46 protein-coding genes, 10 tRNA genes, 1 rRNA gene, 1 riboswitch and 1 other annotated feature (1 of these 59 cut by a window edge) are annotated in these 42,382 nt (G+C 52.8%); of the genes, 17 read left to right on the top strand and 40 right to left on the bottom strand.

What is annotated here, in order from left to right; all coding sequences use genetic code 11:
- From EVJ26_RS09065 to acpS, 19 genes are all read right to left on the bottom strand, one after another.
- Positions 1–111, bottom strand: a 16S ribosomal RNA gene (locus tag EVJ26_RS09065); the annotation flags it as partial.
- A 100-nt stretch (positions 112–211) separates the two neighbouring features.
- Positions 212–288: transfer RNA gene (locus EVJ26_RS09060), tRNA-Ile, on the bottom strand.
- Between the two features lie 10 nt (positions 289–298).
- Positions 299–375: transfer RNA gene (locus EVJ26_RS09055), tRNA-Arg, on the bottom strand.
- Between the two features lies 1 nt (position 376).
- Positions 377–464, bottom strand: a tRNA-Leu gene (locus EVJ26_RS09050).
- 30 nt (positions 465–494) lie between these two features.
- A tRNA-Lys gene (locus tag EVJ26_RS09045) sits at positions 495–570 on the bottom strand.
- Between the two features lie 9 nt (positions 571–579).
- Positions 580–651, bottom strand: a tRNA-Gln gene (locus EVJ26_RS09040).
- Between the two features lie 7 nt (positions 652–658).
- Positions 659–734 (bottom strand) — tRNA-Asp (locus EVJ26_RS09035).
- Between the two features lie 23 nt (positions 735–757).
- Positions 758–833, bottom strand: a tRNA-Val gene (locus EVJ26_RS09030).
- A gap of 5 nt (positions 834–838) precedes the next feature.
- Positions 839–913: transfer RNA gene (locus EVJ26_RS09025), tRNA-Glu, on the bottom strand.
- A 32-nt stretch (positions 914–945) separates the two neighbouring features.
- Positions 946–1,037, bottom strand: a tRNA-Ser gene (locus tag EVJ26_RS09020).
- A gap of 9 nt (positions 1,038–1,046) precedes the next feature.
- A tRNA-Asn gene (locus tag EVJ26_RS09015) sits at positions 1,047–1,121 on the bottom strand.
- Positions 1,122–1,341: 220 nt separating this feature from the next.
- On the bottom strand, positions 1,342–3,480 hold the full coding sequence (locus EVJ26_RS09010) for a Tex family protein (protein WP_236635540.1): 2,139 nt from the start codon (positions 3,478–3,480) through the stop codon (positions 1,342–1,344).
- Between the two features lie 66 nt (positions 3,481–3,546).
- Positions 3,547–4,347 (bottom strand): RNA polymerase sigma factor SigB, encoded by an 801-nt coding sequence (gene sigB, locus EVJ26_RS09005; RefSeq protein WP_131469085.1) that lies wholly within the window; start codon positions 4,345–4,347, stop codon positions 3,547–3,549.
- Positions 4,313–4,789, bottom strand: a complete 477-nt coding sequence (rsbW, locus tag EVJ26_RS09000) for an anti-sigma B factor RsbW (RefSeq protein WP_131469083.1) — start codon at positions 4,787–4,789, stop codon at positions 4,313–4,315. The genes sigB and rsbW overlap by 35 nt, the downstream gene beginning before the upstream one ends.
- Positions 4,786–5,112 carry an STAS domain-containing protein gene (locus tag EVJ26_RS08995; protein WP_016510528.1) on the bottom strand — a complete coding sequence of 109 codons (327 nt, stop codon included), beginning with the start codon at positions 5,110–5,112 and terminating at the stop codon, positions 4,786–4,788. Before EVJ26_RS08995 ends, rsbW begins: the two co-directional genes overlap by 4 nt.
- A 140-nt stretch (positions 5,113–5,252) precedes the next feature.
- Entirely contained in the window at positions 5,253–5,603 is a 351-nt protein-coding gene (locus EVJ26_RS08990; RefSeq protein WP_016510516.1) for a type II toxin-antitoxin system PemK/MazF family toxin, read from the bottom strand.
- Positions 5,604–5,608: 5 nt separating this feature from the next.
- On the bottom strand, positions 5,609–5,887 hold the full coding sequence (locus EVJ26_RS08985) for a hypothetical protein (RefSeq protein WP_070329223.1): 279 nt from the start codon (positions 5,885–5,887) through the stop codon (positions 5,609–5,611).
- Positions 5,888–6,015: 128 nt separating this feature from the next.
- On the bottom strand, positions 6,016–7,092 hold the full coding sequence (gene alr, locus EVJ26_RS08980) for an alanine racemase (protein ID WP_131470280.1): 1,077 nt from the start codon (positions 7,090–7,092) through the stop codon (positions 6,016–6,018).
- The gene (acpS, locus tag EVJ26_RS08975) at positions 7,070–7,447 is read right to left on the bottom strand and encodes a holo-ACP synthase (protein WP_070329221.1); all 378 of its coding nucleotides are present in this window, start codon (positions 7,445–7,447) and stop codon (positions 7,070–7,072) included. The genes alr and acpS overlap by 23 nt, the downstream gene beginning before the upstream one ends.
- Positions 7,448–7,510: 63 nt before the next feature.
- Between acpS and EVJ26_RS08970 the strand changes: the two genes are divergently transcribed.
- A complete protein-coding gene (locus EVJ26_RS08970; protein WP_131469079.1) occupies positions 7,511–8,236 on the top strand; it encodes a rhomboid family intramembrane serine protease in 726 nt (241 codons plus the stop codon).
- Positions 8,237–8,272: 36 nt separating this feature from the next.
- Here the strand turns inward: EVJ26_RS08970 and EVJ26_RS08965 are convergent, their stop codons facing one another.
- The 3 genes from EVJ26_RS08965 to EVJ26_RS08955 are packed head-to-tail and all read right to left on the bottom strand — an operon-like array spanning position 8,273 to position 9,375.
- Positions 8,273–8,590 carry a hypothetical protein gene (locus tag EVJ26_RS08965; RefSeq protein WP_070329219.1) on the bottom strand — a complete coding sequence of 106 codons (318 nt, stop codon included), beginning with the start codon at positions 8,588–8,590 and terminating at the stop codon, positions 8,273–8,275.
- A 34-nt stretch (positions 8,591–8,624) separates the two neighbouring features.
- Positions 8,625–9,107, bottom strand: coding sequence for a hypothetical protein (locus EVJ26_RS08960; RefSeq protein ID WP_236634026.1), 483 nt, complete (start codon positions 9,105–9,107; stop codon positions 8,625–8,627).
- On the bottom strand, positions 9,100–9,375 hold the full coding sequence (locus EVJ26_RS08955; protein WP_131469075.1) for a 4a-hydroxytetrahydrobiopterin dehydratase: 276 nt from the start codon (positions 9,373–9,375) through the stop codon (positions 9,100–9,102). The genes EVJ26_RS08960 and EVJ26_RS08955 overlap by 8 nt, the downstream gene beginning before the upstream one ends.
- 142 nt (positions 9,376–9,517) lie before the next feature.
- On the opposite strand from EVJ26_RS08955, the gene EVJ26_RS08950 reads away from it, so the two are divergent.
- Positions 9,518–10,051 carry a cysteine hydrolase family protein gene (locus EVJ26_RS08950; protein WP_131470279.1) on the top strand — a complete coding sequence of 178 codons (534 nt, stop codon included), beginning with the start codon at positions 9,518–9,520 and terminating at the stop codon, positions 10,049–10,051.
- A gap of 23 nt (positions 10,052–10,074) precedes the next feature.
- Positions 10,075–11,520 carry a nicotinate phosphoribosyltransferase gene (locus EVJ26_RS08945; protein WP_131470278.1) on the top strand — a complete coding sequence of 482 codons (1,446 nt, stop codon included), beginning with the start codon at positions 10,075–10,077 and terminating at the stop codon, positions 11,518–11,520.
- A 34-nt stretch (positions 11,521–11,554) separates the two neighbouring features.
- On the opposite strand, the gene EVJ26_RS08940 is transcribed toward EVJ26_RS08945, so the two are convergent.
- On the bottom strand, positions 11,555–11,857 hold the full coding sequence (locus EVJ26_RS08940) for a hypothetical protein (protein ID WP_016510524.1): 303 nt from the start codon (positions 11,855–11,857) through the stop codon (positions 11,555–11,557).
- Positions 11,858–11,952: 95 nt separating this feature from the next.
- Between EVJ26_RS08940 and EVJ26_RS08935 the strand changes: the two genes are divergently transcribed.
- Positions 11,953–12,444 carry a YwpF-like family protein gene (locus EVJ26_RS08935; RefSeq protein ID WP_236633760.1) on the top strand — a complete coding sequence of 164 codons (492 nt, stop codon included), beginning with the start codon at positions 11,953–11,955 and terminating at the stop codon, positions 12,442–12,444.
- A gap of 74 nt (positions 12,445–12,518) precedes the next feature.
- On the opposite strand, the gene EVJ26_RS08930 is transcribed toward EVJ26_RS08935, so the two are convergent.
- From EVJ26_RS08930 to EVJ26_RS08920, 3 genes are all read right to left on the bottom strand, one after another.
- Positions 12,519–12,995, bottom strand: coding sequence for a DUF456 domain-containing protein (locus EVJ26_RS08930; RefSeq protein WP_070329213.1), 477 nt, complete (start codon positions 12,993–12,995; stop codon positions 12,519–12,521).
- A gap of 10 nt (positions 12,996–13,005) precedes the next feature.
- Positions 13,006–13,605 (bottom strand): histidine phosphatase family protein, encoded by a 600-nt coding sequence (locus EVJ26_RS08925; protein ID WP_131469073.1) that lies wholly within the window; start codon positions 13,603–13,605, stop codon positions 13,006–13,008.
- 66 nt (positions 13,606–13,671) lie between these two features.
- Positions 13,672–14,607: an alpha/beta hydrolase gene (locus EVJ26_RS08920; RefSeq protein ID WP_131469071.1), complete on the bottom strand. Its 936-nt coding sequence runs from the start codon at positions 14,605–14,607 to the stop codon at positions 13,672–13,674.
- A 173-nt stretch (positions 14,608–14,780) separates the two neighbouring features.
- On the opposite strand from EVJ26_RS08920, the gene EVJ26_RS08915 reads away from it, so the two are divergent.
- Positions 14,781–15,824, top strand: coding sequence for a metal ABC transporter solute-binding protein, Zn/Mn family (locus EVJ26_RS08915; protein ID WP_131469069.1), 1,044 nt, complete (start codon positions 14,781–14,783; stop codon positions 15,822–15,824).
- 71 nt (positions 15,825–15,895) lie between these two features.
- Here EVJ26_RS08915 and EVJ26_RS08910 read toward each other — a convergent pair whose 3' ends face one another.
- The 6 genes from EVJ26_RS08910 to EVJ26_RS08885 all read right to left on the bottom strand — a co-directional run bounded on the left by EVJ26_RS08910 (position 15,896) and on the right by EVJ26_RS08885 (position 21,696).
- Complete coding sequence (locus tag EVJ26_RS08910; protein ID WP_131469067.1) at positions 15,896–16,177, bottom strand: hypothetical protein; 282 nt, start codon at positions 16,175–16,177, stop codon at positions 15,896–15,898.
- Between the two features lie 89 nt (positions 16,178–16,266).
- Positions 16,267–16,716, bottom strand: a complete 450-nt coding sequence (locus tag EVJ26_RS08905) for a hypothetical protein (protein WP_131469065.1) — start codon at positions 16,714–16,716, stop codon at positions 16,267–16,269.
- 44 nt (positions 16,717–16,760) lie between these two features.
- The gene (locus EVJ26_RS08900; protein WP_131469063.1) at positions 16,761–17,216 is read right to left on the bottom strand and encodes a hypothetical protein; all 456 of its coding nucleotides are present in this window, start codon (positions 17,214–17,216) and stop codon (positions 16,761–16,763) included.
- An 84-nt stretch (positions 17,217–17,300) separates the two neighbouring features.
- Entirely contained in the window at positions 17,301–18,746 is a 1,446-nt protein-coding gene (locus tag EVJ26_RS08895; RefSeq protein WP_131469061.1) for an alanine/glycine:cation symporter family protein, read from the bottom strand.
- 182 nt (positions 18,747–18,928) lie between these two features.
- Positions 18,929–21,394, bottom strand: a complete 2,466-nt coding sequence (locus EVJ26_RS08890) for a CoA-disulfide reductase (RefSeq protein WP_131470277.1) — start codon at positions 21,392–21,394, stop codon at positions 18,929–18,931.
- Entirely contained in the window at positions 21,391–21,696 is a 306-nt protein-coding gene (locus EVJ26_RS08885) for a rhodanese-like domain-containing protein (RefSeq protein WP_016509667.1), read from the bottom strand. The genes EVJ26_RS08890 and EVJ26_RS08885 overlap by 4 nt, the downstream gene beginning before the upstream one ends.
- Positions 21,697–21,979: 283 nt before the next feature.
- On the opposite strand from EVJ26_RS08885, the gene EVJ26_RS08880 reads away from it, so the two are divergent.
- The 3 genes from EVJ26_RS08880 (at position 21,980) to EVJ26_RS08870 (ending at position 23,782) form a co-directional block, all read left to right on the top strand.
- Entirely contained in the window at positions 21,980–22,246 is a 267-nt protein-coding gene (locus EVJ26_RS08880; protein ID WP_016509666.1) for a metal-sensitive transcriptional regulator, read from the top strand.
- A 66-nt stretch (positions 22,247–22,312) separates the two neighbouring features.
- On the top strand, positions 22,313–22,744 hold the full coding sequence (locus tag EVJ26_RS08875; RefSeq protein WP_016509669.1) for a type III secretion system chaperone family protein: 432 nt from the start codon (positions 22,313–22,315) through the stop codon (positions 22,742–22,744).
- A gap of 90 nt (positions 22,745–22,834) precedes the next feature.
- Positions 22,835–23,782: a DUF4003 family protein gene (locus EVJ26_RS08870; RefSeq protein WP_236634027.1), complete on the top strand. Its 948-nt coding sequence runs from the start codon at positions 22,835–22,837 to the stop codon at positions 23,780–23,782.
- A 22-nt stretch (positions 23,783–23,804) separates the two neighbouring features.
- Here EVJ26_RS08870 and EVJ26_RS08865 read toward each other — a convergent pair whose 3' ends face one another.
- The 4 genes from EVJ26_RS08865 to EVJ26_RS08850 all read right to left on the bottom strand — a co-directional run bounded on the left by EVJ26_RS08865 (position 23,805) and on the right by EVJ26_RS08850 (position 28,516).
- The gene (locus tag EVJ26_RS08865) at positions 23,805–24,527 is read right to left on the bottom strand and encodes a YwiC-like family protein (RefSeq protein ID WP_131470275.1); all 723 of its coding nucleotides are present in this window, start codon (positions 24,525–24,527) and stop codon (positions 23,805–23,807) included.
- 80 nt (positions 24,528–24,607) lie between these two features.
- Entirely contained in the window at positions 24,608–25,243 is a 636-nt protein-coding gene (locus EVJ26_RS08860) for a YitT family protein (protein ID WP_131470274.1), read from the bottom strand.
- A gap of 255 nt (positions 25,244–25,498) precedes the next feature.
- On the bottom strand, positions 25,499–27,622 hold the full coding sequence (locus tag EVJ26_RS08855) for an MMPL family transporter (RefSeq protein ID WP_131470273.1): 2,124 nt from the start codon (positions 27,620–27,622) through the stop codon (positions 25,499–25,501).
- 102 nt (positions 27,623–27,724) lie between these two features.
- Positions 27,725–28,516 (bottom strand): hypothetical protein, encoded by a 792-nt coding sequence (locus tag EVJ26_RS08850; protein ID WP_131470272.1) that lies wholly within the window; start codon positions 28,514–28,516, stop codon positions 27,725–27,727.
- A 139-nt stretch (positions 28,517–28,655) separates the two neighbouring features.
- On the opposite strand from EVJ26_RS08850, the gene EVJ26_RS08845 reads away from it, so the two are divergent.
- Positions 28,656–28,820: a YycC family protein gene (locus tag EVJ26_RS08845; protein WP_016509685.1), complete on the top strand. Its 165-nt coding sequence runs from the start codon at positions 28,656–28,658 to the stop codon at positions 28,818–28,820.
- Positions 28,821–28,835: 15 nt separating this feature from the next.
- On the opposite strand, the gene pulA is transcribed toward EVJ26_RS08845, so the two are convergent.
- Positions 28,836–30,830: a type I pullulanase gene (gene pulA, locus EVJ26_RS08840; RefSeq protein ID WP_131470271.1), complete on the bottom strand. Its 1,995-nt coding sequence runs from the start codon at positions 30,828–30,830 to the stop codon at positions 28,836–28,838.
- Between the two features lie 69 nt (positions 30,831–30,899).
- Between pulA and EVJ26_RS08835 the strand changes: the two genes are divergently transcribed.
- A complete protein-coding gene (locus EVJ26_RS08835) occupies positions 30,900–31,391 on the top strand; it encodes a YajQ family cyclic di-GMP-binding protein (protein ID WP_131470270.1) in 492 nt (163 codons plus the stop codon).
- Positions 31,388–31,966, top strand: a complete 579-nt coding sequence (locus EVJ26_RS08830) for a metallophosphoesterase family protein (protein WP_131470269.1) — start codon at positions 31,388–31,390, stop codon at positions 31,964–31,966. Before EVJ26_RS08835 ends, EVJ26_RS08830 begins: the two co-directional genes overlap by 4 nt.
- Before the next feature lie 40 nt (positions 31,967–32,006).
- On the opposite strand, the gene argS is transcribed toward EVJ26_RS08830, so the two are convergent.
- Positions 32,007–33,689, bottom strand: a complete 1,683-nt coding sequence (gene argS / locus EVJ26_RS08825; protein WP_131458567.1) for an arginine--tRNA ligase — start codon at positions 33,687–33,689, stop codon at positions 32,007–32,009.
- A gap of 53 nt (positions 33,690–33,742) precedes the next feature.
- Positions 33,743–33,954 (bottom strand) — a binding site (T-box leader).
- Positions 33,955–34,110: 156 nt separating this feature from the next.
- On the opposite strand from argS, the gene EVJ26_RS08820 reads away from it, so the two are divergent.
- Positions 34,111–35,790: a GGDEF domain-containing protein gene (locus EVJ26_RS08820; RefSeq protein WP_236634028.1), complete on the top strand. Its 1,680-nt coding sequence runs from the start codon at positions 34,111–34,113 to the stop codon at positions 35,788–35,790.
- A gap of 98 nt (positions 35,791–35,888) precedes the next feature.
- Positions 35,889–35,984, top strand: a riboswitch (SAM riboswitch).
- Positions 35,985–36,053: 69 nt separating this feature from the next.
- On the top strand, positions 36,054–37,337 hold the full coding sequence (locus EVJ26_RS08815; protein WP_131458566.1) for a Na+/H+ antiporter NhaC family protein: 1,284 nt from the start codon (positions 36,054–36,056) through the stop codon (positions 37,335–37,337).
- A gap of 36 nt (positions 37,338–37,373) precedes the next feature.
- On the opposite strand, the gene EVJ26_RS08810 is transcribed toward EVJ26_RS08815, so the two are convergent.
- Positions 37,374–38,006 carry a TVP38/TMEM64 family protein gene (locus EVJ26_RS08810; RefSeq protein ID WP_070329195.1) on the bottom strand — a complete coding sequence of 211 codons (633 nt, stop codon included), beginning with the start codon at positions 38,004–38,006 and terminating at the stop codon, positions 37,374–37,376.
- Between the two features lie 223 nt (positions 38,007–38,229).
- On the opposite strand from EVJ26_RS08810, the gene trhO reads away from it, so the two are divergent.
- The 4 genes from trhO (at position 38,230) to ald (ending at position 42,303) form a co-directional block, all read left to right on the top strand.
- Complete coding sequence (gene trhO, locus EVJ26_RS08805) at positions 38,230–39,171, top strand: oxygen-dependent tRNA uridine(34) hydroxylase TrhO (protein ID WP_131458565.1); 942 nt, start codon at positions 38,230–38,232, stop codon at positions 39,169–39,171.
- A 117-nt stretch (positions 39,172–39,288) separates the two neighbouring features.
- Complete coding sequence (locus tag EVJ26_RS08800; protein ID WP_070329193.1) at positions 39,289–39,714, top strand: divergent PAP2 family protein; 426 nt, start codon at positions 39,289–39,291, stop codon at positions 39,712–39,714.
- 103 nt (positions 39,715–39,817) lie between these two features.
- A complete protein-coding gene (locus tag EVJ26_RS08795) occupies positions 39,818–41,041 on the top strand; it encodes a PucR family transcriptional regulator (protein WP_131469042.1) in 1,224 nt (407 codons plus the stop codon).
- Between the two features lie 131 nt (positions 41,042–41,172).
- Positions 41,173–42,303, top strand: a complete 1,131-nt coding sequence (ald, locus tag EVJ26_RS08790) for an alanine dehydrogenase (RefSeq protein WP_131470268.1) — start codon at positions 41,173–41,175, stop codon at positions 42,301–42,303.
- A 72-nt stretch (positions 42,304–42,375) separates the two neighbouring features.
- Here the strand turns inward: ald and murB are convergent, their stop codons facing one another.
- Positions 42,376–42,382, bottom strand: the 3' end of a protein-coding gene (gene murB, locus EVJ26_RS08785) for a UDP-N-acetylmuramate dehydrogenase (protein ID WP_131458562.1). The gene runs 914 nt beyond the window's last position; the window shows 7 of its 921 coding nt (coding positions 915–921); the start codon falls outside the window, past its right edge — the gene reads right to left on this strand; the stop codon is at positions 42,376–42,378.

Below are 42,382 nucleotides of genomic sequence, written 5' to 3'. Positions count from 1 at the left end.
TCATTCCGTCGACTTCCCCCCGAAGGGTTCCGTCGATTTCCTGCGCTCGACTTGCATGTATTAGGCACGCCGCCAGCGTTCGTCCTGAGCCAGGATCAAACTCTCCAAAGAATTTGATATAGCTCTTGAAAATGACGAAGCTTGCGCTTCAATCAAAACTTGTAAAACTTTTTTGCCTCATCGTTCAGTTTTCAAAGTTCGTCAGTTAAGATGGTGGGCCTAAGTGGACTCGAACCACCGACCTCACGCTTATCAGGCGTGCGCTCTAACCGGCTGAGCTATAGGCCCATAATAAAAATGGTGCACCCTGAGAGATTCGAACTCCCGGCCTTTAGATTCGTAGTCTAACGCTCTATCCAGCTGAGCTAAGGGTGCATGGTGCGGTCGAGAGGACTTGAACCTCCACGGTGTTAACCACCACTAGGCCCTCAACCTAGCGCGTCTACCGATTCCGCCACGACCGCAGCGTAATTAAATGTTACGAGGAATAAAAATGGTGAGCCATGCAGGGCTCGAACCTGCGACCCTCTGATTAAAAGTCAGATGCTCTACCAACTGAGCTAATGGCTCAAATATAAGCTGGGCTGGAAGGGATCGAACCTTCGCATGTTGGAATCAAAATCCAATGCCTTACCACTTGGCTACAGCCCAACGTAAATGGCGGTCTTGACGGGATTTGAACCCGCGATCTCCTGCGTGACAGGCAGGCATGTTAACCCCTACACCACAAGACCAGTATACGCGCTTAAATTTGAAATGGTGGAGGATGACGGGATCGAACCGCCGACCCCCTGCTTGTAAGGCAGGTGCTCTCCCAGCTGAGCTAATCCTCCATATATGGTGACCCGTACGGGATTCGAACCCGTGTTACCGCCGTGAAAGGGCGGTGTCTTAACCGCTTGACCAACGGGCCATTTGTTTAACTGGTGTTTTCTAAAAAGTAAGTGGCGGAGACGGAGGGATTCGAACCCTCGCACCGGTTTCCCAGCCTACTCCCTTAGCAGGGGAGCCCCTTATAGCCGCTTGGGTACGTCTCCAAAATAAAATGGCTCCGCAAGTAGGATTTGAACCTACGACCTACCGGTTAACAGCCGGTTGCTCTACCACTGAGCTATTGCGGAACGTTGCTTGAATCTTTCAAAGTAACGATTTAAATTGTAACCGCAAACCCGAAACGTGTCAATCACTTTTTTAGAAAAGCTTTAAATTTTCATGCCGCGCTCTTAGCGACCTCTATAAGATATCACGGTCAAAAACGACCGTCAACACTTTTCAACAAAAAAAGTTGAGCAAAATGAAACCACTTTGCTCAACTCCGACTTTCTTCTTACTAATATAGATTTATTGTTTTTTAGGCTCTAGCATCGTCAGGCTGATCCGACCCCGGTTGGCATCGACTTGCTCGATCCAGACGGTGACGATGTCCCCGACCGCGACGACGTCGAGCGGATGTTTGACGTAGCGGTTCGACAACTTCGAGATGTGGACGAGCCCGTCTTGCTTGACCCCGATATCGACGAACGCCCCAAAGTCGATGACGTTGCGGACAGTCCCTTGGAACTCCATCCCGACCTGCAAGTCTTCTAAGTTCATGACGTCCGTCCGTAAGAGCGGTTTTTGAATATCCTCACGTGGATCACGGCCCGGCTTGGCGAGTGACTTCAAGATGTCTTCGACCGTCGGCAGTCCCGCCTCAAGCGTTTCGCTGAGCACTCGGGCATCGACCGATTTCAACCGATCTCGCAACCCGGCCGTGCCGACCGCTGCTTTCGAGACACCGAGTTCCTTCAATAGAGATAACGTCAACTTGTAACTCTCTGGGTGGATCTCGGTTTGGTCGAGCACGTCGCTCCCGTTCGTGATACGAAGAAAGCCAGCTGCTTGCTCATACGCCTTCGCCCCAAGCCGCGGCACTTTCTTGATTTCTTTGCGGGTATTGAAGCGCCCGAACTCATCACGATACGCGACGATATTTTTTGCCGTCGTCTTATTGAGGCCCGATACGTACGTGAGCAACGACTCGGAAGCCCGGTTCACATCGACACCGACCATGTTGACGACGCTCTCGACGACGAACTCGAGTGAGCCTTTCAATTTGTTTTGACTGACATCGTGCTGGTACTGTCCGACCCCGACCGATTGCGGGTCGACTTTCACCAGCTCGGCCATCGCATCTTGGATCCGGCGGGCGATCGATACAGCCGAACGTTCTTCGACTTTCAACTCCGGGAACTCAGATCGCGCAATCTCGGAAGCCGAGTATATGCTGGCCCCGGCTTCATTGACGATTGCGTACGCGATCTCACGCTCGGCCGTCTTCAGCCAGTTCGAGACAAATTGCTCGGTCTCACGCGAAGCGGTCCCGTTGCCGATGACGATGACGGAGATCGGATAGCGTTTTACGAGAGATGAGAGCACTTTTTCTGAACCGGCCACGTCATGCTTCGGCGCCGTAGGATAGAACACGCCGACTTCTTCGACTTTCCCGGTCTCGTTGACGACGGCCCACTTACAGCCGGTCCGATAGGCCGGGTCGATGCCGAGCACGACGACTTCACGGAGCGGCGGCTGCATATAGAGCTGCTTCAAGTTCTTCGCAAAGACGTCAATCGCTTGTTCTTCAGCCGTCTCGGTCAACGAACTGCGGATTTCGCGTTCGATGGCCGGGAAGACCGATTTCTTGAACGCGTCCTTTATAGCGAGCGTCACAACATCCCGTTTCTCGGTCGGAAGACGATCGAACTTACTGAGTGCTCGTTTCAAGAACAACGTCTCATCAAAGACGAGCTTCACTTGGAGCACGTCGGTCCGCTCGCCCCGGTTCAACGCGAGAATGCGGTGCGGCACGATGCCGACTACTTTCTCCTCGTAGTCGTAATACTGGGCGAACACTTCTTTCTCATCTTCTGCCGCCTTTTTCTTTTGGGACCGGAGGAGCGCCTCGTTCCGCACTTTCGTCCGCAGCGTCTGGCGGAGCGTTGCCTCTTCCCCCCACTCTTCCCCGATGATTGCTTGCACGAACGGAAGCGCCTCTTCTAGCGCCAGTTCACCCGTGAGTCCCTCTGCTTGTTGTACCGAATAAGCAGATGCTTCCCGGAACCAGTCAGCGAGCGGCTGTAGCCCTTTCTCTCGTCCTTGCTCGGCTTTCGTTCGGCGCTTCGGACGATACGGCAAGTAAATGTCCTCGACTTGTTGGAGACTCGTCGCGACCTCGATGGCCCGTGTCAGTTCCGGCGTCGCCTTCTCGAGTTCTTCGAGTTTTGCGAGGACGTCCGTTTTCCGTTTTTGGAGACTCTCTTCATATTGGAGCGAGTCGAGGATCGCTTTGATCTCGACTTCGTCCAAATTCCCCGTCATCTCTTTTCGATAGCGGGCCATGAACGGGATCGTCGCTCCGTCCGACGCAAGTTGTTGTACCGTCTCGATTTGACTCGTCTTCAGCTTCAATTCGTTCGCAATCTTCGTAATCAATCGAATCACTTCCTTTTCTCTTCTCTATTGAAGTGTAGCAAACTCTGTAGAAGACGACAAAAAAACGATGACCGTTTAGTCATCGTTTGAGAATACTTCGTTGAGCGGGACTTTGATGGCCTCACGCAATTTCTCGAGCGCGCGTCGTTGTAGACGTGACACGTGCATCTGGGAAATACCGAGGAGTTCGCCCGTCTCTTTTTGACTCATGTTTTTATAGTAAGCACATTCTAAAATCGCTTGTTCCCGCTCGTTCAAGACGCTGAACGCCTTTTCGAGAATGAGGCGCTGGTCGACTGACTCATACCCACGCTCTTGGCTGCCGACGAGGTCGAGCAGTGTGACCGTGCTGCCTTCATTGTCCGCTTCGATTGAACTGTCGACCGAGAGCGCTTGATAGCTCTTGCCCATCTCGAGCGTTTCGAGAATTTCTTCATCGGAAACGCCAAGGTATTCGGCGATCTCATCGATGCGCGGTGACCGTTGCAGTTCTGTCGTCAGCTCTTCGACCGTCTTCTTGATTTTCGGTCCAAGCTCCTTGATCCGACGCGGCACGTGAACGCTCCACGTCTTGTCACGGATGAAACGCTTGATTTCACCGATGATCGTTGGAACGGCGAATGATTCGAAGCTGCGTCCGAACTCCGGGTCGAAACGGCGAAGTGCGGCGAGCAACCCGATCATCCCGACTTGCACGAGGTCATCATGGATGGCCCGGCCACGCGAGAATTTTCGAGCGAGCGCTTCAACAAGGTCTGAGTATCGGTTGATGAGGAGCATCTGGACTTCTTCGTTTTGATCGTCCTGTTGATAGCGCTCAATCCACTCTAATACTTCATCATCACTGTGATGGCGTTGTTGAGATTTTGCTGGCACTCTGATCCACCTCGTCCCTGTTAAGGAGTTTCGTCATCGTCACTTTGACACCGTTGTCCTTGTTGATCGAGACGTTATCCATTAACGCTTCAATGAGGAAAAGACCGAGTCCCCCTTCGTGAAGCGATTCGATTTCCGCCGTCTCCTCGACCGGAGCCGCTTGGCGTTTCACGTCGTCTGCGAACGTCTTGCCCGAGTCTTCGATCGTCATCTCGAGGCGGTCGTCGTGGACACCGCACGTGAGCTTCACTTCACCCTTTTGGTCTTCATAAGCGTGCTGAACAGCATTGCCACACGCTTCCGAGACCGCAATTTTAATATCCTCGATCTCGTCGTACGTATATCCCATACGGTTAGCGATTCCTGAGACGACTAAACGGACCACGCCGACATATTCCGGTTTGGCCGGGAACGTCATCACCGTCTGTTCGATGTTACTCATTTCGTGCCACCTCTTACGTTTGTATTGATCGACAATAACTTGTCTAGGCCTGTCAATTCAAAGAGACGGTTGACGCGATCGGTAACGCCGACGAGCGATAACTCTTTCTCGTTACGTTTGGCAATTTTAAGTGCGCCGACGAAGACGCCGAGACCTGTTGAGTCCATATAGTCGACTTCGTCCAAATGAACGATGACATCTTGTTCCGTAATCGCCGGGTGCAAGACCTCTTTCAATTTTGGTGCCGTATATGTGTCTACCTCTCCAGAAACGTAAAGGTGTAATTGTTCTCCAATGACTTGCTCGCGAATCGCTAAATCCATTGTATATTCCCTCCTAATGTTACGCATAGAAAAATTGAGTACGATTAATCATATTTCCCTTATTTCAGGATTTGAAACCACTTTTATCGATCTGTTTGAAAAAAAACCGATACCCATGTACCGGTTTAGTTATATGTAAGCTAGAGCGGGATTAATCCCATACTGATCTCTAGCGCTCGGTCAACTTTGTGCATCGTCTCATCATCGAGATGAGTGACTTTATCCGTCAGACGACGCTTATCAATCGTTCGAATCTGTTCAAGCAAAATCACGGAGTCTCGTTCGAGGCCGTGTTTGACTTGATATACTTCCACATGAGTCGGCAGTTTTGCTTTCTGGATCTGAGCCGTAATCGCAGCGACAATGACGGTCGGGCTAAAGCGATTGCCGATATCGTTTTGAATGACGAGAACCGGACGAACTCCACCTTGCTCTGAACCGACTACGGGCGACAGATTCGCATAAAACACGTCACCACGCTTTACGATCACTCCGCTCACACCCCGCTTACTTGACGTAAGAGAGCATGTTCGGCTTCCGTCTCAATCATCAGCATCTCTTCTGCCATATTCAAATTAAACGCAGCCATCTCTTGATAGCCTTTCGCCAATTCTTCACGCAGTGCTTGTTGTCGATCAGCAATTTCCTTAGACAAGTACGTCACTACATCGTTCAATGACAGTGATTCACGATCTTTCATCGAAATCGGACTCACATGCTGCGAGAACCGATCTGGAACGGACACTAGAGCACCCGCAGTTCGCTGTTTCAACATCTTGCACCTCCAGAATCGTTTCGGTGATTGGCGGAATTTTTCCCGCGTTCTTTATCAATATAACACGCAAGAATGGGAAAATATAGAGAATTCACGAAAGAATTCAGATAATTTCACACGTTTATGATTTACACGTAGCGCCGTGGCAATCGACTCGTCAATTGACAAACGACCTCGTAATTGATGGTCCCGAGGTGTGCCGCGAGTTCATCGATGGCGACCGGCCCGCCGATCAACGTGACGACGGTGCCGACCGGGAACTCGTGCGGGAGGCGGATCATGAAGCGGTCCATGCACACCCGTCCAACGATCGGACAGCGAACGCCTGCGACGTCGACATCGAAGCCGCTCGCCTTGCGGATCCAGCCATCGGCATAACCGACCGGTACCGTCCCGATCCATTCATCGGCCGTCGTCGTGTACGTCGCACCATAGCTGACCGTCTGCCCGGCTTCAAGCGTCTTCACTTGCATGAGTCTGCTCTTCAATGTGAACGCCGGTTTCAAGAACGCATACGCCGATGCCATCTCGCTCGATGGGTATAACCCGTACAGCGCGATGCCGACCCGGACAAGGTTATAGGGAACATCTTCTCCGGCCATCCGGATCGCCCCGGCCGAGTTCGATGTATGAATGTAGCGGAAGCGCGGGATGAGTCCGTCGATCAACTGACTGAACCGCTTTTGTTGCTCGTAATAGAGCGGACTGTCCGGTTCGTCGGCCGTCGCGAAGTGTGTATAAATCCCTTCGACGTCGAAGCGGTCGTCGGCTGCGTCGAGAAGTGCATCAAGTTCGGCCCGCGTCCGCAAGCCGAGACGCCCCATGCCCGTGTCGACTTTGACGTGGACGGTGAGCGGGCGCTCGGTCACATACGCTTTCGCCTCACGTAACCAGTCGGCCGAGAACACGGAGAGCGTCACATCATGCTCGGCCGCGACTCCGGCGTATTCTGGGAACTGTGCTTCCATGACGAGGATCGGGGCGGTGATACCGGCGTCTCGAAGCTCGATCGCTTCTTCAAGCAAGGCGACTCCGAGCATCGTTGCCCCGTTTGCGAGCGCGATGTGCGCGACCTCGACGGCCCCGTGCCCGTAGGCGTTCGCTTTCACGACCGCCATGAGCGCTTGCGGGATACGTTTTTTGATTTCGATGATGTTGTGGGCGATCGCCGCCCGGTCGATTTCAATCCAACTTGGACGAAACATGGTGATCCCCCTCTTCAATGATGACTTGTGCGACGGCGTACCGTTCGCTATGGCTGATGCTGACATGGATCCGGCCCGGGTGAGGCGCCGTCATATGCGGGCGTCCCGTCTCGTCCGGCAATATTTCGATCTGTTGCCACGACAAGCCGCGGGCGATGCCTGTCCCGACCGCTTTGGCGTAGGCTTCTTTCGCCGCGAACCGACCGGCGACGAACTCGATTCGGCGTTCGTCTGAATACGTGAGGGCGAGCCCGCGCTCTGCCTCCGTCAGCACTCGGTTCATAAAGCGAGGTTGTTCGATCGAGCGAGCGATTCGTTCTAGCTCGACGATATCGATTCCGATTCCCGCAATCATAGGACACTCGCTCCTTTCCTTTTCCACTCGTTTCCTTATACAATTAAGGAAAGAGGTGATGCTATGTTTAGTCGTACTGAGAATGTTCAAACGTTCGTACGGGCGTATCCGCTCGTAACGCTGTTCATTGTAATCCAACTGCTCGTGTTTGTCATCGATTCTTTGATGCCCTCACTGCGTATCGTCGCGCTCGGAGGGTCGTTCCACCTCGCGCTCGCCCAAGGCGAGTGGTACCGTCTCGTGACAGCCAACTTCATTCATTTAGGGCTCGGTCACTTGCTGTTCAACTCGTTCGCGCTCATCATTTTTGGCCCCGCCATGGAACGCATGGTCGGTCATGTGAAGTTCGCCGTGTTTTACATTGTAGCTGGGGCACTCGCCAACTTGTTGACCTTCTTCACGGTGAGCGAACTGTTCTATTTGCAAGCTGGTGCTTCGGGTGCGATTTTAGCGATTCTCGGCTTCTACGTGTTCATCGGCCGTTTCCGCCGTACGCTCATCAACAGTCAAGATGCGCGACTCGTCTTCATCTTCGTTGCCATCAGCGCCGTGTTCACGCTCATCGGGGCGAACGTGTCGCTTTGGGGACACGTGTACGGCTTCTTGGCCGGGTTCTTGCTCGCGATCCCGCTGTCTCGTTTCACGGTGCCTTACTCGCGTCCGCTCCGTTACGGGAAGTACAAGCCGCGGAAGTATGCTCCGCCCGTCGTCCACTCGAGCGATAGCAAATGGATTTTCTACGTCATTATCGGGCTCGCCGTTTTCGGCTTGTTCGCACGGTTCTTATGAAAAAATGGCCAAGCGCTCAGCGCTTGGCCATTTGAATTAGATCTGATTTTTATGACGTGCGTCTTGGAGCGCGTCGACCAAGTCTTTGACGTCTTCGACGAGGTTTTGGATCGTGTCTTGGTTTTCTTCGTACAACGCCTTCAAGTCCATGACGCGATCTTTCAAGCTGCTTTTCGATGAGGCTTGGAGCCCGACCGAATGTGATTGCGTCGATGTGTCCGTCGACTTGAGTCGTGACTTCATCCCTTTGAGCTGTCTGATCTGCTGATCGCGTGTCTCTTTGTGGAGCAGCGATGCGCTGGCACCGATAATAGCACCTGCCGCCAGACCCATCCAGAAGTAGTTCTTGTTCATAAAAAAATCCTCCCCTAACGTGACGTTATGTTTATTATAGGTTATCCGGTTCACTGACGACATAGTGTTTTATGATCGGACCGGCCCCTTTTTGTTCGACGGCTTCTTTCAATCGTTCTTGAAACAGTAAGTAGTCGGTCGAATCACGGAACCGATTTCCTTCTTCAGTGAATTGAATGATGACAATCCCATGGTTGTCGTCCGGGTCAACGCCGAGCCGATACGCGGCAAATCCGTTGTGCCCAGACCCGAGACGGGACTTTTCTGTCAGCAATCGGTGGAACAAGAGCGACCGGGCGTTCGAGTCGACCGGGATGTTCGCATAGATGATATTCCCTGTCGCCGCGAATTGTCCTGCCGCTTCTTCGATTTGGAACGTCTTCCCACTCTGGAACGGGGACTTGTCCCCTTCGGCAAGCAAGATTGTCTCGTTGCCGCTCGCGACGATGACGCCCGGTTCCTTGCGCAACCGGTCGGCGACACTGCCTGAGGCGAACGTCATAAACAGTTTAGACAAATTCCTCACAGCCTTTCGCGAGCATGATGTCCTTCTCTGTGATGCCTCCTTCGTCGTGTGTCGACACGGTGAGCGTGACGTTGCGATACTCGATCAATATGTTCGGATGATGGTTGAGCGTCTCGGCCATATCGGCGACGAGATGAACGAATTGGATCGCCTCCGGAAACGTCTCAAGGCGATACGTTTTCTGTAGCTCCCCTTCGACAACTTCCCAGCCCGGTAATCGTGACAACTGTTCAGACAGTTCGGTCGATGACAAAATCATCAGCTGATTCCCCTTTCGATTGCAGTTCCTCTTACACTTACTACCCGACCAAGCGCGAAAATAATCTTTTTCGCATGCCGTAAAATGATTTAGAATAAGAAAGATAGCCAAATCATTCTTCACAAGAGAGAGGAGACTTCCCATGCGGGCATTGATCGTCATTGATTATACGTTTGATTTTATCGCAGACACGGGTCGTTTGACTTGCGGGAAACCCGGGCAAGACATAGAAGAACGAATCGTCCAGTTGATCGAGGAATTTTCAACAGAGGACTACGTCGTCGTCGCGAACGACGTCCATGACGCCGGCGACACGTATCACCCTGAAACGACGTTGTTTCCACCCCACAACATTCGGGGCACGGAAGGTCGCGAGTTGTACGGCGCCGTCAAATCCGCCGCCGAACGCGCCGATCATTGGATCGACAAGACGCGTTACAGCGCCTTCGCAGGCACAGACCTTGACCTTCGCCTACGTGAGCGCGGCATCCATGAAGTCCATCTCGTCGGTGTATGCACCGACATCTGTGTGCTCCATACGGCCGTCGATGCGTACAACCTCGGATACAAGATCGTCGTCCATGCGGACGCGGTTCAAAGCTTTAACCCGGTCGGACACGACTGGGCGCTCGAACATTTTGTCACGACCCTCGGAGCTACTGTGACCGGGAAGTGACGCCAAATAGAAAGGAAACTACAATGTTACATCGCAACTTAGCGCTTCATACCGACCTTTATCTCCCACGCTGGATGTATATTTATTGGAAACAAGGCCGTCATAACGAAAAAGTCGTCTTCGATCTTTACTACCGCTCGAACCCGTTCAGCGGCGGTTACGTCGTCTTCGCCGGTTTGCAAAATATCGTGCACTATTTAGAGAACGTCTCGTTCACGGAAGCCGATATCGCTTATTTGAAAGAACAGCTCGGGTTCGAGGACGAGTTCGGTGACGTCCTCCGCAACTTCAAGTTCACCGGTTCTCTCTATAGTGTGCGCGAAGGTGAAATCATCTTCCCGCACGAACAAGTCGTCCGGATCGAGTCGACGATCTTCGAGGCGAAGCTGTTCCAAACGGCGCTCCTCAACATCGCTAACCATGAGTCACTCATTGCCTCAAAGTACGCCCGAATCCGTCAAGCCGCGCCGAATGAGACGTTGCTTGAAGGCGGGGCCCGCCGTGCCCAAGGCGTCGACGCCGCCTACTATGGGACGCGCGCCGCTTACATCGCCGGCTTTGACGTGACGAGCCTCGTTTCGGCAGGACGTGATTTCAACGTCCCGACCGGAGGGACGATGGAGCACGCCGACATCCAGTTCCATGATGAGGAACTCGAGGCATTCCGTTCGTTTGCCGAGATGTATCCGGACAACACGAGCCTGTTGATCGACACATACGACACGCTCAAATCGGGGCTCCCGAACGCCATCACGGTCGCAAAAGAGCTCGAGGCGAAAGGACATCGCTTGAAATCGGTCCGTCTCGATTCGGGCGACCTTGCCTACTTATCAAAACGGGCTCGGAAAGCATTGAACGCGGCCGGTCTCGACTACGTTAAAATTGTCGTCTCAGGTGACCTCGACGAGTACGTCATCCAAGACTTGCGGATGCAAGGCGCTGAAGCCGACACGTTCCTCGTCGGGACGCGCGGGATCACGGCTTATGAACAGCCGGCCCTCGGGATGGTGTACAAGCTCGTCGCCCGTGAAGGGGCCGACGGCGAGTTGAAACCGGTCATCAAAGTGTCGTCCTCGAAAGTGAAGACGACGACCCCGCACAAGAAAGAACTTTACCGGATCATCGATAACGAGACGGGCAAGTTCAAAGGGGATTACATCGCGCTCGCCGACGAACCGGTCGAGACGTATACGGAGATCGACTTGATCGACGTGCGTGACCCGGCGTTCCGGATCAAGACGCGCAACTTCACCGTCAAGCGTTTGCTCGAACCGATCTTCCTAGATGGGAAGCGCGTGTACGACTTGCCGAGTGCGACAGACATCCGCCAGTATCACCATGAGCAGATGAACGGCCTATGGGAAGAGTACAAGCGACTTCGGTTGCCGGAAGTATATGCGGTCACGTTCAGCAAGCCGCTTTGGGATTTAAAGCTCGAAATGATCCGTCAAACAAGGATTCCAAAATAAAGAAAAGGTTACGGGGCGTCCCGTAACCTTTTGTTTATGCCGTCGTCATTTCGTGCGCGTGGAGTTTATCTTCTTTTCTCCGAAAGTAAAGTGCGATCGAAAGGGAAATCAAAATCAAGATGAAATAGATGGTCCGCTGCCAAAACGTCGCCTCCGTGTCCCCCCGGAACAAGGCGATGATATAGTCACTCCCACTCACGAAGAACAGTCCCGCGAGCAAAAGAAAGATGCGATACCCGGCTCGACTCCGTTCTTGCTTTACTTTGAAGAAAAGGACACCGTAATAACCGATTGCTAGGATCGTGATATATCCGATTATGCCAACAATCCAACTCATTGTGATGCCTCCTTATCCTCTGATATTCACGTCGCTTCCCCGTTATCGTAACACAATCTTCGAATCAGACTATGTTAAGATGAGTTAAAGAAAACGTGGAAGGGATCGATACGATGAAAACGTTCCGTCTGGTCCAAGTCCGCCTCGTCCAAGACGAGTACGGCAACGAGTTAAACCTCCCGATCGAGCTGCTCGACGGGTTGATCATCTCGAAAGAACACGATAATGAATGGCTCCTCGAAATGCTCGTCCCGACCGAATTTGCTGTCATGCTCCACCACTATTTGAACAAACGGATCCTTCTTTTAGCAGAGGCGGTCATCACCTCGGCCAACAACCGTCCCGCGGCCATCGCGATGACGTTCACGAGCGAGCGTTCGCTATCGAACCATCACACGTTCGTCGCTGAAGGGTTGATGCTCCTGCCAAAACAAGATCCGACGAAACAAGTTCTCGACTCCTTGATCTCAGAAGGGGTGGCGGACGCCAATCTCAAACCGTCGTTCTTCGAAAAACAAGTCGAGCAGCAACAGTCGTTCAGCCGCTCTGCCTTCACCCAGCTCGTCAAGACAGGATCGTTCGAATAAGCGAACGGTCTTGTTTTTCTTTCCCCGTTTTTGTAAACGGCTCAACCAAAAAAGACGAAGAATTTTCTCCGCCTTTAGATATACATGAAAAACAAGATGACCATCATTGTCATCCCGATGACTTTGAGCACGGTGCTACCAAGGAATGCGAGCACCGTCCCGACGCCGATGCTCCACGCCTCGCGCGTCGTTTTGCCGAGCGTGAGCTCCGCTAAAAACGCAAAGATGAACGGGAAGATGAGTACACCGACGAGCGGGAAGATGAACGGTCCGGCAATCAAACCGATGGTCGCGCCCCACTTCGCCCGTTCCGAGCCGCCGCGCTTGTCGACTGTCGCCCGTGTGACGATGTAGTCGACCGCAAACAAGAAAATCAAGAACAGGATTTGCCAGAGCCAAAACGTCCATGTGAGCGGTTCAAACGAGAACCCGAATCCGTAAATCACATAACCGATGAATAAGAACAGCACGCTCGGGATGACCGGATAGATCAATCCCGCGAACGCGACAACAAATGATGCGATGATGAAAATCCAGAGCAATGTTGTCATGAGCTTCTCCTCACTTCGTGACGATCTCGTTCGTAATATGATCGGCGACGTTCACGGCCTTTACGACGAACTGATCTTCACGACGTTCGATATAGTTCGAGCAGGCGTTCCGCATGGCATGGCGGAACGTGTACGTGTCATCGACCGCCGATAGGGCGGCTTTGATCGCATGCGAATGGCAGACGACGATAATCCGCTTCCCTTTATGCGCCTCGACGAGATGTTCCATCCCTTCAAGCACCCGGGCCCGCATCTCGTCTTCCGACTCAAGACCCGGAACCCGTTCCTGATCGTCCGCTTGAACTGCCTCGTAAATACCCGGCACCGGTTTGCCTGACGCATGGCCGAACTCACGCTCGATGAACCGTTCGTCATGAATAATCTCGCCCGGACTGATGCCGCACGCCTCCGCGATGTAATGGGCCGTTTCGATTGCTCGCGTGAGCGGGCTCGCGACGATCACGTCCCAGTTCTCTTGACTTAAAAAAGCCGCGCTCTCTTCGGCTTGGCGATGTCCAAGCGCGTTGAGCGGGATATCTTCCCGTCCTTGAATGATTTCTTGAAAATTCCAATCTGTCTGACCATGTCGGACTAAACAAAGTTCCGTCACACTCTTCACTCCTTCGTAATCGTTAAATCTTTTCCAATCGTAACATCTTTCTAAAAAAGCGCAACGTCACGTCAAGACATCGTCGATGAAACGATCGATGCGGGCCATGAGCTGTGTTTCTTTAATCGGATTATCGGATTGGAGAAAACTTGCAAGCGAGTGGGTACCGTTCGGGAACGAGATGAGCTGGACGTTCGCCCCGACCTCACTGGCGTGCTCGACGAAATGGAGCGCTTGCCCGAACGGGACGATCGGGTCTTTTTTACCGTGCAAGATGAGAATCGGCGGCGCGTCGTCATACAGATGTGTGACCGGTGAACATTTCACCATCAATTCACGCCACGTCTCGCGACTGCCCTCGTAAAACTTCAAGTGCGCAAGCCACGTCTGGATGAACTTGAACAAGAGGAAGTTCGTCGGCGGATACAGCGCGATGACCCCTTTCACCGGCGGTACGTCGTCACCGAGTTCACCTGTGAACTGTTTACTCCGGTCGAGCGCCGTCGCGAGGACGAGCGCCGCACCCGCCGAGTCGCCCCAGACGATCAATCGATTGATGTCGAGATTGAGGAGCCCGTCATGTTGTTTCAAGTAACAAAGCGCGTCGGACACGTCGATGATGTTGTCCGGGAAGTAGACACCGTCCTCGAACAGGCGATAGTCGATGCTGACGATGGCGAACCCTTTCCCCAAGAAATGATCGAGAAGGGGATGGAACAACGTCACCATGCCTCGGCCTCCGCGGACGAACGCGCCACCGTGCGCGTAGACGGCGACCGGGAACGGTCCATCGCCCGGTGGGTAGTATATATCGAATTGGAGCGGTTGGTCGTTGACGACCTTGTACGTGTGGGTTCGTCGTTTGCGTATAGACGGGCGAACCGTCATCTCTGGTTCTTGCCATCTAACGAGCGAACCGTACTGATTCCAAACGCTCGCCCCGGCCGCGGTCGCCGCCGCTAACGCAGCGCCCCCGACAAACCAGGCGGTCTCCTTTCTCATACAAATCCACTCCTCGCTCTTTTTTTAATCATATTCCCTTTTTCTTTAAAAACCATCCATCGGAAGTCGGACTTGACGTGTGCTTGACTGCCCCCTATAATATTAGACGCAGTTACAGAGCGTAACCGTTACGGTTTAATAGTTGATATAGAGAATGAGAGGCGGAATAATACATGAACAAGAAATTAATGAGCGTCGCCGCGGCCGGGACACTTTTACTCGGCGGTTGCGCCAACAACGAAGAGAGCAATGCTACAAATGCTACAGACGAATCGAGCGATCAGTTGACGGTATACGCGTCGACATTCGCCTTAAAATCGATTGCCGAAGAGATCGGGGGCGACCGCGTCCGCGTTGAGATGGTGATCCCGCCAGGTGCCGACCCGCACACGTACGAGCCGACTTCAAAACAGATGACACAGATCGCGGAAGCTGATCTATTCCTCACGATCGGTCATGACCTTGAGCCGTACGTCGAGGCGATGGAGCAGAGTCTCGCGAGTGAGGACGTCACGTTCGTGAAGACCGCGGAAGACATCGCTCTGCTCTCGGCTGACGATACCGTCCACGTTCACGGTGAGGATGAGCACGGCCACGAAGCAGACGAACATGCCCATGAAGAAGACGAGCATGGCCACGAGGAAGATGGGCATACGGAAGAAGAAGCAGGCCACAGCGAGGACGACGGTCACGATCACGGCCAATACGACCCGCACGTCTGGCTCGATCCGATGAACGCCGTCTCGATGGCAGAAGCGGTCGAAGCGTCGTTCGCCGAGCAAGCGCCTGACTATAAAGACGAATTCGCAGATCGGTTGAGCGCATTCAAAGAAGAAGCCGACGCGCTCGATGCCGAGCTGCAAGCGGCTGTCGACGCCGGTTCGAAGTCAGAGCTCCTCGTGACGCACGCGGCTTATGGCTACTTGGCGGAACGATACGGTTTCGACCAGCTTCCGATCACTGGTCTCACGCCGTCTGAAGAACCGTCACAGCAAGCGCTCAAGCGGGTCATCGAAGAGGCAAAGCTCCATGACTTGAAGTACATCGCGTTCGAGGACACGGTGACACCGAAAGTGGCCGAAGTCGTCAAAAATGAAATCGGTGCCGAAGCGGTGACGATTTACAACCTTGAATCGGTCACGAAAGAACAGATGGACCAAAGCTATTTCGACTTGATGCGCGAGAACGTCAAAGCGCTTGAAATCGCATTGAAATAAGACAGAACAAAAGCTCGGCGCCGTTGCGTCGAGCTTTTGTTGTCTGAATGGTATTACACCTGCCCCTCTTACTAGCGTTCGGTGTTGTCGACCTCATCTTGTAGGACTCTTTCTAAGATTAGGACGTAGACTAAAGAAACCAAAACTCCTACAGTACCTGGTAGGACGGCGACGAGTGCATCGTCCAGATATGATGCTGGGATTAGGTAAGTTAAAAAAGCCTTAACGCCATAAAGTGCTATTAAAGCTGTAAGTAGAATTAAAGTTATAGTTTTTTTCTTCACATTTCCAAAAAACTGACGTTCAGTTTTATCGGTTTTATCTGCATTAGTTATGCCTAACCAAGATAACATTCAGCGAACCTCCATAGAATAATAAGTACTTTAAATCAATGCCCCCCAAGCAGTTCACAGCACCGCTCGACGCTATGACGTCGGGCTTTTTACATCTCCGGCTGTCGATCAACCTGGCGCAGCCGAATCCAGATGACGCTTGTGACAAAAAGTACGACTGTCGTCATACTCGCTTGTAGCAACATCTCCCACAGTATGTCACGTGAATCGAGACTATAAGTGACTAGCAAGCTTCCTAAAAAGAAAATGATCGCCGTGACACCGATGTACAACAAAGAACGGTTTGGCCGACGTTCATATAAGAACATCGCGCTAGTAATCACAGCCAATAAAAGATTCAGGAACAGCAAGACACCCCAAAGTATCGAGACAGGATGTTCGGAAGGGGTCCCCGCTTCAAGGACATATCCCCAGCTCACGATATAAAGCAAAAGCGTTATAATATTCATCCTTGCAACGCGTTTTCGGCCGACTCGATATGCAAACGCGGGGCTAACCATCATATAGAACAAAGCCAAATTAACAAAGAAATTGCCCACTTAGCTTACCTCCAGGTTTTTAATATTATACCATTCAGACAATATCATTCATAATAAATCAACACGAGCTCATCCCGCTCGCTCGCCTCGTCACAGAAGCGCTTCAACAGTGTCCATTTGAGCCAAATGTCATCGAGACTGTCACGATTCACTAGCGCCATCTCTCCGACATCTTCTTTTTCGAAGGCGTTCATCGCGTCTTTGACGATATGAAGCAGCTGCGGCGTCAAAATCCCGACGACGACCGCTTGCTTCTCATTGACGACCAACTCTTCCCCAATGACGGCCATCTCCAAGTTATACGTGTCATTCCCGTCGATATACACTTCGATTTGACCGAGTATTTGTTGAAACCGTTCAATATTTGGAAGCGTCAACGTCTCGTACGTGTCACGGTGTTGCTCGTGCACGTGAAGCAACCAGTCTAGAATCATCTCCGGATCTTGACCGAACGAGACCCATACTTCCGGGGAAATGCGTATATAATGTGTCGTCTCCATGAGTGAACGCCCCCCTTTTCTTCACTTTACCCTTCTTTCAGACGCAAAAAAACCGCCTACGTAGATTCGTAGACGGTTTGTTGCTTATGAACGGAACGTACCCGTTTTGACTTCTTCTTCCTCGTTATCCCAAGCCTCTAAATATTCACGACCAGGCAGGTCTTCGATCGAGTCAGCATAAAATACCGGATCGTCTCCTTGACGGCGTTGCTCTAAATAATCGTCGAGCACGAGCCGTGCGACTTTCGCGAGACGGAAAATCGCATACAAGTTGACGAGTGCCATGAGTCCCATGAACACGTCGGCGATCGACCAGACGAGACCGGCCGAACGGACAGCTCCGAAGAGGACCATCCCGACGACACCGATGCGGTAGAGCGTGACATAAATCTTTTTATTCGAGATGAACTGAATGTTCGTCTCACCGTAGTAGTAGTTTCCTAGGATCGAGCTGAACGCGAACAAGAAGATCGCAATCGTCAGGAACGATGTCGCCATCGGACCGATTTCAGCCGTGAGCGCCGCTTGTGTCAATTCGACACCTGCGAACGAATCCGAACCAGCCACACCTGACAACAAGATGATCATCGCTGTCGACGTACAGATGATGAGTGTATCGACGAAGACGCTGAACGATTGGATCAAGCCTTGTTTGACCGGGTGTGATACTTCAGCAGTCGCTGCCGCGTTCGGAGCCGACCCCATACCCGCTTCGTTCGAGAACAGACCGCGACGGATCCCTTGAAGGACCATCGCCCCGATCGCCCCGCCGAACAGTTGCTCGAGACCGAGCACACCTTCAGAGAAGATGAGACCGAACACGCTCGGCAATAGCGAAGCGTTTGAAATCATGATCCACAAAGCGAGCAGGATGTAACCGCCGGCCATGATTGGAACGATTATACTTGATAACATCGCAATCGATTGGATGCCGCCGAAGATGACAATTGCTGTGATGGCAGCCAACACGAGACCGACCGTTGTCGGGCTGACCCCGAACTGGTTGCTCATCGAAAGCGAAATTGTGTTCGATTGGACCGAGTTAAAGGCAAAACCGAACGAGAACGTGATAAGGATAGCAAACAAGATGCCGAGCCACCGTTGCCCGAGGGCGCGCTCCATGTAGTAAGCCGGTCCCCCGCGCCATGTACGGCCATCTCGAATTTTATACACCTGTGCGAGCGTGCTCTCGACGAACGCCGAGGCGGAACCGACTAAAGCGATGATCCACATCCAGAAGACAGCTCCCGGACCACCGAGCGCGATCGCTGTCGCGACCCCGGCGATGTTGCCTGTTCCGACACGGGCTGCCGTCCCGATGGCGAACGCTTGGAACGAAGACACTTGTCCTTTTTCACGCTTCATGCCGTCTTTGAACAAAAGGCGGAACATTTCAGGAAGCATGCGGAACTGAACGAACCCCATGCGAATCGTGAAGTAAAGGCCTAACGCGACAAGAACGACGATGAGCACCGACGACCAGAGCAGGTCGTTCGCTTGCCCAACAAACTTTTCGATCATATTCTCCATCTTCAATCCCCCATATGTATGTTTAGTTATAAGTAAAAGTTATGTCAACTTTCTTAACATGATTAGAATTATAGGAAAAGTGTGTGGAGAATGCAATCTTTTTCAGCAATTTTCAAGTTTACCCTCCAAACAATAGAAAGAGCGACCGGCCCATGGCCAGTCGCTCTGATTGCTTGATTTACTTAGATGAACAGGTTCAAGTTGCCGCCTTCAGCTGCCCCGAGGTATGCTGCCACACCGCCGAGATTGATGCCGTCGATCAACTCTTCTTCTTTGATTCCCATGACATCCATCGACATCGTACAAGCGACCATCTTGACGCCTGCTTCTTGTGCCGATTTAATCATTTGGTCAAGTGATGGCACGTTTTTGTCACTCATCACTTTCTTCATCATTTTCTGGCCAACCCCACCGAAGTTCATGTTCGAGAGCGGAAGTTCTCCAGCATGCGAAGGCATCATCATGCCGAACATCTTCTCGAGACCTTGCTTCTTCACGTCAGGTGCGTCCGGTTTACGAATGACGTTCAATCCCCAGAATGTGAAGAACATCGTCACTTCTTTCCCCATTGCCGCTGCGCCTTGAGCAATGATGAACGAGGCGAGGGCACGGTCGAGGTCTCCGCTGAAGACGACCATCGAAGCGCCGTCGCCGGCTGGTGCTCCTGCTTGGGCGGCCGCAGGGCCGTTGCCTTTTTGAAGGATCGCTTCGACGCGACCGTTTACGAACTGTTTCGAGACGAGTTTATTGCCCGTCTTTTTCGCCCATGCTTCGATGTCTGCGAAGAAACCAGGATCGCTTGCGAGGACGCGGAGCGTCTCGCCTTCGCCGAGCTCTGCCACTTTTTTATTTACTTCTAAAATCGGGCCCGGGCATTGAAGACCACATGTATCAAGGAAAATCGGTTCTCCGACTGGTTCATTCGTCATTGCGGGTGGTGCCTCCTTCGTTGCTGTCGCAGCAGTCTCATCTGCCGTTTTACCTGTCTCGAGCGCGTCAAAATCACGTCGTACTTGTGACCACGTCTTGTAGCCACCGCTCAAGTTTTTCACTTTGAAGCCATTTTGGCGCAAGATGCGTGAAGCCAGGTAGCCACGAAGGCCGACTTGACACGTCACGTAGATCGTCTCGTCTTTACTATAGCTGTCCAAGTTGTCACGGAGCGAGTTGAGCGGGATGTTGATCGACCCAGGAATTTTCCCGAGCTCATGCTCAGACTCGTCACGGACGTCAAGGAGTGTCGCGCCGCTCTCGACCAATGCGTCAATCTCGTCCCAATGCACGACTTCGTTGTCACCGAGGATGACGTTCGAGGCGACGTAACCGATCATGTTGACCGGATCTTTCGCCGAGCTGAACGGCGGTGCGTAGCTAAGTTCGAGGTCTGGCAGGTCGAGGACCGTCAAACCACCTTTGATTGCTGTCGCGATGACGTCGATCCGTTTATCGACACCGTTCATCCCGACACCTTGAGCACCGTAGATTTCACCCGTTGTCGGATGGAACAACAGTTTGAGTGAAACTGGAGTCGATCCTGGGTAGTAGCCTGCGTGTGAACCTGGGTGCACGTGGACGGCTTCAAACTCTTTGCCGGCCGCTTTCAAACGTTTCTCGTTCCATCCTGTCGAAGCGACAGTCATGTCGAACACTTTTGCGATCCCGGTACCCATCGTCCCATTGTACTTCACGTCGCGGCCGTTGATGATGTCGGCAACGAGGCGTCCTTGACGGTTGGCTGGCCATGCGAGCGGAACGACCGTTGGCTCTTTGAAGATATAGTCGAGCACTTCGACCGCGTCCCCGATCGCATAGATGTTCGGGTCCGATGTGAGCATCTTCTCGTTGACACGAATCGCGCCACGTGTGCCCGTCTCAAGACCGGCTTCTCGGGCGATCGTCGATTCAGGAATGACCCCGATCGACATGACAACCATGTCCGTTTCAATGACACGGCCGCTCGTCAAATGAATCTTCTTCCCTTGATCAGAGAACGACGACACGCCGTCTGACAATTGGAGGTCCACGCCATGGAGACGCATATGTTCATGGATTGGTGCGACCATCTCACGGTCGAGCGGTGTCATGACTTGATCCGCCATTTCGACGAGCGTCACGTCAACGCCGCGTTCACGTAAGTTTTCAGCCATCTCGATTCCGATGAAGCCGCCTCCGATGACTGTCGCGTGTTTCGGTGCCTTGTCATCGACGTAGCTACGGATTTTATCTGTATCCGGAATATTTCGGAGCGTGAAGATATCTTCTGCTTCCTCGATTCCAGGAATGTTCGGACGAATCGGTTTCGCTCCAGGCGACAAGACGAGGACGTCGTATGACTCATCGTACGTTTCACCCGTCTGGACATGTTTCACCGTCACCGTCTTCTCAGCGCGGTTGATTTTCATCACTTCCGTCAAGTTGCGGATATCGAGTTGGAACCGTTTGTTCATGCCCTCAACTGTTTGGACAAGCAATTTTTGACGGTCTTGAATCACGTCACCGATGTAGTATGGGAGACCACAGTTGGCAAATGAGATATATTCGCCACGGTCGAACATGACGATTTGATTTTCTTCATTTAAGCGACGGAGACGTGCGGCTGCCGAAGCACCACCTGCTACCCCACCGACAATTACGATTTTTTTACTCATTGCTCATTTCCTCCTTTGACGACTTCACCAGGCCAGCTCATCAAGCCGTCTTCTATATTGACCACTTTATAACCTTTTGCTTCCATTTGCCAAGTAGCTTGCGTGCTGCGAGCGCCCGAACGACAGAGCACGATGTACTCTTGGTCTGTGTCGAGCGTATCAATCCACTCCGTTATTTCAGAGAGCGGATAATTCGCCGCCCCCGCGATGTGTGCTTCTTGAAACTCGTCGCGTTCGCGCACGTCGACGATGTTTACAGGGACTTCAAAGTCCATTTGACGTTTTAAAGCCGATGCTTTCATCTTTGTTTACCCATCCTTTTTATCTATAGTCATTTCACGTATTCATGATCAGCTTGGTAGCGGGCGTCCGATAAACTTTGTGATTCATTGAACAATTCGCTTCCACGTCATTAATATACCCCCTATGGTATGTGATTGCAAGGGAAATGTTTGACGAATCGGCAAACACTTGATTTTTTTCGGCTTAAACGTTGTTGCTCGACACATACTCCCCCACGTATTAAGATGAGACTACACAATACTAGTTGGGTTACTGAACGATTTGAATATAGAGGTGAAACTTATGGAACAGTATCAATACGACACGAAAGTGTTGAACCGGATGAAACGGGTCGAAGGCCAGATCCGGGCCATCATCCGCATGATGGAAGAAGGCAAGGAGTGTCGCGACGTCGTGACACAACTGAGCGCGGCCCGATCGGCACTTGACCGCGCCTCGACGATCATCGTCGCCAAGAACTTGGAGCAGTGCATCATCACGGCGCAACAAGATGGCGAAGATACGTCGGAAACGGTCGAAGAAGCCATCAAAATGTTGATGAAACGCTAGTTCCCCTTGCTTTCCCCTCTCAAATGGGGGAAAGTTAGAGTAACGACTTTTAAGGGGGATTTCTTTGTGAACTTTGAAGAAAAAGTAGAATCATTCAAAGCGCTCGTCGCAGAACGCAACATGACGTTCAAAGAGAGCGAGACCGAAACACACGTCACGTTTTTAACGCGTGAAACGACTAAATCTGGGGCCCAGCCCGTTATGATTATCGCCTTCAACAAAAAGACGACTGACGCCGAGCTATACGCCGCGACAGTGACGCACGTGCCGGACTACGTCGAAGACCTACCGATCCTCAACGCATTGAACGAGTTCAACCAAGAGTTCAAGTACTTCCGTTGCGTGCTCGACAGCGACCGTGACGTCACGCTCGCTTCAACGCTCGACCTCGACCTCGGCTTCTCACCGGAAATCATCTTGCAACATTCGTTCATGATGTTCCAAGCAGCCGACGAAGTGAACGAGTACATGCAAAAACTGTACACGCAAGTTCAATAACAAGCAGCCGCCCCGGAATAAATCCGCGGCGGCTTTTTTTGAAACATGATGTCCATTCGGTTCGTATGAATCAGAGAAGGAGGGATTTTGATGTTAACTCGTTACACCCGTTACCTCGATTCGTTCGAAGCCATCAAAACGGCGACCAAGTGGGCACTCACTGACGACTTCCGGCGTTTGATGGCCGTCAACTACGCCATCCATGACACCCCGTTCGACCCAAATCAGTTTGAACAGGCGCAGGCGGCCGTCAAACAGAAAACCGGCTTGTTCTCCAAATTTCGCGGTAGCAACAACCTCGTCTGGTTATCGTTTCTCGACGCCAAGTATGAAGACGTCGGCCCCGCGATTGACGAAGCACTTCGTCTCGACACGCTGCTCGACCGAAAACATTTCCGTTTCAGTGCGCTGCGGCCGTTCCTCGCGAGCCAGTTGATCAACGTCGACGAACCGGAACGCAGGCTCGATGAGGCAAGCGCTCTCTATCAAGCGTTTAAACGCCAGCATCCGTGGCTCACGAGTGAAGAGGATCTGCTGTCGGCACTCGTCCTCGTGCAAGCGTTCGACGACCACACTGAACTGAACGAGCGCATCGAATCGTATTACGAGGCGTTGAAAGCACAGCTTCCCCGTTCGAACGAACTGCAGCTCGTGTCGCATTTGCTCATGTTCAGCAAATTGGACCGAGACGACGCCGTCGCTCGCTTCTTGGACTGGCGCACCCGCCTTGAAAACCAACAGCTTGCCGTCAAGAGTGAGCAGCTACCGTCGCTCGCCTTGCTCTCGATCGTCTCGGCACCGAACGACCAAGACGAACAAGCGATCCTCGACATCACGAACGCTGAAAAAGAGCAGCAACGCTGGTTCAACACGCACGGACTAAACGTCGCCATCCAACTCGTCGCCGCGGAACATATTACCGAAGATGCGAGCGACCTGCTACTGAACGGGACGTTCGCCCATTTGCTGGCGATGCAACAAGCGGCCTCGGCGGCAGCAAGCGTCGCCATCATCGCGAGTACCTCGTCAAGCGACTAAAAAAGAAGGGTTGCCCCTTCTTCTACGTGTAAAGATATGCGCTCAAACAAATTAAAACGAACACCGAGTTCACGATCTCAAAGATCCCGATTTTCATGATCGGGATCTTTTTGCCGTAGAAAACAATAGCTCGGACGAGGCTTGGTGCGTAAGCGAGCGCCAAGACCGGATAGCCGAACGCGATGAACAACACGACGAGCATGAGGTGATACCCCCACGAGATGTTCCGGTACAACGCGCTCTTCTTCTCCCGAATCATCGTCTTGACGTAAAAGATACTGCCGAGGAAATACAAGTACGGCAAAATGAACAGCCAGACGATCGTCGCGCCCAACGTCTGCGCACCCAAGTAATAGCTCGCCATCCCACCGATACAAAATGACGTGACGGCACTGACATCGTTCCAGACGTTGCGCTCGTCTTTGATTTTGGCGAAATAGGCGTTGACGAGACCGAACGGCATCATCGCGAGGACGAACCAGACGAGACGCCACTCGGCGATGAACACCGGGATCGCCGCGACGGTACTGATGCCGAGATACGTCACGACCGTCCGCAACAATTCATTCGACTTCTTCCGTTGCTTCACGTATTGGAACAAGAAAAACGTGCCCATGTAGACGAACAACCAAGCGATGGCGAACGGTAAGTGCGCGAGTGTCCATCCTCCGACGATGCCGCCGAGTAAGAACGGTAAAATAAGCATCGACCAGGCGCCGTGCTGTTTTGGAATCATCCATTTCATGTGACTCACTCCTTCTATAATCAGTTTAGAAGAACGGTGTGGGGAAAACTGTGACAAATTTTACAAAACAAAAAACGATCTCAGGCGAGATCGTTTTTTGGTGTTAGTTTGGTCACACTTGGTATGGCTACTTCGACAGCGTCTTCCGTCAACATCTTCGTGACGACACGACCCGCGATCGAGACCGCGATGAGCGTGTAGAGAGCGTTCGAGAGCGGCAAGTAGATGAGCGAGATCGCAAGAACAACCACATCGAAGGCGATGAGAATCGTTCCGACCGATACGCCGGACCACTTTGACAGACTGAGTGCGAATAAATCGTCGCCCCCGGTCGCTCCACCTGACTTCAAGACGAGACCGAGACCGTAGCCGGTCACAATCCCGCTCGCAATCGCAGCGAACAGTGTCGCCGGCCAGACCTGGATGTCAAACGTCAACAGGTCGAGTCGATCCCACATCGCATAGCTGAGCGAAAGTGACGCCGCGGCAAGCACGGCTTGTCCGACGAAGCGCCAGCCTTTCCACCAAAGGGCGATTAAAAAGAAGGGGATGTCGAGTACGATCATCGAGATCGCCGGATCGATATCAAATAAATAGCGGCCGAGTAATGCTAACCCGACAAAGCCCCCTTCTGCCAAACCAAACTGTTCATTCAAATAATAATAACCGAACGCCATGATCAGCGTTCCGAGCACTATGGTAGCAACTCGTTTCATTCCGATTGTCCTCCCCGTTTTCAACGGAGAGGAGGATCCTCAGTCGTAGCCGCGGTTCCATCTGTTCCATCTCCGATCTTCCGTTTGTTGATTTTTTACATCGCTGTTCGTCTGTAAAAACTCAACGCTAGAAGTCCGGCAATTGAAACAGAGGCCATGTCCTCTCGGTGTCCATAAAGACCTTCCTTTCCCAAATTGCGCGTAATCATGAGGCTATTTTAACATACTCTCGCGATTATTTCATTAAATGTAAATTTAGTGTAGATTACGTTTCGGTAAATCTTTCTTCCCGAACCACCACCAGTTCCAGTCGCCGAACAGTTTCATCAAGGACGGGACGAGCAACATCCGGATGATTGTCGCATCGATGAAGATGGCGAGCGCGATACCGACCCCGAGCTGTTTGATCGGGCTGACACCGGTGAAGGCGAACGCGCCCGTGACGACGATCATGATGATCGCGGCCGACGTGATGATCTTGCTCGTCTTCGCGAGCCCCATCTCGGTCGCATAGTCGTTATCCCCGGTCTCGCGGTAATACTCCTCGATCCGTGAGACGAGGAACACCTCGTAGTCCATCGACAGGCCGAACACGAGCGAGAAGATGAACACCGGCGTCAAAATACTGATCGTCTCGGCGTCGTACACGTAGCCCGACTCAAAGATGATGACCAATAACCCAAACGTCGCCCCGAGTCCGAGCACGTTCATGATGATCGCCTTGATTGGAATCAAGATCGAGCGGAACGCCCACATGAGGATGACCATCGTCGCTAAAATCACGGTCACGACCGCATAGGGGATGCTGTCGTAGATCTCTTCATAGATCTCTTCGTTGAAGGCGGCCGGTCCGCCGACGTCGAAGCCTTGGTCGCGCCAATCGCGGACGAACGCCTGCGCCGCTTTATCACTCGGCGGCACGTCGAAGCTGACGTTGACGAGCGCGAGGTCGGTATTCCCTTCGAGCGTGACGAGACGTTCAAACGCCTCGAGCTGTTCCGGGGCGACTTGAACGAGCTGTTGGAATTCCGCAGCTGTCAGATTTGATGCGGTCAAGAACGTCGTGACGTTGTCGACGATCGGGTCTTCATTCAACTCGTCTGTAAGGGTTGTCAACTCGTCAAGAATCATCGAGTCGGTCAAATCGTTCGTCTCAAACAACAGCACCGCATCGGTCGACGTCTCGCCGAACACATCGTCCCACCGCTCGAGGGCGGCCCGGGATTCGTACGACGTCGGGAGCGCATCGGCGTCCGGGATGTTCAGTTCTAAGTCGCGGACGAACCAAAGGCTCGGCAACAAAAGGAGCAACGCGACGAGCGTCATCACGACCGGACGCTTCATGACGAACCGGGCCAACTTTTGCCAGCGCACTTCAGAGCGCGTCTCGTTCGTTCTGATGAGACGTCCTTTATTGATGGCATCGCCGACGATATAGAGCGCCGACGGCAAGAGCGTGAGCGCCGACAAGACGGCGCCCGCGACCGCAATCAAGGCACCGAGCGCAATCGCTTGAAACACATCGACTTGAATGAACAACAGTCCGGCGAGCCCGACGAAGACACACAGTCCTGAGAACAGGATCGAGCGACCTGCCGTCGCGACCGTCCGGACGATGGCCGCTTCCCGTGACAGTCCTTTGGCGAGCTCTTCACGGTAGCGGTTGACGAGCAGGAGCGAGAAGTCGATCCCGAGCGCAATCGCGATCATCGCGACGGCGTTCAATACGAAAATCGATAGCTCCATCGTCTGCGTGAAGAAGAAGAGCGAGCCCGCCGCGACGATGAACGTGATCAGTCCAACGAATAAGGGCATGAAAGCGGCGAGCGGTGTCCCGAAGACGAGCAGGAGGACGACGAGCGCGACCGGGATCCCGATCAATTCGGCCCGGATCAAGTCATTTTTCGATGCCTCATTCAAATCTTGGGCAAAGACCGGCTCCCCGGTCAACCGGACTTCCGTGTCCGTATCTCGAATCAATTCAGCGCGAACGTCGGCGATGGCCGCCTCGGCCGCTTCCTGGTCCTCGAACTCGAGCACGAAGTACGCGGCGTCATCCGAACGCGCGTCCGGGTTCTCTGCTGGCGTGATGACGCCATCGACGCCTGAAACGGATTCGAGCCGTGTTTTTTGTTCGGCCATGACCGTCTCTAAGTCACCGCCTTCGAGCAAGACAATCATCGAAGCACCGGCCCGGTCGAACCGATCGTTCAACGTGTCCTCCACTTGCGCGAAGCGACCATCTTGAACCGCAAACCCGTTTCCTCGCAATTCCCCAGGCAACTGCAATCCGAAGTAAATCGAGACCGCTAATAACACGGTCCATACGGCGACCACCCAAAAGCGCCACCGCACCAAATTTTTACCTAACCGTTCCATCCAAGTCCACCCCTCTCCATCTAAGAAGACTGTTCCCGTTTCGCACGAGTTTCATCAAGTCTTCGCAAAAAAATCCTGAACCGTGAGTCCGGTCCAGGAACGTCAACGCTCGAACACTTGTAGCCAACTATGGCAAAATCGTCGAGGCGTCGATAATACGACGAGGCGGTCTCCCGACTCATCAAGCAACATCACTTTCAATAATTCACTTTCGGCACATACGTCAGAAGCAAACAGTAGACGGTCACGCTTGAACAGCTGGAACGACGTCATCGACGTAATCGCTGTCGTCGCACCGACCTGGTCGACGATAACCGTATCATAATCGCCGCCGTAAGGAATCGTCCATCGTTCACCCGCTTCGACATGCTCGACCATGAATTGCTGATTCAATTCATCGTAAAGCGTGACGAGGCCCGGGGCCGTGAATCGCTCAAAATCATAAATCGGATGATATGCTAACTCAATGATGGCGCCAAACTCCGGCGTCTCCTCATAGCGGCTATAGCGGAACGTGTGGTCGGTCATGTTTAACGCCACGATGTCAGATTCCGCCGAGTAGAGAAATAAATCGTCTCCTCGCCAATGACATAAATTGCTGAACCAATCGTCATGAAACGTTTTTGGGATTGGGTGACACTCCATCATGCCTTGCTTCAAATCAATGACTCCATACGTTTGCATGTCTCGGAACAGCGCGACGGCTTTTTTTCCATGTGGTTCAATATATAGTGCGCACGGTGCCGATTTCCACTCGAGTTCCCATCTGATTTGGAACGTCTCGTCGAAAAAGACAAATCCAGTTTGCGCCAAATACAACATCCATCCTCCACCGACGCGCTCTAACCATTCAACCGTCTGATGAAACTGATAGTCTGCTACTTGTTTGTACATTTGATCACTTCCTAGTTTCAGCTTAGCAACGACCGAACGGTTTTTCGATTTTGAATGTGTTCACACGACACATTCTCACTCGGTCCGTTTTTGCTGTATACTGGCTGTAGCAAACCTGAACTTAGAAAGGAGAAACCACATGCGCCCACTACAACTGTCTCCCGAGACGGCGGTCGAGCTTGCCAAAAAGTTGAACGTACCGCTTGAAGAACTCATGCATATGCCAAAACATATCCTCGTTCGGAAGATGATGGAGCTTGAAGCATCCAAGACCGAGCCGAACGAAGAAAAGGAGACGGAATGACGTCTCCTTTTTTTGTTACCCTTGTTTATTCTTCCGTTTTTTCGCGACGTACCAGAGTCCAAGGATGGCAAGCGCAGCCCCACCGGCGACGGCGTACTTGCTGTAATCCGGACGGCGTTCTGTCACGACGAGCGTCGACAGCGGCGCGACGGTGAGGTGCCGGTCTTCGACGAGGCGTGGCGCCGTCAAGTTGACGGTATGGTCCTCGACATGAACTTCGAACTTGCCTGCTGGCAGCTTCACGTCGACCGCGACTTCGAGTCCGTTATGGTAGACGAGGTGACGCTCGACATAACCTTCGACGTGACGATGAAGTTCGTAGGCGATTACCCCTTCTTCTTCGTCAAAGAAACGTAAATGCTTTCGAATCTGTTCGGTGTTCTCGAGACGGAACAGCGGATACTGTTTGCGTAAGTTGATCAAGCCTTTCACATATTCGACGCTCGGCGTCTCTTGCTCGGCCTGAGTCCAATCGAGGCGGTTGATGACCTCGCCCGATTTGAAACTGTTCTCATCCCCGTCTTTCGTGCGGAAAAACTCTTGACCGCTATGAAGGAACGGAATGCCTTGACTGAGCAGGACGATCGTCGTCGCAAGACGATGACGGCGGCGGCGCGTCGTCTCGTTGTCGTCAGGACTAGCGGCGGCAAGTTTGTCCCAAAGCGTCAAGTTGTCATGGCATTCGACGTAGTTGACGACTTGGTTCGGCTCATCGGCGAAGCTTTGACTCGTGACCGCACCGGCGATCCCGCGCTTCACGTCAGCCGTCACATCAAGATTGCCGCTGATCCAGCCCGGCAAGTCTTCGATGAACACGTCACCACGGATTCCGTCCCGGATTGCATCGTTGAACTGGGCGATACGTGGCATTTTATGGGCGTTGTGTTGGTTTGCCTTCTTACGAACTGCCAGTGGTGTATCGAGATCCCAGCCTTCTCCGGTGACGAGGATCGAGGGATCGATCCGGTCGAGTGCTTTGCGGACTTGGTTCATCGTCTTGACGTCATGCAGCCCCATCAAATCAAAGCGGAAGCCGTCGATCATAAACTCTTTGGCCCAATACGAGACGCATTCGACGATCAGCTTGCGCATCATCGCCCGCTCTGACGCCGTATCGTTGCCGCACTCCGAGCCGTCGGCAAGCGTCCCGTCCTCGTTCAACCGATAGTAGTAGTCCGGCACGAACTGGCCGAGCGGTGTCGTCAAAGCGTCATACGTATGGTTGAACACGACGTCCATGATGACGCGGATCCCGCGGTCATGGAGCGCTTGAACCATCGCCTTCAATTCGAGGATACGGGCGGCCGGGTCATCCGCTGTCGAGGCGTACGAACCTTCGACCGCGAAATAATGGACCGGGTCATAGCCCCAGTTATAGTTCGACTCGCTTTCCCGCGACTCGTTGACCGAACCGTAGTCAAAGAACGGCATGAGTTGAAGGTGGGTCACGCCGAGCGCCGTGATGTAGTCGAGCGCTGTCGGGTATCCGTTTTTCGTCTTCGTGCCAGCCTCGGTCATCCCGAGGAATTTACCACGGTGCATGACACCGCCATCCGGGTGGCTCGTCAAATCTCTCACATGTGCTTCATAAATGACCGCTTCTTGCGAAGAGTGGAAGAGCGGACGTTCTTTGACCCAATGGTCCGGGTTGATTGAAGACGGGTCGAGCAGGCAGCCCCGCTTCCCGTTGACGCCGACGACTTTCGCATACGGATCGAGGGATTCGATGCGTTTGCCGTCAACGATTGCCTCGAACACGTAAAACTGACCTTCGAATTGCGCCCGGTCAAGCTCGACCATCCATGTCCCTTTTTCGGCCCGTTCGAGCTCGATGCGATCAAACTTACGCGCCCGCGCCGTACGATAAAGCTTCACTGTCATTTGCTCGGCTACCGGCGACCACACCCGCAGACGGATGAGTTCACTTTTAAACGTCACCCCAAGGTCTTTTCCATGGTATGCAACGTGATCCAAGTCTACATTTGTCTGTCTATCGATTGTATGTTCCATCGTTTCACTCCTTCACTGCTTCAAATCTGCTATCATTATAACAAAACCCATACAAAGGATGGATGAAACATGGCAAAAGACAATTCTTTTGATATCGTGTCAGAAATGAACCTCGAAGAAGTGAAAAACGCGATCCAAATCGCCGAAAAAGAAATTTTGAACCGTTACGACTTTAAAGGATCGAAGAGTGAGCTGTCACTCGATAACGGTGACCTCGTCCTCGTCTCAGATGACGATTACAAACTCGAACAGTTAAAAGACGTCATGATCTCGAAGTTGATCAAGCGCGGCGTGCCGACGAAAAACCTCGACTATCAAAAAATCGAACGCGCACTCGGCGGTACCGTCCGTCAACGTGTCAAGCTGAAGAGCGGGATCGATAAAGACGATGCCAAGAAGATCAACAACGCCATCAAAGAGTCGAAGTTGAAAGTGAAATCGCAAATTCAAGACGATCAAATTCGTGTGACGGCCAAATCACGTGACGACTTGCAAGCGGTCATGCAACTCGTCCGTGAGCTCGAGTTATCGGTCGATGCCCAGTTCACGAACTACCGATGAAACTCGCCATCATCAGTGACCCGCACGGTTCGTTTGATGATTTGAAAGCCGTCCTCAAGGCGGTCAGGCGCGAGACCGAGCACATCCTCTGCCTCGGCGACTTGTACGAGTGCCATATCGGTAAAAAGCGGCGCAACGAACGGTTTCATGACGTCTCCGACGTCATGACGTTTGACGAGCAGTACGAGACACTCCTGACATTCCCGAGCCTGCGTGGCAATCAAGAAGAACGGATTGACGAAGTGCTCATCGTGTCGCACCCTGTCAAGACCCGCATCTCATTATTGCCTGAACAGACGACGCTCGATGAGGCCTTGTTCTTGCACGGTCACCAAATCGAGTGGAGCGCCGACTGGGAGCCGATCGTCGAAAAAGGCAAGTACCCGCTCGTCTTCATCGGGCATAGTCATATTCCGGGCATCTACCGGAAAGGCCGCTCGATTCCCTGGGAAATCGGGACACCGTTCAAGTTGAAGAAGAAGCGCTACGTCATCAATGTCGGCGCCGTCATTTTCGACCGGGAATGGTGTCTATATGATACGAAGACGCGAACCGTCACGCGGATGAAGGCGTGACACGACAAAAGGGACCTTTCGCAGGTCCCTTTTGTCGTGCTTACATTTCTTCTGGAGCTTGGACACCGATCAAACGGAGTCCTTCCGTCAAGACGATCGTCACGGCTTTGACGAGCGCGAGACGCGATTGTTTGCCCGCATCTTCTTCAAGCACACGGACGTGGCCGTAATACTTGTTGAACGCTTGCGCCAAATCGAGGACGTAACGGCTGATGATCGACGGCTCACGGCGCTCATGGGCACGCGTGATGACGTGTGGGAACGCGTTGAGCATCGTCACGACGCCCCACGTGTGGTCGTCGTCCGCACCTGCGAACGTTGAACCGTCGTAGTTGCCTTTACGGAGGAGCGAGTTCGCCCGTGCGTTCGTGTACTGCACGTAAGGTCCCGTCTCCCCTTCGAACTTGAGCATGCTATCGAGGTCGAACTCGATGTTGTTGATGCGCTCGTTCTTCAAATCGTGGAAGATGACGGCGCCGACTCCGACCATGCGAGCCACGTTCTCTGCGTTTGGAAGCTCAGGGTTCTTCTGTTCGATGTTCGCTTGCGCTTTCTCGATCGCTTCTTTCAATACTTCTTCAAGCAGGACGATGCGGCCTTTACGTGTCGACATCTTCTTCCCTTCTTGCAAGATCAAGCCGAACGGCACGTGGTGCATGCCGTCGACGAAGTCGTAACCGAGCTTGCGGAGTACCGAGAACAACTGTTTGAAGTGGAGTGCCTGCTCACCACCGACGACGTAGTTCGCTTGGACGAAGTTGTACGTCTCATGACGATAGACGGCCGCAGCCAAGTCGCGTGTCGCGTAAAGCGTCGCGCCGTCTTTCTTTGTGATCAGGCAAGGTGGCAAGTTCTCGTCTTCAAGCGAGACGACCATCGCCCCTTCACTCTCGACGAGCAGGTTCTTCTCTTCGAGCATGGCGACGATTCGGTCCATCTTGTCGTTGTAGAACGCTTCACCGTGTAAGCTGTCAAACTCGACACCGAGGAGATCGTATACTTTTTGGAACTCTTTGAGCGACTCGTCACGGAACCACGTCCACAGTTCGGTCGCTTCAACGTTACCGTCCTCGAGCTTTTTGAACCAAGCACGGCCCTCGTCTTCAAGCTCAGGCTGAGTTTTCACTTCTTCATGGAAGTGAACGTATAGCTTTAAGAGCTCAGCAATCGGATTTGCCCGGACCGCTTCCTCATCGCCCCACTTCTTATAAGCGACCATGAGTTTCCCGAATTGTGTACCCCAGTCGCCGAGGTGGTTGACACCGACGACGTTATAGCCGTTTTTGCGAGCGATCTGGTTGATGGCGTTACCGATGACCGTCGAGCGCAAGTGTCCCATCGAGAACGGTTTGGCGATGTTCGGTGACGAGAAGTCCGTGACAATCGTCTCGTTGCGTGTCGCATGCGTCGCGTAATCCGCTTGCTCGTCGAGAACCGTGTTAATGATTTCCTGCGAGACGACGTCACGGCTCAAGAAGACGTTCACATATGGACCGGCCGCTTCAACTTTTGTGAACAGTTCGTCGTTCAATTCACCAGCGATGTCAGTCGCAATCATGACCGGCGCTTTCCGGTACGCCTTGGCGAGTTGGAAGCATGGGAACGCGAGATCCCCGTGCGCCTCATGTTTTGGTTTTTCAATCAATGCCTCAATCTGGTCGAGCGTGAGTTCGTCACCGATGACACGTGACAGAGCCTCCGCATACTTGCGTTCATAACTCATGTAAATTTCCTCCTTCAAATCTAGTCATAAAAAAAACGCCCTTTGCACAGATGCAAAGAGACGGGTTGGCCCGCGGTACCACTCTTCTTGCCTGTTTTACACAGACCACTTTAACGGTGATAACGGGGGCCCCCCGGCTACGCCTACTCGCTTCGGATAGCATCTCAAAAGTGCGTTTCGCGATGTTTGTCAGCCTAGGCTCTCACCAATCCCTAGGTCGCTTTGTTGACTAAACGATCGTTACTCTCTTTTTCATCGACTTTCGTCTATGTGGTTGAAAAGCAACTTCATTATAGAGGATATTTGATGTAGACTCAATGCTAGAATTCAGCCATTATGATGAATAGGCAGGACTTGGGCGCAACCGTGCCGAATCTCCTACCATACATATGAGAAGACTTTTCCCACACAGGAGGGAACTATGAATCATTTTCGCAAAATGTCCGTCCTCGGTTGGAGCATTTGGAGTTTGATCGTTTTACTGACCATCACCTTGTTTACAACCGGTGTCCTTGATGTTCCGGCGATCGAGCCGCTTCCGTTCATCTTGATTGCGCTGCTCGTCATCATTTTCCAAATGGACTCGATTGAACGGAAAGGCGTCTATTTCACGTTTTCAGAAAGCATCGTCCTCATCATCTTTTTATTCTTTGATTTTGAGACGGCGCTCCTCGTCAACCAAATCGGACTCCTCGTCTTTCAGTTCGCCAACTTAAAACCGCGCGTCGCGCTCCGCCGCTTCCGGTTCACTTATCCTTGGAACGCGATCACGTCATTTTTAGAAATCGCCATCCCGGCAAGTGTTTACTTGGCACTCGGCGGTGAGACCGGTCTTGGCTTCTATTCGCAGGATTCGTTCGTTCCGCTCATCGGTCTGATCAGCGCCATCATTTTGAACACGGTCGTTCAAAAGTATCAAGTCGGCTGGTGGTTCCGCGTCGATATCCCGGTCCGTGATTTTCTGAATATCGCTTTTTACACGTACATCGTCAGTTTCGTCTTCATCCTTGCCGCGTCGTTCTTCCGTGAGACGAACTTGCTCGTCGTCAGTAGCATCGCGGCCGCCCTCACGTTCTTTATTAAGCGGTTGATGATCCAAAAAGGGCGCCAAGACGCGTTCAAGTCATTGATCGAACAGTACGATGAAGCGAAAGAGGCCGTCTCCCTGTCTCAAAGCGAGGCCCAGGCGATTGAAGTGTTCTTGAGTCAATGTGAGCGCCTCAACCAATATGATAAAGGGTTTGTCGAGTTCGTCCTGTTCGACCGAACGCTCTATTTCGATTTGTTGACGCGACAGCCGATCGACCGTCCGATCGTCTTCGACTTGATTGAAGCGCGCCATCCACACGCCAAGTCTGTCGATTATGAGATGCGCTTCGAATGGGACGCAGCGTTGTCAGAAGCGTTTCATGACGATTACCACAGCTTCATCTCGGTCCAGTCAGAAGAGATTGACGGGATCCGCACACGCATCGTCATGATCGGTGAACACGTCTATGGCTATCCGCCCATCATTCAAAACGAGATGATGAAACTGTTGAAGTCGTTCAACCGAACAATCAGCCGTTGCCACGAACGCGACCGCCTATACACGGAAAGCCGCACCGATAGCTTGACGCTGCTCGCCAACGCGCGCGCGTTCTACGAGTATGGGATTCAACAAATCTCGGACGGCTCGATGTACCCGATCTCAGTCGCGATGCTCGACATCGACTTCTTTAAAAAAATCAATGACACGCACGGTCACCAAGTCGGAGACAGCGTGCTCCAAGAGTTCGGACGGCGAATTCGGCAAGTGCTCCGGACCGATGACTTTGCGGCCCGTTACGGGGGCGAGGAGTTCATCTTGCTGCTCAATCATTGCGACGTCGACCAAGCCGTCGATATCGCCGAACGGATTCGACAGAAGATTGAAGATAAGCCGTTCCGTGTCGATGGGGTCGATATTCCCGTGACCGCCTCGATCGGCGTCGATACGATTCAAGCGTTCGGCGACAAACGGCTTGATGATACGATTCGTAACGCTGACCGGGCCCTTTACGTCGGCGGCAAGTACGCCGGTCGTAACCGCGTCGCCCATTATAATTTTTTGACGACATGACTTCCCCCCGCGTCCATTGGCGCAGGGGGATTTCTGTTGACAACCCGATTTGAAACAGGTACGTTAGAAAACGTGTCTAACAACTACATCATGACGACTTTTTATCAAGAGAGACGGAGGGACTGGCCCTTAGATGTCTCGGCAGCGGGTAACCCGTGCCAAATCCAGCGAGCGTTCTGCTCGAAAGATGAAAAGGGTGTCTCTTACAGAGAGCCTTTTTCGGAAGGCTCTCTTTTTCTATTCTATGAAATGAGGTGAATCGATTGGAACAACCAACAGCTAACAAATGGGCGCTCTTGCCCTTGCTCGTCTTCCTCGTCTTCTTTATCGGGGCAGGTATTTATTATGGTGACTTTTACAAGTTCCCGGTGCTGATCGCGGCGTTGATCGCTTTAATTGTCGCCGCGATGATGACGAAAGGAAGCGTCACACAGACCGTCGAACGTATCGCCCAAGGCGCCGGTAATCCAGGTATCTTGATCATGATATTCATCTTCCTGCTCGCTGGCGCGTTCTCGAACGTCGCCGGTGCAATCGGTGCGATTGACGCGACGGTCAATGCGGCGTTGACGTTCCTGCCGCCGTCACTCTTACTGAGCGGATTGTTCGTCATCGCTGCCTTCATCTCGATGGCGATGGGCACATCGACCGGTACGATTGCCGCGCTCGCCCCGATCGCGCTCGGCATCCATCAAGAGAGCGGGGTCAATATCGCGATCGCGGCCGCGGCCGTTGTCGGCGGGGCCATGTTCGGAGACAACTTGTCATTCATCTCAGATACGACAATCGCCGCCGTCCGGACACAGCGGACGAACATGCGTGACAAGTTCCGGACCAACTTTTGGATCGTGCTCCCGGCCGCAATCATCACGACCGTCCTGTTAGCCGTTCTCTCAAGTGGAGAATCGACGATTGAAGTGGCCGCGTTCGAATGGTACAAATTGATTCCGTATCTCGCCGTCATCGTCCTCGCCTTGACCGGACTGAACGTCATCCTCGTTTTGCTCGGCGGCATCGCGCTCGCTGGCATCATCGGACTGATTGACGGAAGCTTGGCCGTCACGTCTTACGTCACGGCGATGGCCGACGGTATGATGGGCATGGCCGAGATCTCGCTCTTGACGTTATTCATGGGCGGACTCGTCGGGCTCATCTCGCATAACGGTGGACTCACCTATTTACGAGACGCACTCACGTCACGGATTCAGCGCCGGGCTGGTGCGGAATGGAGCATCGCCGGGCTCGTCAGTGCGACGAACGTCGCGACGGCGAACAATACGATCTCGATTCTCGTAGCAGGCCCGCTTGCCGCGAATATCGCCGATACGTATGACATCGAACGGAAAAAGTCAGCGAGCGTACTCGACATCTTCTCGTGCGGGGTACAAGGACTTCTGCCTTACGGGGCGCAGCTCCTCATCGCCGCCGAGTTGACGAACACGGCGTCCCCCGCCCTCGTCCCGTATATGTTCTATCCGTTCCTCCTGTTCATTTGCGGAGGCTTGGCGATCGTCTTCAACTTCCCACGTTTCAAAAAAACCAACTAAGCAAAAATCCTCGAAGGCGGCCGCCTTCGAGGATTTTTATGTTCTTGCTTCACGTTTACGTTTGAGCTCTTCGTTCCGTTTTTTGAAAGCGCGCCGTTTGAGAAGTTCTTCGAGACCGCGACTGATCGCCCACAATACGAGCAAGAGCAGGCCGAGCATCGATAAGCGGAACGGGCTTTGGATGAACTCTTGCCACTGATCACCGATGACCGAGAAGATGATGACGACGAGCAGTTTCCCGAATCCGGCCGCCAATACGAACGTTCGGAGCGGCATTTGAATCAAGGCGAGTAAGTACGTGATCAAACTGACCGGGATGAACGGCAACGAATATAAGAATCCGAGCGAGATTGGACTCATATGGTTGATGCGATCGAGCCAATAGACACCCTGTTTATGTTTTTCGAGCCAACGCGTCATCGGTTTGCGGAACACGTATCGGACGGCGGCGAACACGAGGAGCGTCCCTGCCAAACTGCCGATCCATGACAAGAGAACACCAAGCCAGAAGCCATACGTGGCAGCGTTCGCCGAGATGATCAAGACGAGCGGGAGAAACGGGAAAATCGCTTCTAGGAACGGGGCTCCGAGTCCAGCCCAAGGACCTCCCGGCAGTCCTTGGAGCCATTCGATGATGTTCAATATATATTGTTGTAGTGATGTGAGCATCTCAGTTTCCACCTTCGGCTTTCGTTACTACCTTTTACCCGAATTCGTTCAAGAGGACGCATCCCCCTGCCCTCCTCAAAAAAAAATAAAAAGTATTTGCGAAATTTCACTGTGATATCTATCATATAATAATGGACTTGTGGTTGCAGGCAAGTTCATTCGTCGAACGACACAACCCAACGTTCGTTTTCCTGCAAAAAACTGAACACAGGGGAGCAATAACATGGAAACAAAACCAATGCGGGTCTTACTGTACTATAAGTACGTCAACATCGAGGACCCAGAAACACTGACACAACAACACCTCAAGTATTGTAAGGACCTCGGGATCAAAGGACGTATCTTGATTTCTTCCGAAGGAATCAACGGGACGTGCTCGGGCACTTGGGAACAAACCGAACAGTACATGAACGACTTGAAAGCCGATCCATACTTCAGCGACATCGAGTTCAAAATCGATGAAGTCGAAGAGCATGCTTTCAAGAAAATCTTTGTCCGTCACAAACAAGAGCTCGTGACGTGGCGCTTTGATGGCGAGTTCGACGTGCCTAAACAACACGGTGCGTATCTCGAACCGGAAGAATGGAAAGAGATGATGAATCGCGATGATGTCGTCATCCTCGACGTTCGTAACAACTACGAGTACGATCTTGGTCACTTCAAAAATGCGATCAAAATCGACGTAGAGGCTTCTCGTTACATGCCAGACTGGCTCGAGGAGAACAAAGACCTCTACGAAGGGAAAACACTTCTCACGTACTGTACCGGAGGCGTCCGTTGCGAGAAATTTACCGCATATATGCGTGACCAAGGTCACGACAACATCTTCCACTTAAAAGGCGGCGTCGCCATGTACGGCAAGGACGAAGCGACGCAAGGTGAAAACTGGGACGGCGAGCTTTACGTCTTTGACGAGCGCATCAACGTCCCGGTCAACACGGTCAATCCGTCAGTCGTTTCAGCGTGTATGCACTGCGGAACGAAGACGACCCGTTACGTTAATTGTGCCAACCCGGAGTGCAATAAACAACACTTCTGTTGTGAAGAGTGTGAGCCGAAACAGATGCGTTCATGCTCGAAAGAGTGTCAGGAGCATCCACGCAACCGCTTTATCATCGAGAACATCGCGGAAAAACTTCAAGAGACTGAAGGCGTCGTCGGGTAACAAAAATCGACCGAATAGCGTCGCGGGCATTTGCCCGCGACGCTATTTTTGACAGAAACTTTACGTCTAGCGCGGCATGGAATCGGGTATAGTGTAGATACTATTGTCAGACAGGAAGTGACTGAATTGCTCTTTAACGAACCGTTACTCGCCGCAATACTGGCCTGGTTTATCGCACAGGCGGCCAAACTTGTGACCGAACTCATTCGAACACGTGACTTTGAACTTGAAATTATGTTCGCCTCAGGCGGAATGCCAAGTTCCCATACCTCGACCGTCGTCGCGCTCGCGACCGCGATTGGCCGGGCTGAAGGCCTCGACTCGAGCATGTTCGCCCTCGCGCTCACGTTTGCGACGATCGTCATGTACGACGCGACCGGCGTCCGTCAAGCCGTCGGTTTCCAAGCCCGTCTATTGAACGACTATTTTAAAGGGATCAAGCACGACACACCGATCTTGAACGAACTCGTCGGCCATACACCGTACCAAGTCATCGTCGGCGCATTGCTCGGCCTCGTCGTCGGACTATTTTTCCCCATGTAAACGATACACACGTTCAGGCATGTCGTTCCCCTCTCAAAAACTGTCCATCTTTTTGTGAACTTTCACAACAGAGACGGTATAGTGATAGAGAGGAGGAATCGACATGCCTTTTTTACAGAAATCATATGAATCGCTCGACACACTCGCCGAAGCGATCGGGCAAGCGATCCGTGCACCGATCACGATCGAAAATCGCCACCATCAGCTACTCGCCTATAGCACGCATCCCGACTCGACCGACCCGGCCCGGATCGCGACCATCATCGGCCGCCGTGTCCCGGAAGCCGTCATCGAAGATTTGTGGGAAAGCGGTATCCTGCAAGAGCTGATCGACCGAGACGAGCCTGTCGTCATCCCGGCCCGGATGGCCATCGGTCTCAGCGAGCGCGCCGCCGTCGTCATCAAGCAGCAAGAAGACGTGCTCGGCTACATTTGGAGCCTGGCCCGGACGACCCCGTTCTCCGAGCAGGAACTCACCGTCTTGAAGGACGGGGCAAATATCGCCAAGAAACTGCTCATGACGATCGCCATGCACGAACGTCGCATCGATGCCGAACTCGAGCGTTTCTTTTTAGAAGTGCTCGCTTCGCCATACCTCGCTCCCGCACATCGGGAACGCTTGAACGAACTTGCCCCAATCGCCGTCGCGAATCGCCTGACGATCATCGACTGCTTGCAGCCGATCACTCCGCAATTCGCTGAGCGGTTATTTTATGCGCTTGCGACACAAGAAGCGATCGAGGTCGTCCTTCACGCCATCGACGGCCAACAGCTGCTCGTCTGGCACTATATGAAGTCCGAGCTATCTGAAGAAGAGGCCGCCCTCCTCCAGTGGGCCGACCGCTTCGAGACCCAGCTTCAAGACAAGTTCACTGACGCCGAACCTCGCCTCGGGATTAGCCGTCGTTTCTTCGAGAGCGATACGCTCTATGCCGCGACCGAGGAAGCGAGACGGGTCACATCGCTACGCCGGAAGTTCCCGTTCGAGCTCGCTAGTGCCCGGGCGTTCGAGCAGATCGGCATCTATCAACTCGTCCCCGATTTGTCCCGACGGATCGGCCTGCGCCTCGAGACGCACCCGACGATCGAACGGTTGCAGGCGTATGACCAAGTCCACCACACCGAACTCGTGACGACGCTTGAATGGTATTTCTATTTTGACGGGAACGTCAAACGAGTCGCCGCCCACCTCCATATCCATCCGAACACGGTCTTGTATCGGATTCGACGGATCGAAGAACTGACGAGCATCACCCAAGTCTCGCTCCCGGAACGGGCTGCTATTTATTTAGCGATCAAGGCCGGACAATATCGTCAAGACGACTGACCCCCACTTTGTGAAAAATCACAAAGTGGGGGTTGCCGTTTTTAGAATCCATGCTAAAGACAGCGATTTCACTTGGGTCTATACTAGAGGTGTGAACAGATTGTGTCAGCAGATAGAAAGGGGAACTACACATGAAAATCGGGGTATTGAAAGAGATTAAAAATAACGAAAACCGCGTCGCGTTGACGCCGATGGGTGCATCCGTCTTGACGGAACTCGGACACGAGGTGCTCGTCGAGACGGGGGCCGGTATCGGGAGCGGCTTCACGAATATGGAGTACATCGACGCTGGGGCAAGCATCGTCGATTCAGCACAGGACGTTTGGGGAGACGTTGAACTCGCCTTGAAAGTAAAAGAACCACAGCCGTCAGAGTATCAATATTTCCGTCCAGACCTCACGCTCTTCACGTATTTACATTTAGCGGCCGAACCTGAACTCACGAAAGCGCTCGTCAATTCAGGCATGACCGCCATCGCCTACGAGACGGTCGAAGTCGACCGTACGCTTCCGCTGCTCACACCGATGAGCGAAGTCGCAGGACGGATGGCTGCTCAAATCGGGGCGCAAATTTTAGAAAAACCGCATGGCGGCAAAGGGATCCTCTTGGCAGGTCTTCCCGGGGTGCCTCGTGCGAACGTCACCGTCATCGGGGGCGGTGTCGTCGGAATGAACGCGGCCCGCATCGCCATCGGTCTCGGAGCCAACGTGACCATCATGGACATCAGTCCGGCTCGTCTCCGCCAAATCGACGACCAGTTCGGGAACACGATCAACACGCTCATCTCGAACCGCTATAATATCGCGAAGCAAGTCGCCGAGAGCGACCTCGTCATCGGTGCCGTCCTCATCCCGGGCGCGAAAGCACCTAAACTCGTCACGAAAGAGATGGTGCAACAAATGTCACCGGGGTCAGTCATCGTTGATGTCGCCATCGACCAAGGCGGGATCTGTGAGACGATCGATCATATTACGACGCATGACGCGCCGACGTACGAACGCTACGGTGTGCAGCACTATGCCGTCGCCAACATGCCAGGGGCGGTCCCGCGCACGTCGACGCTCGGTTTGACGAACGCGACGATGCCTTATATCGTCGAGTGCGCTCAAAAAGGAATCTTCCCGGCGCTTCGCGAAAATGCAGCGCTCCTCAAAGGGTTGAACGTCATCGACGGTACGGTCACATACGAAGCCGTCGCCCGTGACCTCGGCTACACGTTCGTACCAGCCTCTGAAGCCGTCACGAAGCAGCTCCACGCGTAATCGAACACATCCGAAATATGCGGACAGAAAGACGCCCGAACGGAAAATCCCGTTCGGGCGTCTTGCGTATGTTTATGCG

This window comes from Exiguobacterium sp. SH3S1 (genome assembly GCF_004337105.1).
Taxonomy (GTDB): Bacteria; Bacillota; Bacilli; order Exiguobacteriales; family Exiguobacteriaceae; genus Exiguobacterium; species Exiguobacterium aurantiacum_A.
This window is presented reverse-complemented; position numbering and strand designations above follow the sequence as displayed.

Coding starts and splice junctions, on each gene's coding strand:
- EVJ26_RS08830 (WP_131470269.1), top strand. CDS start 31,388: ATGAAACTCGCCATCATCAGTGACCCGCACGGTTCGTTTGATGATTTG.
- EVJ26_RS08940 (WP_016510524.1), bottom strand. CDS start 11,857: ATGAGTTGGATTGTTGGCATAATCGGATATATCACGATCCTAGCAATC.
- argS (WP_131458567.1), bottom strand. CDS start 33,689: ATGAGTTATGAACGCAAGTATGCGGAGGCTCTGTCACGTGTCATCGGT.
- pulA (WP_131470271.1), bottom strand. CDS start 30,830: ATGGAACATACAATCGATAGACAGACAAATGTAGACTTGGATCACGTT.
- EVJ26_RS08795 (WP_131469042.1), top strand. CDS start 39,818: ATGCCTTTTTTACAGAAATCATATGAATCGCTCGACACACTCGCCGAA.
- alr (WP_131470280.1), bottom strand. CDS start 7,092: ATGTTTCGTCCAAGTTGGATTGAAATCGACCGGGCGGCGATCGCCCAC.
- EVJ26_RS08865 (WP_131470275.1), bottom strand. CDS start 24,527: ATGAAATGGATGATTCCAAAACAGCACGGCGCCTGGTCGATGCTTATT.
- EVJ26_RS08965 (WP_070329219.1), bottom strand. CDS start 8,590: ATGAACAAGAACTACTTCTGGATGGGTCTGGCGGCAGGTGCTATTATC.
- rsbW (WP_131469083.1), bottom strand. CDS start 4,789: ATGAGTAACATCGAACAGACGGTGATGACGTTCCCGGCCAAACCGGAA.
- EVJ26_RS08880 (WP_016509666.1), top strand. CDS start 21,980: ATGGAACAGTATCAATACGACACGAAAGTGTTGAACCGGATGAAACGG.
- EVJ26_RS08870 (WP_236634027.1), top strand. CDS start 22,835: ATGTTAACTCGTTACACCCGTTACCTCGATTCGTTCGAAGCCATCAAA.
- acpS (WP_070329221.1), bottom strand. CDS start 7,447: ATGATTGCGGGAATCGGAATCGATATCGTCGAGCTAGAACGAATCGCT.
- EVJ26_RS08835 (WP_131470270.1), top strand. CDS start 30,900: ATGGCAAAAGACAATTCTTTTGATATCGTGTCAGAAATGAACCTCGAA.
- EVJ26_RS08955 (WP_131469075.1), bottom strand. CDS start 9,375: ATGATTTTGTCATCGACCGAACTGTCTGAACAGTTGTCACGATTACCG.
- EVJ26_RS08860 (WP_131470274.1), bottom strand. CDS start 25,243: ATGAAACGAGTTGCTACCATAGTGCTCGGAACGCTGATCATGGCGTTC.
- EVJ26_RS08985 (WP_070329223.1), bottom strand. CDS start 5,887: ATGTTGAAACAGCGAACTGCGGGTGCTCTAGTGTCCGTTCCAGATCGG.
- EVJ26_RS08855 (WP_131470273.1), bottom strand. CDS start 27,622: ATGGAACGGTTAGGTAAAAATTTGGTGCGGTGGCGCTTTTGGGTGGTC.
- EVJ26_RS08930 (WP_070329213.1), bottom strand. CDS start 12,995: ATGACAACATTGCTCTGGATTTTCATCATCGCATCATTTGTTGTCGCG.
- EVJ26_RS08910 (WP_131469067.1), bottom strand. CDS start 16,177: ATGTTATCTTGGTTAGGCATAACTAATGCAGATAAAACCGATAAAACT.
- EVJ26_RS08915 (WP_131469069.1), top strand. CDS start 14,781: ATGAACAAGAAATTAATGAGCGTCGCCGCGGCCGGGACACTTTTACTC.
- EVJ26_RS08845 (WP_016509685.1), top strand. CDS start 28,656: ATGCGCCCACTACAACTGTCTCCCGAGACGGCGGTCGAGCTTGCCAAA.
- EVJ26_RS08945 (WP_131470278.1), top strand. CDS start 10,075: ATGTTACATCGCAACTTAGCGCTTCATACCGACCTTTATCTCCCACGC.
- EVJ26_RS08850 (WP_131470272.1), bottom strand. CDS start 28,516: ATGTACAAACAAGTAGCAGACTATCAGTTTCATCAGACGGTTGAATGG.
- EVJ26_RS08995 (WP_016510528.1), bottom strand. CDS start 5,112: ATGGATTTAGCGATTCGCGAGCAAGTCATTGGAGAACAATTACACCTT.
- EVJ26_RS08885 (WP_016509667.1), bottom strand. CDS start 21,696: ATGAAAGCATCGGCTTTAAAACGTCAAATGGACTTTGAAGTCCCTGTA.
- EVJ26_RS08810 (WP_070329195.1), bottom strand. CDS start 38,006: ATGCTCACATCACTACAACAATATATATTGAACATCATCGAATGGCTC.
- trhO (WP_131458565.1), top strand. CDS start 38,230: ATGGAAACAAAACCAATGCGGGTCTTACTGTACTATAAGTACGTCAAC.
- EVJ26_RS08895 (WP_131469061.1), bottom strand. CDS start 18,746: ATGGAGAATATGATCGAAAAGTTTGTTGGGCAAGCGAACGACCTGCTC.
- EVJ26_RS08890 (WP_131470277.1), bottom strand. CDS start 21,394: ATGAGTAAAAAAATCGTAATTGTCGGTGGGGTAGCAGGTGGTGCTTCG.
- EVJ26_RS08900 (WP_131469063.1), bottom strand. CDS start 17,216: ATGGAGACGACACATTATATACGCATTTCCCCGGAAGTATGGGTCTCG.
- EVJ26_RS08920 (WP_131469071.1), bottom strand. CDS start 14,607: ATGAGAAAGGAGACCGCCTGGTTTGTCGGGGGCGCTGCGTTAGCGGCG.
- ald (WP_131470268.1), top strand. CDS start 41,173: ATGAAAATCGGGGTATTGAAAGAGATTAAAAATAACGAAAACCGCGTC.
- EVJ26_RS08820 (WP_236634028.1), top strand. CDS start 34,111: ATGAATCATTTTCGCAAAATGTCCGTCCTCGGTTGGAGCATTTGGAGT.
- EVJ26_RS08950 (WP_131470279.1), top strand. CDS start 9,518: ATGCGGGCATTGATCGTCATTGATTATACGTTTGATTTTATCGCAGAC.
- EVJ26_RS08970 (WP_131469079.1), top strand. CDS start 7,511: ATGTTTAGTCGTACTGAGAATGTTCAAACGTTCGTACGGGCGTATCCG.